A 52,441-nucleotide genomic window follows, 5' to 3' on the forward strand; every position below is an offset into this window, starting at 1 on the left:
GGCGGACCCGTACACTCGTGATCCGCTGCGGCTCCGCGTGCACGGGTCGTCTGCCTGCCGTCCAGGGAAGGACCCGTTCGTGAACGCGCCACCGGCCGATGCGCCGATCTACGCCCAGCTCATACGGGAACGCGGTGACGTACCCACCGACGTTCGCAGGACCGCCGAGGAAACCCTGCGGGACGTGGAGCGCGTGCTCAACTGGGGCCCGGGGCTCGCGTCCGGGAGTTACCCGCAGGAGAACTTCGGCCGGCAGCAGCCGACCCGCCCCCAGCTGGGCCCGGCGTAGCCCGGGCCCTGCCCGAGCGCTGAGCCGTGACCCCCACCGCGCCGCCCTCGATCCGCTTCCGCTTCGGGCTGACCCCGTTGGAGCGGCTCGGACCGTGGGACGGAGACCGACCCCTGCCGCACTGGTTCGCGCTGACCGACGGCTGGTACTGCCTCGACCTCGGCGGTCATGAGGTGCTGCGTTACGCGGAGAGCACCGTCCGGGCGCTGCGGGGCGGCGCCGAGGGCCCGTCCCACCCGTACGTCGACTACTACGTCGTCCGCCTGTGGGAGGACGTGCTCGCGCTGGTGTCGGACGCGATGGAACCGGTGCCCCCGGATCTGGCGGAGCCGGCGCTGGACACCTCGGAATGGGGGTGGGTGGACACGCCGGAGGCCGACGCGGCGTCGAACTGGCGCGGTGCGGGCTACCTCTACACGGATTATCTGCGCGTCGCGCCGTCCGTCCGGTGCCTGCGCACCGTCACCGGCGAGGACGACATGACGACGTTCTTCTGGGAGCAGCGGACGGACCCGGAGGGTGTGATCGAGTTCGCCGCGCCGCCCACGGGCAGGGTCACCCTGCCGACGAGCGAGTTCCTCGCGGCGGTGACCGCCTTCGACCGGGACCTGTTCGCCGCGATGGAGCGGCGCATCGACGAGCTGGGCGCGGCCGCCCCGCCGGGCAGCGAAACCCATCTGGAGGAGCTGCGGTGGCAGCACCGGGACCGGGCGACCTGGCTGCGGCGGGCGCGGGAGCGCGATCCGGGCACGGACTGGGACACGGTACGGAGGGGTGTACGCGCACTCCTCACAGCCAGGCCCTCGCAGGAGGGCTGAGGCCGGGGGCCGCGGCGCCCGGTAATCGGGGCGGGGTCCGCGGCGCCCCCGCCCGGCCCCTCCGGCAGGTCGCGGCAGCAGCCCCCGGCGGAGTCGCCGCCCCGGGCATGACCCCGGACCGGCGGGGAACCCTCGGCGCATGGCACGGAGGAAGCGCTACGCGGTCGCCGCGTCCGGGCAGTGGGTCGACGAGGAGCAAGGGCGTCGCCGGCTTCCGGCCGGGGAGGCGCACGCCTGGGAGCCGGGGATGAACCAGACCGTGTGCGGGCTGGCCCTCAGCCGCTCGGAGCTCGGCCGGTTCCCCCACGTCATCTGGCCGGACATCCTCCCGGACTCGGGCGGCGCGGCGGACCGGGTGCGGCGGGTGTGCCCCCGCTGCGCCTCGGTCGCGGGGCGCCGGGGCAGCGATGCGCGCGCCCCCTGGCAGCGGATCGATCCCCGTCCGTGAGGCGTACGAGGGCGGGTCCGATGGCGGGAAGGCATACCGGGCCGCCGGAAGAGGGATGATCAGGCACCCGAAGCGGGATGATTAAAGGATGAACCTCTCCGCGCCTCGGGTGTCCGACCTGCGGGAGCGACTCGGCACCAGCCTGTTCACCCGGGTCGCCGGTCCCACCGGGCCGGAGAACCGCGCCCGGATCCACGGCACACCGGGACCCCGCTGGTTCGGCCCCGAGCGGCCCATCCGTACCGTCCACGGCGACGCCGCGATGTTCATCGGCGGACTGACCGCGCTGCTGCTGCAGTCCCTGCACCCGCTGGCCATGGCGGCCGTGGCGGCGCACTCCGGCTATCGCGGTGACCCCTGGGGGCGGCTCCAGCGCACCAGTACCTTCCTCGCCACGACCACCTACGGGACCGCGGACGACGCGCAGCGGGCCGTCGACCGCGTACGGGCCGTCCACGAGCGCGTCCGAGGCACCACCGCCGCCGGCGAGCCCTACCACGCCGCCGATCCCCATCTCCTCGGCTGGGTCCACGTCGCCGAGGTCGACAGCTTCCTGCGCGCGCATCAGCGCTACGGCGCCCATCCGCTCGATCCCGCCGGCTGCGACGCGTACATCGCGGACGCGGCCAGGGTGGCCGCCGCGCTCGGGGTCGTCGACCCGCCGCGCGACCGGGCGGCCCTCGCGACGCGGATCGCGGCCTACCGGCCCGAACTCCGTGCGACGCAGGAGGCCAGGGAGGCGGCGCGTTTCATCCTCCTCCACCCGCCGCTGCCGCTCCTGGCCCGAGCGCCCTACGCCGTCCTCGCCGCGAACGCCGTCTCCACGCTGCCGAGGTGGGCCAGGACCCCCCTTCGGCTGCCGTACGTCCCCGGCGTCGAGGAGACCTGCGTCCGGCTGACCGGGCACGCGCTGACCCACACCATCCGGTGGGCGCTGACTCCTCCCCCGCCGACCCGGGACAGCTCCTGAAACCGCGCGAAGTGGCACCTTTTGATAGGAATGGGGACGAAGCGATGTCTCCGGACCGGAAAGGTGCGACCGCGTGGAGCCCACCCGCCAGCAGGAGAGCGCGCACAGCTCCGTCCTCACCCTTCACGTCAACGGGGCTCCGCGCACGCTGACGCTCGACCACCGCACCACCGTCCTGGACGCCCTGCGCGAGCACCTCGACCTCACCGGCGCCAAGAAGGGGTGCGACCACGGTCAGTGCGGTGCGTGCACGGTGCTCGTGGACGGCCGGCGCGCCAACAGTTGTCTGCTGCTCGCCGCCGCGCACGACGGGGCGCGGATCACCACCGTGGAAGGCCTCGCAGACGGTGAGCGGCTCCATCCGGTACAGGAGGCGTTCGTCGCGCGGGACGCCCTGCAGTGCGGCTACTGCACTCCGGGCCAGATCTGTTCGGCCGTCGGCATGCTGGCCGAAGCCTCCGCCGGCCACCCCTCCCATGCGACAGCGCACCAGCACACCTCCGACGGTCCGGCGGAGCTGACGCCCGACGAGATCCGCGAACGCATGAGCGGCAACATCTGCCGCTGCGGCGCCTATCCGAACATCGTGGCCGCGATCGAGGAGGTGGCGCCGTGAAACCCTTCGCGTACGTCCGCGCCGAAAGCGCCGAGGACGCGGTCGGCGCCTGCGCCGCTCGTCCCGGCGCCCAGTTCCTGGCCGGCGGCACCAATCTCGTCGACCTCATGAAACTCGGCGTCGCCGCACCGGAGGTGCTCATCGACGTCAGCCGTCTGCCGCTGAACGAGATCGAGGAGACCCCCGAGGGCGGTCTGCGGATCGGCGCGACCGTACGCAACAGCGACCTGGCGGCCCACCCGGTGGTGCGGAACCGCTACGCCGCCCTGTCGCAGGCCCTGCTCTCGGGCGCCTCGGGGCAGCTGCGCAACACCGCGACCACGGGCGGGAACCTGCTCCAGCGCACCCGCTGCGGCTACTTCCAGGACACCTCGAAGCCCTGCAACAAGCGTGTACCGGGCAGCGGTTGCCCCGCCCGCGAGGGCGTCCACCGCGATCTCGCGGTGCTCGGCCACTCCCCGCACTGCGTCGCCACCCACCCCTCGGACATGGCCGTCGCGCTGGCCGCCCTCGACGCCACGGTCGACCTGCTCGGCGCGGACGGGCCGCGCGGCGTCCCGGTCACGGACTTCCACCGGCTGCCCGGCGACCGCCCCGACCAGGACACGGTCATCCGTACGGGCGAGCTGATCACCGGTGTGACGCTCCCGCCCGCCGCGCCCGGAGCGCAGGGCTACCGCAAGGCCCGTGACCGTGCCTCGTACGCCTTCGCGCTCGCTTCCGTGGCCGCCGTGCTCCAGGTCGACGACGGTGTGGTCCGGGACGCGGCGCTCGCCTTCGGCGGGCTCGCCCACCGGCCGTGGCGGGCCCGTGCGGCGGAGGAGGTGCTGCGAGGAGCGCCCGCCACGGAGGAGACCTTCGCCCGGGCGGCCGACGCCGAGCTCGCCGCGGCCGAGCCGCTGCGCGACAACGGCTTCAAGGTGCCGCTCGCGCGCAACCTCACCATCAGCGTGCTGGCCGAGCTGGCTTCGCGTACCCGAGGACGTGAGACCCCGTCATGACGGATGCACAGACCCCGCTGGGTACCCCCGCCGTCCGCCGCGAGGCACGGGACAAGGTCACCGGCGCCGCGCGCTACGCGGCCGAGCACACCCCGCCGGGCTGCGCCCACGCCTGGCCCGTTCCCGCCACCGTCGCCCGCGGACGGGTCACCGCCGTGCACGCCGAGGAGGTGCTGGCGCGGCCCGGCGTCCTCGCGGTGCTCAGTCACGACAACGCCCCCCGTCTCAAGGAACCGGACGATCCGACGCTCGCGCTCCTCCAGAACGACCGCGTCCCGCACCGCGGCTGGTACGTCGCCCTGGTCGTCGCCGACACACCGGAGAACGCCTGTGCCGCCGCCGACGCCCTGCGGGTGGAGTACGCGAGCGAGCGGCACGACGTCGAGCTGACCGGCGACCATCCGGGGCTCTACACACCGGAGGAGGCGAACGGCGGCCATCCCGCCGTCCGTGAACGCGGCGATTTCGACGCGGCCTACGAAGGGGCCGCCGCCCGGGTCGACGCCACCTACACCCTGAGCGCGCTGCACAACCATCCGATGGAGCCGCACGCCTCGACCGCCCGGTGGGACGACGGGCACCTGACGGTGCACGACTCGAGCCAGGGCGCCGGTACCGTACGCGACACCCTCGCCCAGATCTTCGGGCTGAACAGGGAACAGATCACGGTCGTCTCGGAACACGTCGGCGGCGGATTCGGCTCCAAGGGCACCCCCCGCCCGCAGGTCGTACTGGCGGCCATGGCCGCGCGGCAGACCGGCCGGCCGGTCAAGCTGGCCCTGCCCCGCCGTCAGCTGGCGGCGGTCGTCGGCCATCGCTCCCCCACCGTGCAGCGCGTCCGGCTGGGCGCGGGCGCCGACGGCGTCATCAGCGCGCTCGCCCATGAGGTCGTCACCCAGACCTCCACGGTCAGGGAGTTCGTCGAGCAGGCGGCGGTTCCGGCCCGCACCATGTACGTCTCCCCGCACAGCCGCACCAGCCACCGGGTGGCCGCGCTGGACGTGCCCACTCCGTCGTGGATGCGCGCTCCGGGTGAGGCGTCCGGGATGTACGCGCTGGAGTCGGCGATGGACGAACTCGCCGTCGCCGCCGGGGTGGACCCGGTGGAACTGCGGCTGCGCAACGAGCCGGACACCGAGCCCGACAGCGGCCGTGCCTTCAGCAGCAGGCACCTCGCCGAGTGTCTCCGGGACGGGGCGCGGCGCTTCGGCTGGGAGCGGCGCGACCCGAGGCCCGGCGTCCGACGCGAAGGGGACCTGCTGGTGGGCACCGGCGTGGCCTGTGCCACCTATCCCGTCCTCATCAGCCCGTCGAGCGCCCGCGCCCATGCCCTGCCCGACGGCACCTGTGTGATCCAGATCAATGCCACCGACATCGGCACGGGGGCCAGGACCGTGCTCGCCCAGATCGCCGCCGACGTCCTGAACGCGCCCCTGGAGTCGGTCCGCGTGGAGATCGGCAGCACCGAACTGCCCGACGCCCCGCTGGCCGGCGGCTCGTCGGGCACGGCGTCGTGGGGCTGGTCCGTGCACAAGGCCTGTACGGCGCTGGCCGGGCGCCTTCGTGCGCAGTCCGGTCCCCTGCCGGCGGAGGGGCTGTTCGCGGTGGCGGACACCGAGGAGGAGACGGGCGAGGAACCGCCGTACGCGCGGCACGCGTTCGGCGCGCACTTCGCGGAGGTCCAGGTCGACACCGTGACGGGCGAGGTACGCGTACGCCGCCTCCTCGGCGTCTTCGCGGCCGGCCGCATCCTCAATCCTCGTACGGCGCGTTCCCAGTTCATCGGCGGCATGGTCATGGGCATCGGCATGGCACTGACGGAGGGCAGCACCATGGACCTCGCCTTCGGAGACTACGCGGAACACGATCTGGCGTCCTACCACGTGCCCGCCTGCGCGGATGTGCCCGCCGTCGAGGCGCACTGGCTCCACGAGGACGATCCGCACCTGAACCCGATGGGCAGCAAGGGCATCGGCGAGATCGGCATCGTCGGCACGGCGGCGGCCGTCGCCAACGCCGTTCACCACGCGGTGGGGGTCCGGCTGCGGGACCTGCCGCTGACGCCGGACAAGCTGCTGCCGCGCCTGCCGACGCGCTGATGCCGCCGCGTCGGTGCCGGCGAGCGGGACGCGGCAGGTCCGGTGGACGAGCCTCTTCGGATGAGCGCGCGCGCAGCGGGTACTCGCGAGGGTGGCAAGTGACGTGCGGGCGGAAGGACGCGTGCTGTGGAACTCACCGACTGGCTGCTGACCTCCCGGCAGCGCGGAAATCCCGCGACCCGCCTGGACAGCCGTCGGCCCGGCGGGACGGCCTGGTCGAACGGCAATCACGTACGGCCGCTCGTCCACGGCGCGACCTACTTCGCGGAACTGCTCGCCGCGGTGCGCGCCCAGCGCGCCGGTGACCTGCTGCTCTTCACCGACTGGCGCGGCGATCCCGACGAACGGCTGGACGGCCGGGGCAGCGAGGTGGGGACCGTGCTGTGCGAGGCGGCCGCACGAGGAGTGATCGTCAAGGGGCTGGTGTGGCGCTCCCACCTCGACCGCTTCCAGTTCAGCGAGTCCGAGAACCGCCACCTCGGCGAGGAGATCGAAGCGGCGGGCGGCGAGTGCCTGCTCGACATGCGGGTCCGCCCCGGCGGCTCCCATCACCAGAAGTTCGTGGTCCTGCGGCACCCGGACCGCCCCGAGCGTGACATCGCCTTCGTCGGCGGCACCGACCTCTGCCACAACCGCCGCGACGACGCCACGCACCGCGGTGACGCGCAGTCGCAGCAGATCACCGAGGAGTACGGGCCGCATCCTCCGTGGCACGACATTCAGCTGGCGATCCGCGGACCGGCCGTCGGCGACATCGAAGCGGGCTTCCGCGAACGCTGGGACGACCCGGCTCCGCTCAGTCGCAGCCCGGTCACCCGGCTGCGGGAGCTCATCCACCGGGAGGACACGCGCGCGAACCCGCTGCCGCCCCAGCTGCCGGACCCCGCGCCGGCCGGCACGCACACCGTGCAGGTGCTGCGCACGTACCCCAACCGGCTGCTGGAGGGCTACGACTTCGCGCCCGACGGCGAGCGCAGCATCGCCCGCAGCTATCTGAAGGCACTGCGGCGGGCCAGGTCGCTCATCTACCTCGAGGACCAGTACCTGTGGTCCCCGCACGTCGTCGGCTACTTCGCCGAGGCCCTGGCCGCCCACCCGCGGCTGCGTCTCATCGCGGTGATCCCCTCGCTGCCCGAGCAGAGCGGCCGGCTGACGCTGCCGATGAACCTGGTCGGCCGGATGTCGGCCCTCGACAGGCTGCGCGCGGCGGGCGGGGACCGCGTCGCCGTGTACGGGCTGGAGAACCACGCAGGAACACCGGTGTACGTCCACGCCAAGGTCTGCGTGATCGACGACGTGTGGGTGTCGGTCGGCTCGGACAACATCAACCTCCGCTCATGGACGCACGATTCGGAGCTGAACTGCGCCGTACTGGACGAGAGCGTGGATCCGCGCCCGCCGCTCGACCCGGGCGGACTGGGGGACGGCGCGCGCCGCTTCGCCCGGGACCTGCGGCTCGAGCTCTCGCGCGAGCACCTGGACCTCGCCCCGGCGCCGGCCCCCGGGTCCCCCGCCCCGCCGGCGCCGGACGACCTGTGCGACCCGGTGGCCGCCTTCGACGCCTTCGCGGCGGCGGCCGCGGCGCTGGACGCCTGGCACGACCGCGGCCGGTCCGGGCCGCGCCCCCCGGGCCGTCTGCGCACCTACCGTCCGCCCGAGGTGTCCCGCGCGGCGAAGACACTGTCCACACCGCTCTACCGCCTGCTCGTGGACCCGGACGGCCGGCCCCTGCGGCTGCGGCGTCACAACGCCTTCTGAGGCACGCCGGCGCGCCGGCGGATGGCGCCTCCCCCGCCGGGGAGAGGCGCGCGCCGTGCTGTCGCCGCGGGCCCGGTCAGGTCAGCGCCTCCGGCCAGCCGTATCCGGGGCCCGTGTGCGTGGGTACGGTCGCCGCGCCCACGGCTTCCAGGTCGCGGTCGGCGACCCGCATCAGCTGTCCGGCGAGATCCCGCATGGCCCTGCTCGCGGCCAATTCGTCGCCGATCGCCGGTACGTCCACGTCCGTCGGGCTGCAGCGCGCGGCGCCCCGGCCCTTGAGCGTGGCCGTGCCCGTCTCGAGGACCGCCTCCGCCTTCGTCCGGCCGTCCTCCTCGACGAGTTTCAGGCCGACCGTCCACTCCACCGTCCGTGTCATGGCCTGCCTCCTTGCCCATGTTCCCGGCCGTACCCTGCCGCGTCCGCGGTGCGGCCTGTGCCTGCTACCAGGATCCTCCCGGGCCCGCCCGGCCGCACACCAGCGAGGGCCCGTCTCCACGAACCCGGTGTGATCACTTGGCGGTGAGAAGGACCCAGACCTGACCGCGCGCGAAGTTCATGGGCCTGCCGTCGGGCGTGGTGAAGGAGGTGCCACGCTCCGCGGTGCCCCGGCTCCAGCGGGCGTCGTGGCTTCTGCCGTCGCGCAGCACGAGCGCCGTGCCGGAGCCGACGGTCTCGGTGAACGGCGACACGCTGCCCCAGCGGTCGTGGAATTTCGAGGCGTGGACGTCGACCTTCTGGATCACCACGGTCGGGGTCCCCATCCGTCCGCCGTCCGTCGTCCGCGCGGCCTTGCCGTCCATGCTGACCAGCCACCGCTTCTCGGAGGCCGACCAGGTGAAGGAGAAGCGGGCCGCCGGGAACCGCACGGTGTACTCGTTGAGCCGTTCGCCGCCCGCCGGCGCGGCGCCGAAGCGGAACCCGATGTCCCGGGCCTTGTCCGCCTTCGGCGCGGCGGCCAGGGCCGCCCCCGGGCGCACGTAGAGGTTGTGCGGGGCGGCGCGGGCGGAGTCCCGGAAGAAGGCCCGGGGCGCGTCGTCGGGCAGCAGGGGGAACAGTGGGGCCGCGTCGATGAGCGGTTTCAGTGCCGACTGCGAGCCGGAGTAGGCGAGGGCCGGGCGGCCGAACTGCCGTAGCAGCTCCATGTCCGACTCGCGCGCGCTGCGCACCGGGCCGACCTTCGGCGGCAGCCGGGACGAGAAGACCGCGAGTATCCGGCTCTGCCCGCCTTCGACCTGTTCGACGTAGATGATGTCCGCCGCGCCGAGGCCCGTGTGCGGCCGCGCCGGTGCCACATTGTCGATCTTGACGGCGAGGACGCGGCCGTCGCGGGCGGGAAGTCCGGTGAAGGGGGACGTCCCGCTCGGCGAGGTGGCGGTGGGCCGTCTCGTCTCCTCGTCGGACGACGAGCAACCGAAGAGAGCGGCGGCCAGCGCTCCACAGGCCGCGGCGGCGACGATCGCGCCGGCCGGATTCGTCTTGCGCCTCACAACCATCGGCCTGCACCTCGCCTCCAGTGGAACACGAAAGCGGGGAGGGGGACAGCCATGCCTTCGCACTGGTGTCCACATCGCTTCTCGGGGGTCCGCGGAACGCTCCTCGGGCGGCGCAGGACGTCAACTGCGGGACGTCCGCGACGGCACCCGCCCCGGGCCACGGGTTTACCCGGCCGAGTTGCGGCAAGCCGAACCCCGAGGCAGACATGGGAAACACATCAGAGAACACCCAGAAGAGCAAGCAGTCAGAGGAAGCGTCGGACCAACTACCGGGATCCATCGAGGTGTTGCGCGCGGCACGCGCCCAACTCCAGGAACTCACCGGCATGGAGGCCGAGTCGGTGTCGTCCTTCGAACGGACGGACGGCGGATGGGCCTTGCACATCGAGGTCCTCGAACTCGCCCGAGTCCCGGACACCATGAGTCTTCTCGCTTCGTACGAGGTCGAGGTCGACCCGCACGGCGAGCTCACCGGCTACCGGCGCATCCGCCGCTATGAGCGCGGCAGGGCGGACCGCTCCTAGGAGCGCCGTTCCCGCCCTGTTCGTCCGCGCCCGCAATCATGAGGGAGGCACCAGGCAATGACCGTTGTCCCGGCACAGCAAGGCGGTGGCGGCTCCGGCGGCACCAGCGGCCTGTACGACGTCCTTGAACTCGTCCTCGACCGTGGAATCGTGATCGACGCGTTCGTCCGCGTCTCCCTGGTCGGTATCGAGATCCTCAAGATCGACGTCCGGGTCGTCGTCGCCAGCGTCGACACCTATCTGCGCTTCGCCGAGGCCTGCAACCGCCTCGACCTGGAGGCAGGTCCCCGTAAGAGCCCCGGACTGCCCGACCTGGTGGGCGAGATCACCGAGTCCGGAGCACGAGGCAAGTCCAAGGGCGCGCTCAGCGGCGCCGCCCAGACCATCTCCGACGCGTTCAGCCAGGCACGTGACGAGGCGCAGCCCGAGTCCAAGTCGCGCAGCCGCAGCACCTCGTCGCGCCGTAGCAAGGAGGAGCAGGAGTGAGTACGTACGTCTACGGGATCGCCCGGGCCACGCATCCGCACCTGCCCGAGAAGCTGGGCGGGGTCGGCGAACCGCCGCAGGCCGTACGCGTCCTGGAACAGGGCAAGCTCGTCGCGCTGGTCAGCGACGCGCCCGAGGATCTGAAGCCGAAACGGCGCGACCTTCTCGCGCACCAGAACGTGCTGGCGGCCGCGGGCGCGGACGGCACGGTCCTGCCCATGCGGTTCGGCGGGATATCGCCGGACGACGACGCGGTGGTGGCCGTCCTCGCCGAGCGCGAGGACCACTACCTGGAGCGGCTCGACGCGCTCGACGGCAAGGTCGAGTACAACGTGAAAGCCACGCACAACGAGGAAGCCATCCTCCACAAGGTCCTGACCGACGATCCCGAGCTCCGGGCCCTCAGTGAGGCGAACCGGGCCGCGGGCGGTGGGACGCACGAGCAGAAGATCGCCCTCGGCGAGCGCGTGGTGGCGGCCGTGAAGCAGCGCGAGGCGCGGGACGCGGAGCTGATCCAGCAGGCCCTGGAGGGCTCGGCCACGGACATCTGCCCCGGACCTCAGAGCGCCGGCTGGGTCGCGAACGTCTCGTTCCTGGTGGACCGGGACAAGACCGCCTCGTTCGTCAACACCTTCGACCGTTTCGCGCAGGAGCAGCCCCACCTCGTCCTTCAGGCGAACGGGCCGCTTCCTCCGTACAGCTTCGTGGAGTGAGCCGATGGGCCTGCTGACAGAACTGCTGCTCCTGCCGGCGGCCCCCGTGCGCGGCACCGCCTGGGTGCTGCGGCAGGTGGTGGCGGAGGCCGAGCGGCAGTACTACGACCCCGCCACCGTTCAGCGCGAACTCTCCCGCCTCGCGGCGCGGCTGGACGCGGGAGAGATCGACGAAGCGGAATTCGACCGCCAGGAGGACGAGTTGCTCGCCCGGCTGGAGAACGGAGCGCGGCTCCAATGAACGATCCCCGCTGGGGCATGGGGCTCGCGTTCGGTGCGGGCTACGCCCTCGGCCGTACGAGGAAGGCCCGGCTGGTCTTCGCGATCGGGGCCGCGGTGGTGGGCGTGAAGCTGCGGCTCGGGCCCCGCGCCATCGCCGAGTACACAGCGAGCCGGCTGCGGGAGCACCCGGAGATCAAGGAGATCGGCGAGCAGCTCCGGGAGGACCTGCGGGGAGTCGGCGGCGCGGCGGTCCGTACTCTGGCCGACCGGCAGGTGCACTGGCTGGCCGACCACCTCCAGACGCGCGCGCTGGCCGTGCGCGACCGGACCGCGGACATGCTCTCGGCTCCGTCCCGTTCCCCGGCCGATGACGAGGCCGACGCCGAAGGAGAGGGCGAGGGGGAAGACGAGGACGGGCCGTCGTCCGGCGGCGGGAACGGGCCCCGGCGGACTGCCGCGAGGACCGAGCCCGCGAAGAAGACGACGAGGAAGGCGCCGGCCCGGAAGGCCGCCGCCGGGAAGGCGACGGCCGGGTCGCCGAAGGGTAGGGCGCCGAAGGCGGGTGGGGCGCCGGCGAAGAAGCAGACCGCCAGGAAACAGCCCGCGAGGAATCAGCCCGCCAAGAAGACGGGGGTGAAGACCGCCGCGCGGAAGGCGCCGGCCAAGAAGACGGCCGCGAGGCGCACGACGACCGCCGGGCGGAGTGCGCCGAGGCAGAGCCCGGCCCGGAAGTCCGACGCGAAGGGAGGTCACGGCGATGAGTGAGGCCACCGAGCGGCTCAAGGCCGAGTTCCACGGATACCTCGCCGCCCAGGCCGAGCGGCTCCTCGTCCGCGCCGGTCGCGCGCTGGGGCGCTCCACGGTGGTGCTCAGGGACATCGCCGACGGCCGCAGCACCGGCTTCGCCCAGCTCGCCCTGGAGAGCGGCCGGAAGATCACCCAGGGCAAGGGCCTGGTCCGCGGAGCCGTCGAGATCGGCGCCTCCCGTCTCAAGGAGAGAGTCATCACGTACGACGCCAGTCCGACCGTCGTCATCGAATCCGTCGACGTGCCAGTTTCCTCGCGTTTCGCGTACGACCGGTGGGCGGAGCTGCACGGCAAGGGCGACGCCACCGCAGGCGACGGTGACGGGCCGGAGTACCGGATCGCACGGTCGGCCGGGGACGAAGCGGCGTGCGCCGTCACCTTCCACGCGATGGCCGACGACCTCACGCGGGTGCTGCTGGTCGCCGAGTACCCCTCGAAGAACCTGACGGCAAGGACGGCCGGCCTCTGGCGGACTCATGCCCGCCGGGCCCGTCGCGACCTGCGGGAGTTCGCCCGCGACCTGTCGATCGAGCGGAGCAGCCGATGACCAGCCCTGCCGGCCGGCTTCCGAGCCCGTACGCCTCCGAAGGCAGCAGCGCCAATCTCGCCGACATCCTCGAGCGTGTCCTGGACAAGGGCATCGTCATCGCCGGTGACATCCGCATCAACCTTCTCGACATCGAGCTGCTGACCATCAAGCTGCGTCTCGTCGTCGCCTCGGTCGACCGCGCGAAGGAGATGGGCATCGACTGGTGGGAGAGCGACCCGGCCCTCTCCTCCGGTGCGCGCCACCGCGAACTGGCCAAGGAGAACGAGGAGTTGCAACGGCGTATCGCGGAACTGGAGGAGCGGACCGCATGACCGAATCCGACCGACTGCGCTATGTGTACGCCGTCAGCCGGCCGTTCGACGGCGTGCTGCCCGACGGCGCGCAGGGCATCGGCGGCGAACCGCCGCGTCTGGTGCGCCACCACGACCTGGTCGCCGTCGTGAGCCCCGTACCGGCCGCCGACTTCGACGAGGCCCCGCTGCGCGCGCGGCTGGAGGACCTCGACTGGCTCGCCGCCACGGCCCGTGCCCACGACGCGGTGATCGCCGCACTCTCCACCGTCACGTCCCCGCTCCCCCTGCGCCTGGCGACGATCTGCCGGGACGACAGCGGGCTGCGGCGCCTGCTGGAGGACGGGTACGACCGTTTCGTCGCGGCCCTCGATCGGCTTGACGGCCGGGTCGAGTGGGGTGTCAAGGTGTACGCGCCACCGGTGGAACCGGCGCCGGCGCCCCAGCCCGCCGCCGCCGGCGCCTCCGGTGGCGGCCGCGACTATCTGCGCCGCAGGCTCAACGACCGCCGCAGCCGCGACAGCGACTGGGAGCGCGTGAGCACGCTGTGCCGACAGCTGCACGACGAACTCTCCGCCTACGCCGAGGCCGCCACTCTGCACCGCCCGCAGGACGCCCGGCTTTCGGGCGTCGACGCGGTGAACGTCCTCAACGGCGCCTATCTGGTCGACCGGCAGCGCGGCGAGGGTTTCGTCCAGCTGGTCGAGAAGACCTCGCTGCCCGGGGTGCGGGTGGAGCTGACGGGGCCATGGGCGCCGTACTCCTTCACCGGTGCCTTCACGGAGGACGCCGGTGCGGGCGTCGAGGGCGGCGCCCCGGGAGCGGTCCGATGACCGCCGCGCCGCACGCTCTGGCCGAGCGGCGCGTCGCCCTCGTCGACCTCCTGGACCGACTTCTGGCGGGTGGTGTCGTCATCACCGGCGACCTGACCCTTTCCATCGCCGACGTCGACCTCGTCCGCGTGGACCTCAAGGCGCTGATCAGCTCGGTGAGTACGAATCTGCCCTCCCCCTGGGAGGGACGATGACGGGCGGCGAGCCCCGGCGCCGCGTCGAACTCGACCCGGACACCGTCGAACGCGACCTCGCCCGGCTGGTCCTGACCGTCGTCGAACTGCTGCGCCAACTGATGGAACGCCAGGCCCTGCGCCGCGTCGAGGACGGACAGCTCACCGAGGACCAGGAGGAGCGGATCGGCCTCACGCTGATGCTGCTGGAGGACCGCATGGAAGTCCTCCGCTCACGCTTCGGCCTCGAGCCGGAGGACCTCAACCTGGACCTCGGCCCCCTGGGCCCGCTGCTGTGAAGCCGCCTGCCGCGCGCCGGTGACCGCGCCCTGTTCGACGGCGCGGCCGGGATTGTCTAACGGCTCGGTGACGGTGGGGTTGCAGAACGGGTGCTCCGCACTCCCCCGCGCGCGGACGGCCGTTGAACCGTGCATGGCGGCAATCGAACCCCCCATCCCGACGCCCGGCGCCTCCCTGCTCGGCGCGTACTGGCTGAACTCTCCGCTGCACGCCGCGGACAAGTGCGTGTGGTGTGTCCAACTGGGTCAGGCCGGCCCCGGCGCCCCGCGGGACGCCGTGTCGGTCGGGGCGGAAGCGCCGCGGCGTCCCGGGTGGCCGAGGGCCGGCTCGGTGCCGGAGGGGGCCCTCGCCTCGGCGGCGGAACGGCTGGCCGACCCGGCGCGGACGGTGATGCTGTCCATGGCGGTGTGCACGGTGCTGTCGGCGATGCTCGTGGTGACCCTGATGTGAGTCGGCCGCCTGTTCGTGCGGCCGGCCCCTCATACAACTGCACGCTCAAGCGCTCGCCGGAGACCAGCAACACCGAGGGTCTGATCGACAGGAGCCGCCGTGTGATGGAGAGGAACGGTGTCACGACCGAGCTGGTCAGGGCCGTCGACCATGACATCGCGACGGGCGTGTGGCCGGACACGACCGAGCACGGCTGGGAGTCCGACGCCTGGCCCCGGCTCTACGAGCAGGTCATGGCCTCCGACATCCTGGTGCTGTGCGGGCCCATCTGAGTCGGGGATACATGTCATCGGTACGGGGCCATGCGGGTGATCGGGCGGCCGACTCCGCGACCGTGGGCGCGGCGACCAGTCCTTCCACCCGACGAGGCGAGACAGTAGACCGGATCTTCGGCCGGACCAAGCGGGGGCGTTGTCGACGTCGGCAGCCGGGTGTGCTCGACCGGCTGACCACCCAGCTCGTCCGCAAGGGGACACATCGATGACCGACTCCGGCACTTCCTACACGGACCTTCGCGCCTTGGTGATCAACTGCACGCTCAAGCGTTCTCCGGAGCGGAGCCATACTCAGGGGCTGGTCGATATCAGCACCGGGATCATGGAGCGCCAGGGCGTGCAGGTCGAGGTGCTCAGGGCGGTGGACATCGACATCGCCACCGGTGTCTGGCCGGACATGACGGAGCACGGGTGGGAGACGGACGAGTGGCCAGTCATCTACTCGAAGGTGATGGCCGCCGACATCCTGACCCTAGCGGGGCCTGTGTGGTTGGGAGACAACTCCTCTGTCATGAAGAAGATCATCGAGCGGTTGTACGCGTGCTCCTCGATCCTCAACGAACGTGGTCAGTACGCCTATTACGGACGTGTGGGCGGCTGCCTGATCACGGGGAACGAGGACGGGGCGAAGCACTGCGCGATGAACGTGCTCTACAGCCTCCAGCACCTCGGATACGTCATTCCGCCGCAGGCGGACGCGGGCTGGGTCGGCGAGGCCGGCCCGGGCCCGTCGTACCTCGACCCCGGCTCCGGCGGGCCGGACAACGACTTCACGAACCGCAACGCGACCTTCATGACCTGGAATCAGCTCCACCTGGCGAGGATGCTCAAGGACACCGGTGGCATCCCCGCCCACGGAAACCAGCGCTCCGAGTGGGACGCCGGCTGCCGCTTCGACTTCGAGAACCCCGAGCACCGCTGAACGGTCGGTCGAGGCACCGCCAGACGCCTTGTTGACCAGCGAACCGCCGGTGGCGGTGCGCCAGCTGGCTGCCGTCATTGAGGTCGCACGCCCACAGTTCGACCACACCGGAGCCGGCGTGGCCCCCAACGGGGTTGGCGTGGGCACCAAGGACGCGCAGGGTGCCGTCGGTGTTGATGGGTGATCGCCCGGTTCCTCCGGACCGGCTTGGGGGCCCTCGGCCGAGTCGGGGCCGGGACCTGGGCCGGCGCGGGGATCAGGACTCCCGTCGACGACACGGCGGGGCCCGGCCGACCGGCCGGGCCCCGCCGTGGTGGCTCAGGTGTCACGTCACCCGATGGCGAGCTTGTTCTTCCAGCCCACGCCGTCGCTGTTGCCGACGATCTCGACGCCGGCGTGCGACATCTCCCCGCGCGTGCCCGCGTAGAAGCGGACCGCTCCGTCCACGCGCAGCGTCCAGATGTCCGGGATGCCGTCGCCGTTGGCGTCCGGGGTGCCGTAGAACAGCCGGATGTTGCTGCGTCCCCAGCCCGAGGCGCCGTACTGGGCGTCCACCCCGGTCGCGGAGTTGGCGGCGGACGCCAGGGACATGATGTCCACCCCGCTGCCGTCGGCGTCCTTCTTGCCGGTACGGAGCAGCAGGCGGCCCGACACGTCGGTGCGGTAGATCATGTCGGTCACCCCGTCTCCGGTGATGTCCTGGACGGTGACTATGTCACGCTCCAGCCAGGGCGAACCGGCCAGCTGGACGGCCGTCTCGATGCTGGCGCCGTTGTAGCCGACAAGGGCCCACAGCGCGTCCCCGACCTTCAGGAAGAAGTCCGTCTTGCCGTCGCCCGTGGCGTCTCCCGCGGAGACGACCTGGGTGATGGTGTCCGGCGCCGGCGCGTTGGGCGGCAGCAGGATCTCCTGCCGCTTGTCGACGTTCACGCCGCCGTAGCCGTCGCCCGGGTACACCCACAGCCTGCCCTCACGGCGCACGACGAGGTCCTGGAGGCCGTCCCCGCCGTAGATGTCGCCGAGGTGGGTGATCAGCGTGTTCTTCCAGTAGCCGGACGGTGCCGAGACGTACTGCGGGAGCCCGTCGTCGCCGTTCGGGTCCTTGGCGGGGTTGCCGCGGTAGGAACCCGACATCGAGTAGTCCAGGTCGCCGGTGCCCTTCAGCAGGTCGGTCGTCGCCTCCGACGGGTAGAGCCGCAGGTTGCCGTTGCCGTCCACGACCATCAGGTCGGGCAGCTTGTCGCCGGTGAAGTCACCGGGGTGGTCCGCCTGGTCCCGAGGGGTCACGTAGAAGAGGTACTTCGTCGGCTGCGACGGGTTGCCCGCGTCGTCGACCGCTCGTACGTACAGCACGTTCGGCCCCGCGAGCGGCGGCTTCACGTTGCTCACGGTGGTCGTCGTGGAGACGGGCGCGCCGTTCGTCCGGTTCACCGAGAACGGGTACGACGCCTGGTTGAAGCCGTACTCGAACCTCACCACGTCCGTCTGGGCCGCCTTGAAGGTGAAGGAGCCGGCCGTGCCGAACTTCACCGTGCTCCACTTGGAGTCCTCGGAGTCGTTCTCGAAGCCGTTGTCCTTGGCGTCGGCGTCCGGGAACTGCGCCGAGCTCGCGGTTGGCGACGACGGCTTCGAGTTGTCGAAGACGAAGCGGCAGGGAGTCTTGCTGGGCGAGTACGACGAGGTCGCGCCGAACTTGTCGACGGCCTTGGCTCGCCACGAGTAGGTGGTCCCGTTCTTCAGCCCGCTGGTGGAGAAGGGGTCGGTGTGGACCTTCGCCGAGCCGGTCTGGCTGCCGACAGACACCTTGCCTTTGCTGCCGAGCAGGTTGGTGGTGGAGCCGCCGGTCGGCCAGAGCTCGAAGTGGAGCGACTGGAGGTTGCTGTCCTTGTCGGTGCTGTTCGCCCAGAGGGTGATCGAGGACGCGCCCACGTTGAGGTACGGGGACGTGGTGTCGCAGCGCACCTCGTTCGGGTCGAGGACCAGGCTGGTCGGGGTCGTCGGCGGACGGTTGTACGACAGGTCGACGAACGGGTCCTGGCCGCCGTTGGCCTGGAACTTCTTCCAGGAGTACTGCGAGCCCTCGTCGGAGGCCTTGAATCCGACGGTCATCGTCTTCCAGCCGCCGTCGACGGCCTTCTTCGCCGAGGACTTGACGTCGAACGCGACCCATTCGTCTGGGCAGGAGGAGGACTTCCAGCCGTGCGCGAAGCTGCCGCCACCGATTTTGTTGCCGCTGTTCATGGACGGCGCGTTCTTCCAGTTCGTCTTCGAACTGATCGTGCCGGTCAGATGCACGGTCATGCTGCGCGCGCTGCACGACCACGAATACGTCTCCAGGGCGCGCAGCTTGGCGCTGTGCACCGTGGACCCCTTCAGGTCCGGGTCCCAGTCGATGCTGAAGAAGGACCGCGAGGTGCCCCAGGTGTCGGACTCATACCCGACACGGGCCTCGTGCGTGCCGCCCTTGTTGAAGTTCTTGCCGTTGTAGAAGCTCGCGTTCGGGTGGCGGCTGTAGGCCGTCGTCCAATCGTTGGTGTGCTTCTTGATCGACGGGTCGACGAAGACCGGGTACACGGTGCCGGGGTCGTTCAGGAAGTCCTGGTCCGGGGTCATCACCCAGTCCGAGCCCTCCAGGTCCGTCCCGACCAGCGTGCCCTTGGAGTCGGGCTGGGGGCCGTTCACCCCGGGCAGCGAGAGCGTCGCCGCCGCGCCTGTCTGGGACGGCTCGGGCGTCGGCTCCGCGGGGACGGGCGGCGCGGACCCCTCGATCTCACCGATCACGGAGGGGTCGGCGGCCTCGTCGGTCGCCTCCGGCAGCACCTCGTTGAACGTGTCGCCCTGGTCGCCGTCGTTCATGCCGTCCGTCGGCTCGGCGGAGGCGGTCGGCGACTCCTCGGGCTCACCGGACGGGACGGGCGACTCGGAGGGGATGACCTCGGGGGCGGTGGGCGAGGCGCTGGTGCCGCCCCCGCCGTCGGTGGACGTGGGCGTGCCCGAGCTGTCCCACATCAGCGGCGTGGGGGACTCGGCGATGTCCTGGCCACCGGTGTCGGTGGCGGTGACGATGCCCGTGGTCGGGTCCAGTTTGAAGCCGAGGTCCGGCGAGGACAGTCCGTACGCGAGCCGTGCGACGCGCGGGTCGGCCGCGGCCTGACGGTTCTTCACCACTAGGAGCTGGGCGAAGCCTCCGTCGTCGGCGGTGAGGACGAGGTCGGCGCCGGGCAGGATCTCCGGATAGAGCGCCCTGGAGCCGTCGATGATCGGGGTGGGCACGGCGTCGGGCCAGGCCAGCACGATCTGGTGGCCGTTGACCGTGAGGGTGGCGAGGACGTTGCCGGTGGCCGTGGCCGCCAGGGGGGCGCCTGCCACCGTGCCTGGCAGCAGCGAGACGCGCTGCGCGCCGAACCGGGACGCACGCCCGTCCCCCGTGCCTTGCGCGCCCGTGCCCCGGGTGGTCTTGGCGGGTCCGCGCTCGCCCGTCGAGCCCGCGGAGAAGAGGACGCCCACGTTGGTGGCCTTGGTCGACCAGCCGGCGTCGACCCGCTTCAGATCGGTGTCGATGGCCTTCCAGACCCCGTCGACCTTGGCACGGATCGGGCTGGCGTGGATCCGCCGCTGCATCAGGCCGTCCGGCCGTGCCCACGTGGTCGAGTACGCCGTGCGCATCGCGGTGGCCTCCACGGCCTTGCCGGTCGTGCGGGCCAGCGTGCCGGCATCGGATTCGCTCAGGGGAGCGCTGTTCCTGGTGCGCGGGGCCGCGTCACCACGACGGTCCTCTGGACCGCTGTCGAGACCGACGTACGTGAGGCCCGTGGCCACCACGACGGCGGCCGCCACGGCCGCGACCGGTCGACGCCCGGGCACGCGGCGCCATCTGCTCGTCATGAGCGAGGTTCCTTCCCCCTCGAGAACCGGCGTACGGCAGACGGCCGACCGGGCTCCTGCTGGCTGGTCACGCGGGCGCGGCGGAGCACGCCCCGGCGTGACGGATGCCTGCAGATCATGGCTTACGGGGGATCAGCCGTCACGCGGCGGTCACAGGATCTCCGCACGGAGCCGAGCGCCTTTCCGCCCGCCCGACCGGTCGCGCGGCCGAGTCGATGGAGCCCTACCTGCCACACGAAACAGATGTTTTCGCCCGTTTTCCGGGCCAAATTATCCAGGAATTGGGGTAGTTGATTACGCATCATCCAAGGAGGCGGTAAAACAACCGCTTACCTGGACGGGCTGGTGATTCCGGGGCCCCTGAGCGGGTTCGATCAGGGCCGTGCCCATTCGACCGAAGTATGACTGTGATCATCACCACGTGATCACTTTCCGCCTGGTCTTTATCCGTAACTCACACACAGAATGTCCGCGTTCACTGGCCTCACCTGCGGTCCGCCCAGGCGCCGCTTCATGTCGTCCGGGGGGACCCCACCCGTGCCTGCCTTCTTGTCCGCGCGCCGAAAGCGCCTGCGTACCGCAGTGGTTCCGGCCGTCGGTGCCGCTCTGCTGCTCACGCTCCTGCCGACCCAGGCAGCCGCCCTGCCGCCGGACCCGTCCAAGGACGAAGTGCCCCGCGAGGAACTCGTCCTGGAGAACCTCCCCGAGGAGAAGCAGGTCGACGGGGCGACCCGCAACGCGGGCCTCGACACCATCGCGGCCCCGCCGCCGGCCGACCAGGAAGAGGCCCTGGCCGGCACCGCGACCCCGCCGGCGGGCGGCACGGCCGCCGTCACCTTCGGCGACCCCGCCCCGCAGCAGGCCTCGTTCACCACCGGCCGTTCCGCCGAGGGCTCCACCACGAACGCCACCCCGGTCTCCACCGCCACCCAGACCGATCTGGAGCCGGTCGGCACGCTGCCCGTGAAGCTCGGCCAGGCACCCGGCGCCGCGACGCCCACCGGCCGGTGGGAGGTCGGCGTCTACCCGCGCACCGCGCCCGAGGCCGACAGCGTCGACGGCGCGGTCGTCACCGTGACCGCCCCCTCCACCGGCTCCGTCCCGGTCTCCGTGCAGCTCGACTACAAGGGGTACCAGAACCTCTACGGCGCCGACTGGGCCTCCCGGCTCACGTTCGTCCAGTTCCCGGAGTGCTACCTGACGACCCCGGACGTCGAGGAGTGCCGGACCTACGACGAGCTGGAGACGGTCAACGACACCAAGACCAAGACCATCACGGCGACGGTCGACACCGCCGCCGACGGCACCGTCACCCCGGCCGTCGCCCCGCGCGCCATGACCCCGCCGTCCGGCATCTTCCAGGCCTCCTACGTCCGCTCCTCCGGCGTCCAGCAGGTCGCCACGAGCGGCGACAGGGCCGTCGTCGGCGCCGTCGACTCCGGCATGGGCGAGGGCGGCTCCTTCCGGGCCACCCCGCTGATCTCCAACGGCAAGTGGGAGGCCGGGACCTCCTCCGGTGCGTTCACCTGGTCGTACCCCGTCCAGGTACCCTCGGCGCCGGCGGGCCCTTCGCCGGAGATCTCCTTCGACTACAACTCCCAGGCGGTGGACGGCAGGACCGCCACCTCCTCCCCGCAGGCCTCCTGGATCGGCGAGGGCTGGGACTACGACCCCGGCCACATCGAGCGCCGCTACCGCACCTGCAAGGACGACCGCGAGGCGACCTCGGCCGGTGAGCCGAACAACACGGCGAAGAAGGCCAAGACCTCCGACCTGTGCTGGGTCTCGTACAACGCCGTCATGTCCCACCAGGGCCGGACGCTCGAACTGGTCCGTGAGGGCACCAGCAGCATCTACCGCCCGCAGCACGACGACGGCACCCGCGTCGAACTCAAGACCGGCGGCACCAACGGCGACAACAACGGCGAGTACTGGGTCGTCACCGAGACCGACGGCACCCGCTACTACTACGGCTTGAACAAGATCGGTGACGGTCACGCCGACACCCAGTCCGTCTTCACGGTCCCCGTCTTCGGCAACCACCCCGGTGAGCCGTGCCACGCTGCGACCTTCGCGGCATCCCGCTGCAACGACGACGCCACCAAGCAGCAGGCCTGGCACTGGGGCCTGGACAAGGTGGTCGACGTCCACGGCAACGTGATGATCGTCAACTGGCACAAGTCGGCGAACTACTACGCCGTCAACAAGAAGTTCAAGACGCCGGAGAAGTACGACCGCGGCGGCCTCCCGGACTCCATCGAGTACGGCCTGCGCGAAGGCGCGCTGGGCGCGGAGCCCGCGGCCAAGATCGACTTCCTGCTGTGGCAGCGGTGTGTGCAGGACGACACGGTCTGCGCCTCCGAGAAGTTCGACGACACCAAGAACCCCGCCTCCTACCGCCCTTGGTGGGACAGCCCCGGCAACCTCAACTGCAAGTCCGACTCGAAGCTGTGCCCGGGCTTCCCCTCCTTCTGGAACCGGATGCGGCTCGGCGGCATCACCACCTACGCCCACCGCCCCGGCACCACGGCCCTGGCCAAGGTGGACACCTTCCTGCTCAACCACTCCTTCCCCCGGGACTGGTACGACACCGCGCCCGGCCTGTGGCTGAACTCCGTCACCCGCTACGGCTTCAAGCCCGGCGACACCAGCGGCACCCTGCTCACGAAGGCCGGCGTCTCCTTCAAGCCGTACGTCGTCGGAACCGGTACCGCGCACCCGCTGAGCGGCTACCTGAAGGACCAGCAGCTCCCCAACCTCGTCCCCCGCAGCAGCACCGACGCGCGCCCCGGCTTCACCCGCCCGCGCATCGGCACCGTCTCCACCGAGCACGGCGGTGACGTCGAGGTCACGTACAAGGGCGGCTGCAAGGTCCAGCCCACCGTCGCACCCGAGGACAACCACGGCACCTGCTTCCCGCTGCGCTGGTCCCCCGACGGCGAGGCGGAGACGCCGGCCCTCGCCTGGTTCAACAAGTACGTCGTGCACACGGTGACCGAGACCGACCGCATCACCGGTGTCTCCGACCGCATCACCACCCGCTACGACTACGCCGACGCGGCCTGGGCCAAGAGCGACGACGAGTTCAGCAAGCCCGCCCTGCGCACCTACAGCGAGTGGCGCGGCTACCGGCAGGTCTCCACGGTCAAGGGCAGCAAGAACACCCCCTCCACGGGCAGTCCGCAGACCCAGTCCCGTTCCGTCGTGCGGTACTTCCGCGGCGCGGGCGGCGCGGTCAAGGACTCCACCGGCGCCGTCACCCTCGTGTCGGACGACGCCGCCCAGTACGCCGGCATGCCCGCCGAGACGATCACGTACGACGGATCCGGCGGCAAGATCGTCAAGCGCACCCTGACCTTCCCCTGGTCCGAGGAGACCGCCTCGCGGACCCGCGACGGCGGCCTGCCGCCGCTCAAGGCATACCGCGCCGGAGTGAAGCGCTCGGACGCGATCCAGACCGTCGGCACCAGCTGGCAGGCGGTCCGCACCGAGACGGAGGCGGACCCTGACTGGGGCATCCCCGTCCAGATGCAGACGGCCGTCGTAAAGCCGAACGGCACGGGCGAGACGCTCAGCGACTACAACTGCACCACGACCACGCTGCTCCACAACACAACGGCCCACATCATCGGTGCTCCGTCGTCGACCCGTAAGACGGCGACCTCGTGCGCGACCCAGACGTCCGCCAACCCGGCGACCCAGCTGATCAACTCGGTCCGGATCTCGTACGACAACCAGGAGTGGGGAACTCCGCCCTCCAAGGGACTGGTCACCTCCAGCGCCGAGATCGACGGCGCCGGCACCGCGCACTCCGTCGTCACGACGACGACGTACGACCCGCTGGGCCGCATCCGCAAGGTGACCGAGCCCGTGGTGGGCACCACCGAGACCCAGTACACCCCCGGCGACACGGGCGGCGCGGTAACGAGCGTCAAGGTCATCAACCCCAAGGGGCACGCGACCGTCCGCACCTTCGACCCGGGCCGCGGCTCGGAGCTCACCGTCACCGACCCCAACGGCAAGATCGTCCGGAGCGAGTACGACGCCTTCGGGCGGCTCGTCAAGGGCTGGTCGACCGGCCGTTCCTCGGGCACCCAGACACCCGACGTCGTCCTCGGCTACCAGATGGCCGAGTCCACCCCCACGGTGACCAGGCCCACCGCCGTGACCGTCCAGAGCCTCAAGGACGATGGCACCTACGCCAAGCAGGTCACCGTCTACGACGGCCTGATGCGCGCCGTCCAGACCCAGCGCGAGGCCCACGGCCCCGGCCGGATCATCGTCGACACCCGCTACAACGACCACGGCCTGGTCAGCGAACAGACCGGCGCGTACGTCGCGAAGGGCGAGCCGGAGGCCGCCCAGTTCAAGCGGGTGTCCGACGCGCTCGTCCCCAGCCTGGTCCGCACGCGCTACGACGGTCTGGAGCGACCGGTCCGGGCGACGACGTACCACAGCGGCGACACCGCGTCCTGGTCGACGACCACCTACGGCGACACCAGCACCTACAGCCGCCCCTCCGGCGGAGCCGCGCCGGCCACCAACACCTGGACCGACGCCCGCGGCCGGATCACCCTGATCCAGCACTACACGAACAGCGCCAGCAGCCGCTGGCGGGACACCCGCTACAGCTACGACGCCCGCGGCAACCGCGAGAAGGTCACCGACCCGGCGGGCAACGTCTGGACCTACACCCATGACGCCCGCGGCCGGATCACCTCCGCCACGGACCCGGACACCGGCGACATCGCCTACGGCTACGACAGCGCGGACCGCCAGACCAGCGCCACCGACCTCCGGGGCGCGATCCACACCTCGTACGACCAGCTGGGCCGCGTCGTCGCGGTCCGCGAGGGCACGACGAGCTCGGCGCCCGTCAAGGAGTACACGTACGACGACGTCACCGGCGGCATCGGCCAGCGGACCTCCTCGATCCGTCATGACGCGAGCGGCGACTACATCACCCGCGTCACCGGGTTCGACGCGCGCTACCAGCCCACCGGCCGCCAGGTCGTGATCCCCGCCAACTCCATGACCACCGGAGTCTCGGGCACGTACGGCTACGCCTACAGCTACACCCCGACGGGCAAGCCGCTCTCGGTGACCCTGCCGGCCGCGGGCGGACTCGCCACGGAGAAGGTCATCACCCGCTACAACAGCGACGGCCTCGCCGAGTCGACCTCCGGGCACACCTGGTACACCTCGGACATCACCTACTCGCCGTACGGGGAGCCGCTGCGCACGGTCACCGGGCCGCAGCCCTACCGCGTGTGGACGACCAACTTCATCGACCAGCACACCGGACGCGTCCAGCGCACGGTCGCCGACCGCGAGACCGCGAACTCCCACCGGATCTCCGACAGCACCTACGCGTACGACATCGCCGGCAACATCACCGGCTTCACCCGCAAGCTGACCGACGGCACGGTCACCACGAGGGACACCCAGTGCTTCACCTATGACGCGATGGGCGAGCTCACCCAGGCCTGGACCTCCACCATCACCCCGCAGGGCGACGGCACGGGCTGCAAGGCGGCCAACGGCGCCGCCTGGGGGCCGCGCACGGACGGCTGGCCCTCCACCGGTCCGGTCGCCGAGGCACCCGACCAGGTGACCGACGGCGAGACCCCGGACAGCGTGCTGACGGCCTCGCTGGCCGCCGGAGCCCCGGCGGCCGGGACCGTCGACACCGGTACCACCTCCTACTGGCAGTCCTTCCGGTTCGACCTGCTCGGCAACCGCGCCTCGCTGGTGGAGCACAACACCAAGGACGCCACCAAGGACCTCACCTACACCTACGGGTACGGCAAGCTCGTCACCGGAAACGGCACCTCCCCGTCGTACACCACCCAGCCCCACACCCTGTCCTGGGTGTCCACGGCGCCCGCCGGCGGCGGCAGCTCGTACGTCAACGACGCCTCCGGCAACACCACCAAGCGGGACCTCGCCACCACCACGCAGGACCTGACGTGGACGCGCGAGAACAAGCTCGCGACGCTCACCGAGGACGGTGTCACCACCAGGTACGTCTACGACGCCGACGGCAACCGCATCCTGGAGAACAGCCCCTCCGGGAGCGTGCTCAACCTGGACGGCACCGAACTGACCACCGCCGCCGGGAAGATCACCCGCGCGACGCGGGGCTACGCCCAGCAGGGCGCGCCCACGGTCGTCCGGTCCACGGTGAACGGCGCGACCACCGGCCACAAGCTGACCGTGCTGCTCTCCGACCACCTCGGCACCGCCACCACGGCGATCGAGCAGACCACCAACCAGCCCATCACCCGCAGGGCCTTCAAGCCCTACGGTGAGGTGCGCGGACCGAAGCCGGCCTGGGTCGACAGGCGGTCGTACCTCGGCGTCGGCATCGACAGCCCGACCGGCCTGACCCACATCGGGGCGCGCGAGTACGACGCGTCCACCGGCCGCTTCATCTCCGCGGACCCCGTGGTGGACCTGTCCGACCCGCTCCAGATGAACGGGTACGCGTACAGCAACAACAGCCCCATCAGCAACAGCGACCCGACCGGTCTGTTCTTCTTCGGCCTCTTCAAGCAGGTCCAGAAGATGTTCATGCAGCTCACCGGCATCGGTCTGCACGCCAACCCGGGTCTGAAGAAGCCGGTCGCCAAGCCTCCGGTGGTGAAGCACGCGAACTTCCAGAACATCCTGGACGCCATCTACCTCCGCAATGTCAGGCCGGGGTCGAAGATCACCGGTGACGGAAAGGCCGCGACGGCGTTCATCAACGAGCTGAACTATGGCAAGCCCGTCAACGGCAGTTGGCACGTCCCGAAGGTCCCCGACCTGATGACGCGTCTGTCCAACCTCCTGGAGGAGGACCGCAAGGCGCGGATGGACGGCGGCAAGGGCGTCCTCACGGACTCCGAGCTCAAGCTCGCCAAGGCCGAGGCGAAAGAGCTGTGGCACGCCCTGAACCTCCGGGACATCGACGGGAGAATGACCGCGTACACGAAGGCGAACCCGGCGATCGAGAAGAACCTCATCGCCAGCCGCAAGACCACTCTGAACGCCGAGGCCATGGCGGACATCACCGGCCAGAAGTTCGAGGTCCATCCCAAGGACCGTTCTCCCAACCCGAAGCCGAGGGCCACGGGCAACCCGAGCAGACTGGGCGGCTTCATGAAGTCGTTCGGCATCGCCGGCGGCGTGCTGACCGGCGTGGGCGGGGCGGCCGGGAACATCAAGGAACACGGAGTGAAGGACGGCCTGAAGGAGACCTTCGAGGATATGGTCGACCCGTTCGGGGTGGAGGACGCGGCCAACGCCGATCCGTGTGCCAACCCGGCCGCATGTATCGCGTAAGGGAATCGAGCACGTGGTGACGGAACCGATCGCAACGCACACGTTTCTCGGGGAGATGCTGGACGTCTTCCCCGAGATGCGTGAGCCGGTCGCGGAGAAGGTCCGCGCGGCCGTCGAGCTGACCGGCGACCCAGAGGACGGGGACACGGTCAGGACGGACGTGTACGGCCGGCTCTGGGACCTGTTCAACGACGTGCTGCGGCCGGCGCTCGCGGCGGAGCCGGGCCCCGAGCGGTCGGAGGTGCTGGGGCGCTCCTTCTCCTTCCTGGAGCGGGTCGCCGCCTCACCCGAGCCGGTCGTCCGCGAGTTCCTCGGCGGCCTGACCGGCGACTACCTGATCGGCGAGGACGGCCCGCTCTCCTACGCCCACGCGGGCCCGGAGGTCCGTGCCGTGATGATCAGGGCCTGCGAGGACTGGGGCCTGCCGGTCCCGGCCGACTGGACGGCTTCGTGAGGCGGCTTCGCAAGTCGGCTTCGTAAGGCGGCACGACGAGGGCAAGGGCCCGCACCTCCTCCAGGGGGTGCGGGCCTTCGCGCTGTTCACGGCCGTCCGCGTCCCTCGTCCCGCAGCCGGGCGAGCTTCTCCTCGGCGGTCCGCAGACTGGGGTGGCCCGGGCCGTAGACGGGACGCCGGCTGCCGGTACGACTTCCCGAATCCCGAGCACCGGTGAACGGCCGTCACGCCCGCCTCCCGTCCGAGGTGAGCGCGGCGTCACCCCAAGGGCGTGCCGGGCACGCGGTGGGCCCCCGGCGTGTGGCCGAAGGCCCGCCGGAAGACATCGATGAACGCGCTGGTCGACGACCAGCCGCAGCGGTGGGCCACAGCGGTCACCGGAAGGTCGCGGGTGAGGAGCGTCAGGGCGTGGTGCAGGCGGAGCTGGGTGCGCCACTGCGGAAAGGTCATGCCCAGGTCGGCGCGGAAGAGCCGGGTCAGCGTGCGCTCGCTCGCTCCGGCGTGCGCGGCCAGCTCGGCCAGCGTGCGGGCGTCGGAGGGGTCCCTGCGCAGGAGCGCGCAGACCGTCTCGAGCCGGGGGTCGGTCGGAGCCGGCAGATGCAGGGGCTGCTGGGGCGAGAGGCGCAGTTGGTCGAGGAGGACGGCGAGAAGCCGGCGGCGCTCGGCGCTGCCGTCCTCCTCGCCCCGCGTGTAGGCCAGGATCAGTTCCCTGAGCAGCGGGCCGACGGCCAGGACCGCCGGTACGGTCAGGCCCAGTGGGTTGCGCGTGACGGGCAGGCCGAGCAGATGCAGGTCGGTCCGGCCGTAGGCGCGGTGTTCGTGCACGGTGCCCGCCGGGATCCACAGGGCACGGGTCGCGGGCGCGACCCACGTACCGGCGTCCGTGGTGACGGACAGGACTCCGCGCCCGGCGTAGACGATCTGGTGGTCGTCGTGCCGGTGGGCGTCGATCCCCGTCCCGGCGGGCAGCGGACGTACACCGGTGTCGGCGCGCGGGGTGTGGCGGGGAATCGGCATCACTGGGCAATTTATCGGAAGCGGGTCACCGTTTCGGCCCGGATGCTCGAGCGGTGACGAAGAACATGAAGCCCCTTGCCCTCCTCTCCGCCGGGCACGCCTGCGTGGATGTCCACCAGGGCGCGGTGGCCGCGCTGGTCCCGTTCCTGGTCGCCGAGCGGGCGTACGGATACGCCGCGGCCTCCGGGATCGTCCTGGCCGCGTCCCTGCTGTCGTCCGTCGTCCAGCCTCTGTTCGGGGTGCTGACCGACCGGTGGGCGATGCCGTGGCTCATCCCGTTGAGTACGGCGGCCGCCGGAGCGGGCATCGCGCTGGCCGGGGTGAGCCGTTCGTACGTGACGACGCTGGCCGCGGTCGCCCTGTCGGGGCTCGGGGTGGCGGCCTACCATCCGGAGGCGGCCCGGCTCGCCCGGGCGCTCGGCGGTGGCGGCGGACACACGGCGATGAGCTGGTTCGCGCTCGGGGGCAACATCGGCTTCGCCTGCTCACCGCTCCTTGTCACCGCCGTCGTCGGGACGGGTGGCCTGGCGGCCTCTCCCCTGCTGGCCGCCCCCGCCGCGCTCGGGGTCGTACTGAGCGTGCCGGCGCCAGGGACGCACACCCGCCCCCGTGCGGTCGCCGCCCCGGCCGGCGTCGGGCCCGTCGCGGAGTACCGGCGCGCCTTCGCCCGGCTCTCCCTCGTGGTGGTCTGCCGGTCGGTCGCCTTCGTCGGGCTGAGCACCTTCGTCGCCCTCTACGCCCGGGAACGCACCGGCGGCGGTGACACAGCCGGTGCGGTGGCCCTGTTCGTCCTGTTCGCGGGCAGCGCGCTCGGCACGGTCCTCGGTGGCCGGCTCGCCGCGCGCTGGGGGCGCGTCCGCGTCACGTGCTGGGCCTACGCGGCGACGGTTCCCGCCGTCGCCGGCGTGGTCTTCCTGCCGGGGCCCGCGCTGTACGCCGGGGTGGCCCTGGCCGCCGTGGGGCTCTACGTGCCGTTCTCCTTGCAGGTGACGCTCGCTCAGGACTACCTGCCGACCCGGGTGGGCACCGCCAGTGGCCTCACCCTGGGGCTGACCGTCAGTGTGGGCGGACTCGCGGGGCCGCTGATCGGCGCGGTCGCGGACGCCACATCGCTGCGGACCGCGCTCGTCCCGCTGATCGTGATGCCCGCCCTCGCCTGGCTGCTCGCCCGCGCGCTGCCCGAGCCGGCGGCGGTCGAACCGGTGGGCCCGTCCCGTCCTCCGCGGGCGGGGGTACGGCAGCGCTGAACGGCGGGACCGGCGGGTGTGCCGCGCCGCCGGTCCGGGACCGGACCGGCTACTCCTCCACCGCCCCGCCCACGCGCCGAAGATGCTGCCGGAAGGTGTACGACGGGTCGGTCGCGCGCCGGTTCAGGAAGTCGTCGAAGGAGACCTGGTCGCGCAGCGTCTCGCCGTCGCGGATCCGGCGGGCCTGTTCGCGTTCGGTCCGGCCGATGCGGTCCGCCGTGGCGAGCACGTCGTCGACCAGGTCAGCGGCGACGAACAGCACACCGTCGTCGTCACCGAAGACGATGTCGTCGCCGCTCACCAGATGCGTGCCGATCCTTGCCGTGAGCAGCGCCTCGGGCTCGCGTTCGTCGAGGCGCACCGGGCCGGGGGCGTAGCGGCCGTACGAGAAGACGGGAAGGCCGATCTCCACCAGTTCGGGTGTGTCACGGTGCAGCCCCCAGACGACGAGGCCGGTGAGACCGGCCGCCCTGCCCTCCAGGGCCGCGAGATCGCCGACGCAGGCCTCGTCCTCCCGGCCGCCGTTGTCGATGACCAGGACGTCGCCCGGCCGGCTGCTCGCGAAGGCTTCCAGGAACACGTCGACGCTGCCGTAGTGCCGCACCGGCAGGACCCGGCCCGCGATCCGGTGACCCGGTACGACCGCGGTGATTCCGGGCGGCGCGGCGCGCAGAGGGATCCCGGCGCGGACGCAGGCGTCGGCGATGAGGGGGGTGGACAGGTCCTCGAATGCCGTGAGCATCGTGTTCTCCCTGGCTCGGTCGCGTCGCCGCCTGGGAGGTCGGCGCGCGGATGAGGAGCGTGGCAGCGTGATCCTACCGACCCGCAACTGCCGGGGGTGAGGGCCGAGTCAGAGGTGCGGGCGCGGCGTGCCCGTGCCGGTCGCGTGGCCGACGGGGCGGCCCCGCCCCGTCAGGGTTCCCGTCGTGGGGCGCCGGGCGCGCGGGGGTAGCGGTGGGCGGGCGCGTGATCGATGTCGAGGCCGGGCCGCCAGGTCGTCAGGGCCTGGGCGGACGGCGTGAACAGGGGGCTGGGCAGACGCTCGGGGTCGTGCCACTCCCAGCGGTCGATCTTGTCGGGCTCGGCGACCGCCGGGGTGCCGTCGTGGGCGGGGACGAGGGCGACGGCGGTCAGCCGGTTCACCCCGTCGACGGTGTCGAGCAGGATCGCGAGGATGTCGGCCTGCCGGGCGTCGGCGCGCAACGTGGTCTCCTCCGCCAGCTCCCGTACGGCGGCGGCCTCGATGGACTCGCCCGCGTCGACCTTCCCGCCGGGGAGCTCCCACACGCCTGACGGGTGCAGGCCGAGCAGCACACGCCCGCGCCCGTCGGTGACGACGACACCGACGCCCAGCGCGGCCCGCGGCTCAGGCGGGCGGGGACCGCGGTGGCGGCTGGTCACCGGTCCGTGGGCTTCCTGGGGGCCGGGGCTGGCGGTCACGCGTTCTCCTGGTCGTTCGCGGATGGCGCGGGTCGCGCGGTCGGCCTCCATCGTCCCCCATCGGCCGCCCCTTTCGGCGTACGGGAGTTCAGTCGCCGGCGGCCGCGAGGACGGGCGCGAGCTGCGCGGCGAGGGTGCCGGCGTGCGGCTGGAGCGCGCCGGCGAAAGCGGCCGAACCGATGGTGAAGGCATCGGCTCCGGCAGCTGCCAGGGCCTGGATCTGGTCGGTGCCGGTGATGCTGCCCGCCACGACCAGACGACCGGTCGTCGCGGCGCGGGCCGCGCGGACGAGGTCGAGGGGGGCGGCGTCGGTGGCGCGGTAGGCCAGCAGGTCGACGCCGGCGCAGCCCGCTTCCCCGGCACGACGGCAGTCGTCGGCGATCCACTCCGGGCCGCCGCCGAGACGGGTGGGGTGCCCGTGCGGCCGTCCGGCGAAGGGCAGGTAGCGGACGGGCGTGCCGCGCAGCAGCTCGACGGTCTCGTCGATCCAGGTGCCGCCCATGAGCCAGTCGACGCCGAGGTCGAGGGCGGTACGCACCGAGGCGAGGGCCTGCTCACGGTCGGTGCTCACCACTTCGAGGTAGGTGGTGGCGCCCATCTGCCCGGCGCGGTCGTGGAGTTGGGCGAGGGTGGCGCGGTCGGTGCCGATGTCCTTGAAGCCGATGTGGCGGATCCCGAGGCCCTGGACGCTGTCGAGCACGTCAAGGGCGTCGGAGACGGTCCGGTCGTCGCGGGTGAGCATGAAGATGAAGTCCATGGGGCTGGCTTCCTCGGGTGATGGCCGGCGGGCCGGTCAGGGGCGGGTGGAGGCGGGTCCGGAGAGGGCGTCCGCGTACCGCAGGGCGGTGAGCAGGCTGGTGTGGTCGGCCGTACCGAGGCCCGCGATGTCGAAGGCCGTCCCGTGGTCGACGCTGGTCCGGACGAAGGGCAGACCGATGGTGATGTTGACGCCGTGTTCCAGCCCCAGGTACTTGACGGGGATGAGGCCCTGGTCGTGGTACTGCGCGACGACGACGTCGAACTCCCCGGCGCGGGCGCGCATGAACACGGTGTCGGCGGGCCAGGGACCGCTGACCCGGATGCCTTCCCGCCGCGCGGCCTCGACGGCCGGGGCGATGATGTCGAGGTCCTCCCGGCCGAACAGGCCGTTCTCCCCTGCGTGCGGATTCAGACCGGCGACCGCGATGCGCGGAGCGGGATGGCCGCCGCGTCGGAGCGTGTGGTGGGTGAGGCGGATGATGTCGAGTTCGCGGGCGGTCGTGAGCGCGTCGATCGCGGTGCGCAGCGACTGGTGGACGGTCACCAGGACGACGCGGAGGTCCTCGTTGGCCATCATCATGGCGTAGTCCTTGGTGCCGGACAGCTCGGCCAGGATCTCTGTGTGCCCCGGGTGGGGCACCCCGGCGAGGCGGAGGGCCTCCTTGTTGACCGGCGCGGTCGTCAGGGCGCGCACGTCGCCCGCGAGGGCGAGTTCGATGCCCCGGCGCACGTACCGGAAGGAGGCCGCGCCGGCGCGGGCGTCCAGGCTCCCCCAGGGCAGCTGCCGGGGCAGCTCGCCGTCGGCGATGACGTCCACGGTGCCCGGGAGGTGCACGGCCTGGTCCACGGAAGTGATCGGCCGGATGGTCAAAGGGATGCCGGTGAGGCGGCACGCGCGGTCGAGGACGTGCGGATCGCCGATGACGACGAGGGGCGCGGTACGGGAAGGGTCGGCGCAGGCCTTCACGGTGATCTCGGGCCCGATCCCGCACGGGTCCCCCATGGTGACGGCGATCGGAATCACGCCCGACCTCCCCTGGGTCCGGCGTACGCGTGGCCGCCGCCCGGCCGGGTCAGGAACCGGCACAGGCGCAGCAGTGTGCGGTCGTCCCCGAACCCACCGGCTTTGATCAGCACGGATGTTCCGGGCCGGTCGAGCAGCGTCCCGCGGGCAACGCCCGGTTCGGGTTCGTCCACCAGGCCGATGCCGCCGGCACCGAGTGCGTGGAGCACGGTCGCCGCCGTTTCCCCTCCGGTGACGACGAGCGCGTCCACATGACCCTCGTCGACCAGCGTCCTGGCCGCCGCTGCCGCGCTGCGGCCCAGCGCTCGTGCGGTGTCCGGCGCGCACCGCTCGTCGGGCAGGCGCAGCGTCAGGACGTCCGACGGCGACGCGCGGCGCAGCGATGCCACGGCCCGGGCAGGGTCCTCGCCGATGGTGGCGCCGTGGACGTTCGGCTCCTCGGCGAGCCGCGCGAGTTGGCGGCGGGTGGCGGGATGGGCGCTGCCGGCGACCACCAGCGGACGGCGGGCGGGTGCCGGCACGGCCGCGGGCGCGGCGGCAGGGTGCGCGTACCGTCTGGCGAGGGCGGCGGCCAGCCCCGGGGAGCCGACCCAGAGGACCTCCTCCGGGCGTGTGATCGCCTCCACCAGGCGGTCCAGGTCACCGTCCTGCTCGGCGGAGCAGACGATCAGACCTCCCCGGCGGACCAGCCGGGGCAGTTCGTCCGGCCGGCGCGCGTCGGCCAGTACGGCCTCCGGGAGCATGACCGACAGGTCCGCGCAGCGGACGGGATGGACGGGGTCACGGGCGAACTCGCTGGTGTCGACGGGGACTCCGTGGACGAGCTGGACGCCGCCCACGGTGGTCCTGCCCTCGGCCGGGAACGCGGGAGCGATGACGACCGTGCGCCGCTGGGACCCCGCCCGCGCGGCCCGGATCTCCGCCGCGACATGACCGCGCAGGGTGGAGTCCACGGTCTTCAGGAGGAGGTCCGCCCCCGCGAACGTACGGGCCGCGGCCCCAGCCCGGGCGGCGGCGCCGGCCTCGCCCATGAGGCGGCTTCCGAGGTCGACCGCGGTCACGCCGCGCGCCGGGCGCCGTGTGTCCGCCGGGACGGCCAGCAGGATCCGGGCCTGGTGTCCGGCCGCGCGGAAGGGAGCCGCGCCGTCCCCCGCGCTGGTGAGGTCGTCGGCCAGCACGGCGATGCTCAGTGAGTCGGTGTCTCGGGATTCCATGGCCCCTGCCCTTGTGATCGGTGACGAGATCAATGGTGGGCCAGGCAAAAGCGCAGGACAATCGAATCCTTCTCACCCCAGCTGTGAGTAGACTTCACAGGTGCGTTGGCCGGACCTGCCCCCTGTGAACACCCTGCTTCCCTTCGAGGCGACCGTCCGTCACGCGAGCATGACCGCGGCGGCGCAGGAGCTCCATGTCACGCACGGAGCGGTGAGCCGACAGATCCGGAACCTCGAAAGCGCTTTGGGCGTGCGGCTTTTCGAGCGGGGCGGGCGCTCACTGCACCCCACGGCGGAGGCCCGTCGGCTGGCGGCGGTCGTCCGCGACGCACTCGACCGGATCGACGCGGCCGCGGGACAGATGTCACGCCGGACGGACACCGGTCCGCTCGCCCTGTCGTGCGAGCCGACTCTGCTGATGCGGTGGCTCATCCCCCGCCTGCCCGACCTGTCCGAACGGGCACCGGGCCTCACCGTGCACCTGTCCGCGGGCGGCGGCGCCGTGTCCTTCGAGCGGGACGGCATCGACGCCGCGATCAGGCGCGACGACTTCCCCTTCCCCGAGGCGGTCAGCCGCACCCCGCTCTTCGCCGAACATGTCGGCCCCGTATGCCGGCCCGACCTCGCCGCTCGCCTCACCGATCCCGGCCGGCTCAGGGGCAGCGTCCTGCTCCACACCCGTACCCGGCCGCAGGCATGGGACGACTGGCGGCGCCTCTGCGGCGCGTTCGGCAGGGCCGCCCCCGACGTTACGGACGCCGAGGGCACCGGCCGCCAGACCCTGGAGCACTTCTATCTGACCCTGCAGGCCGCGACGGCCGGGATCGGAGTGGCGATCGGGCCGTACGCGCTCGTGCGCGACGACATCGAAGGGGGCCGGCTCGCCGCCCCGTTCGGCTTCGTCCCCGACGGGACGCACTACTACCTTCTCAGCCGCCGGCCGCCCGATCAGGACGAGCGGATCTCCCTTCTCCTGGGCTGGCTGCGGTCACAGGCGGCCGGACTGGAGCCGGCACCGCGGGGTCGGGGGTCCGACGGGCCGGGATGGCCTTGAGGCAGCCGCGGCGGTCCTTCCCACGCCAGATCCAGGCGGGCTCACCTCCACGACGCCGAAGGAGCGTTCCGGCCACGGCGTCCGCTCGGAGTCGTAGGCCTCGACCAGCGGCACGAAATGGTCAACTCGAGTCGGGCCGCGAATTCTCGCCGGAGAACCTGCCACCCGCCTACGCGACGATGGAGGAAACCCGGAAGCCGCTGCCCGGGCCGCTTCTCGCTTCCTGGCGGCCCGCCCGGTGACAACGTGCGAAGTGGCTTCCCGGGCGGGCTCTGCCGTCAGGATGTCTCAACTCGGTGGACTGCGCAGGCCAAGACCTGGCCGGCGCCGGGTCGCCCAGCGAGACGCCGAGCGGCCGGTGCGGCAGCGGCCCGCGTCGAGGCACAACATTGCTTGCAAGAGGTGCGAAATCCGAAGGCGAACCGGACCTGCGCCGGCGCGAGCGCGCACCGCGGCGGCCACGGCAGACCAACGCCGGGCCGTGGGGAGAATGGTCTCCTTTAGCCGTTATTTCTTCAATGTCCCGTACGGGAGTCGCCTTGACACCGCGGAGGGTTCAACTCGCCCGTCGGAATCGACCTCGGCATATCGGAAAACACTAGTCGCAACCGACGCAGTTGGAGCAATGGCCACAACTGTTGAGCAGGGGGCGCATTATGGCCCGAGCCAGGAGAGAATTCCGGACGCACTGTCCAAAAAAATCAAGAGGAAACATCCGTGCGACCAAGACTCTTCGGCGCGACCGCCTCCGTGGCCGCACTCGGACTACTGGGCTCCCTCGTCACCGCCTGCGGCTCGTCCGGGAGCGGCGGCGGGACGACGCTGCGCCTGGTCGCCGCCGAGTACGGCGACAGCCCGGCGACCAGCTCCAAGGCGTACTGGGACAAGCTGACCGCCGCCTTCACCGCCGCCCACCCCGGCAAGAAGGTCGAGGTGACGCTCTACCCGTGGGCCGACGTCGATCGCGAGGTCACCCGCATGGTCAAGGAGGACAACGCCCCGGACGTGGCCCTGATGGGCGCGTACTCCGACTTCGCCGCGCAGGGCCGCCTCTACGCCGCCAGAGAGCTGCTGTCGGTCAGGGCGGAGGCGAACTTCCTGCCGCCGCTCGCGGAGGCGGGCTCGGTCGGCAACACCCTCTACGGATTGCCCTTCGTCGCCAGCAGCCGGCTGCTCTTCTACAACGAGGAGCTGTTCGACAAGGCCGGAGCGAAGCCGCCGAAGACCTGGTCGGACCTGAAGGACGCGGCCAAGGCGCTGAAGGAGGAGGGGGTGCTCTACCCCTACGCCCTGCCGCTCGGGCCCGAGGAGGCGCACGCCGAAGCCCTGATCTGGGAGCTGAGCAACGGCGGCGGGTACGCCGACAACAATGGCGGCTACAGCATCGCGTCCGAGCAGAACACGCAGACGTTCCGCTGGATCAAGGACAACCTGGTCGCGCCACGCCTGACCGGCCCGATCCCGCCGGGCGAGCTCAACCGGCAGGACGCCTTCGCCGCCTTCCTGCGCGGCGAGGTCGGCATGGTCAACGGCTACCCCTCACTCCTCCACGAGGCCAGGGCGAAGGGCATGAAGGTCGGCACCCTGAGCATGCCGGTGTCGGACACGCTGGGCGACGGGCAGACCCCGCCGTCCGCGGGCGTCGCCGACTGGATGATGGCCTTCAAGCACGACGACAATCGCGAACTGGTGGGCTCTTTCCTGGACTTCGTCTACGAGGACAAGAACCTCAACGAGTTCGCCGGGCGCTACCACTTGTTGCCCTCGACTGTGTCCGCGACCCAGGCCTCCAAGGACGCGGCGGCGGACCCCAGCGGCGAGCAGTTCCTGACCGCACTGCGCAGTGCCCAGCTCTACCCGGTCAACGAACCGTCCTGGCTGCAGGTCAGCAACACCATCAAGCGGAACATCGGCAAGGCCGTCGCGCCGTCCGCCGACCCGAAGGTCGTTCTGGAGGACATCGCCCAGCAGGTCCGGGACGTGGCGATACAGAGGTAGGGGCTCCGGGATCTGGGGGGACGACCTCCTCCCCCTCGCCGGTTATCCCCCTTTTCCCATCTCGGCCGACCTCGCTCCCAGCGCCGAGAACACCACCCTCAAGCGTGAGGCTCACCTCGGCGAGGAGCTGCTGCCTCGAGGCTGAGTGCGTAGGGGGAAACAGCCCCGCCGCGCCCCGCCTGAAGACTGTCGGAATTTCCGGCGGAGTCCGTCCTGCGAGGTCCCCGGTATTCCGACGGAATACCGGGGCAAAGGACGGTCCGGTCGTACTCCGGGCCGCGGTTGCTCAGCTCGCCTACGGGTGGGTGGCGGGTCCGACGAGGCGGCGAACGTGCTTCGCGTTGATGGCGGGGGTCGCGTGATCGACCGGACTGGGTCCAGCGGCGGCAGCCCGGACAAGGTCCGCCGCAGCCGGGCGACATCGTGATATCGCGAGGCTCCAGCGGGCGGGGCGGGTCAGCCGCGAAGGGCTTCGGCCGGTTGCACCGAGGACGCACGCCGGGCGGGATAGATCCCGGCCACGACGCCGGTCGCCAGACCGATGAGCGGGGCGGTGGCCAGGGTCACCGGGTGCATGACCGGCGTCCAGTCCCTGACCAACGCCACCACAAGGACGGCCAGCGTGCCGATGGCCGTGCCGATGAGTCCGCCGAACGCGCCCAGCGTGCCCGACTCGGCGAGGAACTGGGCGGTGACATGCCGCCCCTGCGCGCCGAGGGCACGGCGCAGGCCGATCTCCCCGGTGCGCTCCAGGACAGCTACCAGCGTGGTGTTGGCGATCCCGACCGCTCCGATGACCAGGCACACCCCGGCGAGCAGCAGAAACAGCTGTTCGAGGTCGGAGGTCACCGAGGTCCGCAGGCTCTTCGGGTCGGGCGGCGGAACCGCCTTGAAGTACTCCGGGTGGTCGGGACGCAGCGCCGTGGGGGCCTCCCCGGCCACCTGACGGGCGGCGCCCAGATCGGTGGCGATGAGCATCCTGGCCCCCTCGGTGGGCCGCCCCCACAGTTCGACCGCGGTGGTCTGCGGTACGAGAACCGAGAGCAGTACGTCCGGCTGGCGCTGGACGTCCTCGACGATGCCGGTGACGGTGAAGGGCTGCCCCCCGATGAAGATCGCCGGCTCGGTCTCCAGCGTGGTGATCCCCAGCCGGGCGGCGATGCCCGAGCTGATCACGGTGACGCGCTGGCGGGCGCCGGTGTGGAAGTCGTCGTACAGCCTGCCCTGGGAGAGCCGGGGCTCGGCCGCGCGCAGGGCACCGGGGGCGGCGGCCACCACGTTGATGGCTTCCCCTCCGGTGTCGCCCACCGGCGCGGCGGTGACGGCGAGTTCGGCGGCTCCGTGTCGGGGCTGCACCGTCCACAGCACGCCGGCGTGCCGCACCCCGTTGAGCCGCTCGACGCGGTCCGAGGCGTCGTCCGGGAACGCCGCGCCGGCGAACTCGTCCTGTTCGTGGGCGACGTCCTCGACCGTCACCTCGGTCGCGGAGAGCACGCTGAAGCGGGCGTCGATCTGCGAGGAGGCGGTGGCGGTGAGGCCGAGTACCGCGACGAAGGCACCGACGCCCAGGACGGTGCCGAGCATGGTGAGCGCGGAGCGGGCGGGGCGCTGCAGCATCCCGGCCAACGCCTCGGCCAACAGGTCCCGTGGCGCGAAAGCGGAGCGCCCGATTCCGGGCAGGGGCGCGGCGTGCCGTGCCTTTCCGATCCGGCTCAGCATGCGTGTACCTGCTCGCTCTCGCTCAGTACGCCGTCCCGGATGGTGACCGTCCGCCGGCCGCGGGCGGCCACGGCCAGGTCGTGCGTGATGAGGACGACCGTGATGCCCTCGGTGTTGAGAGCCTCCAGCAGCTGGAGCACGGCCTCGGCGTTGCCGGTGTCGAGGTTTCCCGTCGGTTCGTCGCACAGGAGCAACGAGGGGCGGGCGACCAGGGCCCGCGCGATGGCCACCCGCTGACGTTCGCCGCCGGACATCCGGGTGGGCAGCGCGTCGGTCCGATGGCCGAGGCCGACCCGGGCCAGCGCCTCGCGGGCCCGCCGGGGGCGCTCGCGACGCGAGGTGCCGCTGTAGACCATGGCGAGTTCGACGTTCTCGCGGGCGCTGCGGTGCGGCAACAGGTGGAAGGCCTGGAAGACGAACCCGATACGGCGGCCGCGCAACGTGGTGCGCTCGGTGTCCCTGAGCCGGCCGGTGTCGATGCCGTCGAGCAGGAAGCTTCCCGTCGTGGGGTTGTCGAGGAGTCCGGCGATGTTCAGGAACGTGGACTTGCCCGATCCGGAGGGGCCGACGACGGTGATGAACTCGCCCCTGCGGACCGTCAGGTCGCTGGGGTGGAACGCCTCCACGGGCGGCGGCCCCGGATAGGTGAGGCCGACCTGCCGGAATTCGATGACGGGCGGCTCGGGCGGGGTCGGCACACCAGGTCGTGGGGACGCCGTCATCCGGTGCCTCCCTGCGCGGCGCCGTCGGCCCGGACCCCGGTCACTACCCGGTCGCCCTCGCCGAGGGCCCCGCTGTCCAGGGGGGTGACCTCGACATGGCCGTCGCCGGTGGTGCCGGGCTTCACCCGGACCCGGCGCTGCCTGCCGTCGTCCTCGAGCACGGTGACCGCGGTGGAACCGTCCGCGCCGGCCGACACCGCCGTGACGGGTACCACCAGGACCTTGCCGCCGGTCGTGGCGGCCAGGAGGGTCAAGCGAACGTTCTGCCCGGTCCATTGGGCCTCCAGCGGCCGACCCGGCGCCAGAGTCATCAGATAGCCGTCGGCGTCGGCCTGCCCATTGGCCGCCTGCCCGTCCTGCGTGTCGCCATCGGTGTGCGGCGTTGTGCGGGTGGTGGCGATGGACCGTACGGAGGCCTTGGCGGTGGCGCCGTCCACCTCGGAGAGGATCTCCGCCTTCTGGCCCGCCCTGATGAGGCCCTTCTGGTGGTCGGGCACATAGCCCTGCACCACCAGGGGGCCCGCGGCGACGGTCATCACGGCTCCCTGCACCTTCCCGCCGAGCCGTACGGGAAGATCCTGCACCCGCGCGGGGAAGCTCTCCAGGAACGTCACCTCGCCGGACGGGACCATGGGGCCCGCGGCCGCCCGCGCGGCGACGAGGCCCTCGCGTGCGGTGGCCAGGTCCTCCCGGGCACGGTTGACCGTCTTGCGCAGCGGCTCCAGATCGCGGCCGCCGCCGTCCGCGTCCCCGTCCGCTTCCCCGGCCGTTCCCGTGGTCGAGCCCGTCGCCTTGGTCGAGCCCGTCGCCTTGGTCGAGCCCGTACCGGAGCCGGAGCCGGAGCCGGAGTCGGCGGTCTTCAGTGCGTCCTTGGCGTCGTCCAGGGCTCGTTCGGCCGAGGTCACCTGTGCTTCGGCCGCGGTGACGGCGGCCGGGCCCTCGGCGCCGCCGACCGGGACGGGTTCGTACCCGAGCGCCTCGTAGAGCGCGGTGACCGCCGACTTCGTGCCCTCGCCGAAACGCCCACGGTTGTCGGGGGATGTGGAGTGGCCGAGCCGCTGGAGCGCGTCCTGGAGCTGGCCCACGTCACTGCCCTGGGCACCGGGCTTGAGGTCGCGATAGAGCGGAACGGTGCCCTGGAGCGCGATCACGGGACGGCCGGAGATCTCGACCAGCAGCCGGCCCGCGCGTACCTGGTCGCCTGCCTTCAGCGGCAGCTTGGAGACCGTCGGGCTGCCTCCGTCGGACGCGCCGCCGCCGGGAGCGATCTCCACGCTCTGACCGGCGACCACGGTGCCGCGAAGGACCATCGAGGAGGCCAGGATCCGGTACTCGACCGGCGCGGTGATCACGGACGGTGCGGGGGGCCGGGAGTCCGCCGCCGCCTGGGCGGGCGACTTGATCAGCAGGGAGGCCCCGAAGCCCGCCCCGGTGAGCGCGACCGCGCCCACCGCGATCAGGGCGACCCAGCGGCGCCTGATCCGTACACCGTCACCACCGTTGTCGCGGGCTGCCTCGGCCGCGTCCACGGAGGGCTGTTCGTCGTTCTGCATTCAGTTCGCCAATGCCTCGTTGGCCGACTTGATGACCGCGCCCTGATCCTTCTTGATCTCGGCGAAACCGGTGGCGTTCTGCTCGATGTAGTCGTTCTGGATCTGCGTTTCGAGGCGGAGGAGCACGGTGGCGAGTTTCGTTTCCTGCTTGCACTTCACATCGGTCTTGGCCACGGCCTTCTCCTGCGGTGACGCGGAGTTCCCCTGGGACGCGTACTTCTCGGCGGGCTGCAGGAAAGCGGTGTGCTGATATCCCGCCTTCTTCATGCAGGCCACCCATTCGCCCTGCGTCTTTTTGAATTCCGGCGTCTCCAGGGCCTTTCCGAAGGAGGAGAAGTCGATGCTGAGCAGTCCGATCTTGCCCTTTGCGGGGTCCCGTACCTCGTCGAGCCCCAGCTTGCGGCCGGCCTCCCCCATGCAGCCGCCCTCGGGGATGTCCTTGCCCTGGTAGCTGCGGCCCGCGCCCGCCTTGCCGCCCTTGGCTCCGTAGACCATGTACGCCTCGGACGGAAGCTTGGCCCCGCTGGAAACCGCGCCTTCGGCGTGCTCCTCGTCGCCCACCACCGGGACCGCGTGGTAGCCGTGCTCGGCGGCGACCTTCTCGCTGACCACGCCGTACCGACGGTTCACGACCTTGACCGGCTGGGCCTTCTTCACGGGCCAGTCGAATCCGAACCGCTTCATGCAGTCGGAAGCCAGGGTGGAGTGCGCGGTGTCGACCAGCGCCTGCTGCTCGGAGGTGAAGAGGTAGGCGGAGACCGGGAGGACGATGTCGGCTTCCGTGACGACGTCCCGGACCGCGGAACCGCCATCGCCACCGCCGGCGCCTTCCTGGCCGCCCTCCGCACACCCGGTGAGCAGCAGCGTGCCGACCCCGGCGGCGATGACGAGACGCGTGTAACGCAAAGGAACCCCTGGATAGAGTGGATGTGCGCGGTGGGGCGGAATTGGCCTCCGCCCCACCGCTGTCATGGGCCGGCGATCAGAAGTCGTACAAGTTCCCCGAGCACTGGTCACTGAAGTTGTGCGAGTTCATCTTGTCGTTGCCGGACGTGTTGGCGCCGATGTAGACGAGGGCCATGTTGGACACGGTGCCGTAGGCCTCGACCTTGAAGCAGGGACCGACGTTCCCGGAGTTGTAGAACACCGAGATCCTGGTGTCCGGGTCCCAGTTGTCGACGGAGCTGACGTTGTCGATGACGCCGTCACCCTGGTACAGGGGCTTGCTGCTGCCCCCGTAGTAGATGTTGGCCCAGCTGGAACGGGAGCTGTAGTCGTCCCGCTTGTATCCGTTGAAGCCGCTGTCCGACCAGAGACAGACGTTGTCGTAGGTGCAGCTGCCGGCGGCCTGCGCGGGGGCGGCCATGGCGACTCCCGCGCCGAACAGGGATGCCACAGCAAGCAGCATTGCAGAAGTGCGTCTCATCATGAGTTTTTCCTCGTCTTTCTATCCATACCAAATGAACGACCCATAAACGGCGAGGGATATACGCGATGCGGCGCCACATCACACCCCCGCCGATGTGCATGTCGTGTGCGCATCAGGTGCGAGGTCGAACGCTAACCGATCTTCAGTGGGTATTAAGACGATCTTGCGTGTTACCCGTCAGTCTTCTGTCGATCCACCAAGCCCCTTTGGCGGATCAACCAGTCGAATGGGCGACCACTTATGGACGCCGCTTTTCTCGCACCCGCCACTTCACACGGCTTCGCCCCGCCGAGTCGAAACTCGGCGGGGCCAAGGGACCGGCAGCATCCCAAGGGACAGGCGAGGCCCGGGCCTTGCGGTGCGCTGCGGCGCGGATGAGACCGTGCGACTGGAGGTCGTTTTCTCCGCGAACCGCGACAGGCCGAAGGTGCGGCGCCACCTGGTGCTCCACGCCGCCACCGTATGAATTTCGTTCCGACTGGCTCTGCCCGAACGGTTACTGACGAGTGTTCACGCTCGGGCGGTGGGCGAAGGCGCCTCTGTAGGCGGCCGGGGTCATGCCGATCTGGCGGCTCAGGTGCTGGCGGAGCGACTCCCCGGAGCCGAGGCCGCTGCGGGCGGCCACCTGGTCGATGGTGAGGTTGGTGGCCTCCAGCAACTCACGGGCCCGCAGCAGCCGCTGCTGGAGCAGCCACTGGAATGGGGTCACGCCGGTCTCGGCTGTGAATCGGCGGGTCAAGGTCCGCACACTGACCTTGGCCTGACCGGCCAGGTCGTGCAGAGAGATCGGCTGGTCCAGGTGTTGCAGCGCCCAGACGCGGGCCGCGTCCAGCGAGGAGTCGGTCGTGACCGGCAGCGGGGTCTGCACGAACTGCGCCTGCCCGCCGTGGCGCACCGGGGTGACGACGGCGGCGCGGGCCGCCGCGTTGGCCGCGGCGGCGCCGTAGTCGGAGCTGATCAGGTGCAGACACAGGTCGATCCCGGCGGCCGAGCCCGCACCGGTGACGATCCGTCCGTCCTCTGCGAACAGCCGGTCGGCCTCCACTCGCACCGCGGGGAAGGCGCGCTGCAGTTCCTCGGCCAGGGCCCAGTGGGTGGTGGCAGCACGGCCGTCGAGGAGTCCGGCCTGGGCGAGGACGAAGGCGCCGCTGCAGATCGAGGCAACGCGCTTGCCCGCGGCGACCGCCTCCCGCAGGGCATCCAGCGCGGTCGGCTCGGCGTGGTGGCGGCTGGCGGTCGAGGGAACGATCACCGTGTCCGCCGCCGCGACCGCCTCAAGGCCATGTCGAATCACCACCTCGATGCCACCGGAGGCGGCGACCGTGCCGGGCGTGGCGGTGCACACCGTCACCTCGTAGCCGGGGCGTCCGCCGAGCTCGGCGGCGCCGAGCAGTGCGGACGGCATGGACAGGTCGAAGGGCTTGACCGCCGGGACGGCCAGGACGGCGACACGATGCATGGCCAGATCCTTGGACTTCGTGGCATTCAGGCCTCTGACCCTACCCCGCGGCCGCACGGCAGAGTTGAGCGAGCGGTCGGGCCCACCGCGCACCACGTTCTCCCTTCAGGGAAACGTTCCACCTCTTGGCGAAAACGGAGACAACGTCATGGCTGAACACGTCGTCATCGGAGCAGGCGCGACAGGGATCGCCACCGCAAGGCAACTGGCCGACGGCGGCGAGCGGGTCCGCCTCATCACCCGCAGCGGCAGCGGCCCCGAACACCCCGGCATCGAACGGATCGCTCTGGACGCGGGTCGCGCTGACGAGCTGACCGCGGCACTGGCCGGAGCGACCACGGTCTTCAACGCCGCCATGACCGCCTACCACACCTGGCCGGAGACCATGCCGCCGTTGTTCGCGTCCATCCTCGCCGCGACCGAACGGGCCGGGGCCGATTACGTGATCCTCGGCAACCACTACGGATACCAGCAGACCACCGGGCCGGTGACCGAGCGCACCCCGATGACCCCGCACACCCGAAAGGGCCGGGTGCGGGCCGAGCTGTGGCGGCAGGCCAAGAACGCCCACGACGAAGGGCGTCTGCGGGTCACCGAAGTGCGAGCCGGCCAATACCTGGGCCCAGGCGCGGTCTCAGCGTTCACGCTGCTGGTCGCGCCCCGGGTCCTCGACGGCGAACTGGCTCTCGTCCACGGCAACCCCGACGCGGCGCATTCCTTTTCGTACACCGAGGACGTCGCGGCAGCGCTGGTGGCGGTCGGCGGCGACGAGCGGGCCTGGGGGCGGGCCTGGCACGCCCCGGTCATCACCACGACCCTGCGCCAGGCCGCGAACGACCTCGCCGCATCGCACGGAGCGCCCGAACCGCGGTTGGAGCCGCTCACCGAACGGGATATGGCGCTGCTGGCCTTCACAGATCCACTGTGGCGGGAGTTCGCCGAGATGAGCTACATGTCCGAGCGTCCGTTCCTCGTGGACGACAGCGACATCCGCGACACCTTCGGGCTGAAGCCCTCAACGCTCCACGAAGCGCTGGCGGCCTGATGCTGCGGTAGGCGGGCCGGCTCCCGGCCCGCCTCGCCCAGACCGCCGACCCGGGCGCCCCGGCGCGGCGGCGCGCCGGGGCGCCGGGGCGCCGGGGCGCCGGGGCGGCGGCGCGCCGGGGCGCCGGGGCGCCGGGGCGAGACGCGAAGCCGTGCTCCCGTGATGTGCGCCGCAGGCGGCTCTGGTTCGGAGCTGCTGCGTCTCACGGTGGCTCCACACCGGAGAGGGAAGGCCGGCCCGCTGCGGCACTGCCGGTGTCGTCGGAGCTGGGACAGTCGTTCTACGGCATCAACCACACGGTCCGAGGAGTGGGTGCCCGGTGAACAAGGGAGACTGTTCGAGAGGCAAGGCACCGCACGGAACGTCCGGCCGCGGAAAGCCGCCCGAGGGGGACTCCATGAGCGCCGACGAGGAGGGCGACGCCCGCGCCAGGCAGGCCGAGCGCCGACAGAACAGGTACTGGGCGATCGGCGTCACAATCGCCCTGATCGCGTTTGCCATTTTCCTGATCTCGATCTACGAGGACCCAGGCCCGGTTTGCGGCACCGGTCAGGACAAGCGCCCCTGCTGAACCCCCTTCACGGCCTGCACGTGCGGCCCATGGCCCGGGACATCGAGCCGGCCGCCGAAGCACGGCCCGGGCGACACACCTGCGGCCCTCGTGCCCCCGCGTGCGAACAGGTCCAGGTCCCCGCACGCGATCGGCATTGCGCAGCCAAGCGCGCGGCGGCCGACAGCGTTTCCCTCACCGCGCATTGCTGGTCCGTCGGATCGCTTCGCGACACCAACCAAGCTCACCGCACGACCGAGATCTCCTTCTGATGCGCGCCCCAACTACTCTCAGGAGGAGTCTCCGTAGCGGGTGGCAAGCGCGGCGGCGCGGTCGCGCAGGGAGGTGCGCAACGACCCCGGAGCCAAGGCTTCCGCGTCCGTGCTGAGCTGCCACAGCGCCCACTCGGCGTGTCGTAGATCTTGGAAGGTCACCTCCAGCCGCAGCCAGCCGTCTGCGTCGGGTTCTGCGGCGCGGACGGCTACCGCGCTGTTCAGCAGGTCCTCCCGCCGCTCCGGGTTCACCCGAATCAGCACGGAGATGTGGTCGCTGGACAGAAACTGCGCGCAGCGTTCCCGCCAGACCCGGTCCAGATCAACCCGGTTCGGTCGCTGTGCCGGTTCGGGGAGTTCCTGGGCGGCCAACACCCGCGACAGCCGGTAGGTGCGGTCCGCGCCCGATCTCGTGGCCAGCAAGTAGGCCCGGTCACGTACGGTGACCAGGCCGATCGGGTCCACCGTGCGCCACTGTGGTGGCTGGTCCGTGGCCGCGTAGTGGATGCGCAGTTTGCGTCCGGCGAGCACCGCGCGCCGGATCTCGATCATTGTCGTGTCGGGCACCTCGTCCGTGACCAGCCGGCGTGAGAGCAGGTCGGTCTCCGGCTCGACGAGAATTCGCTGGGCCGCGTCGCTCGCGGTGGCCCGATGGCTTTCGGGCAGCGCGTCAACCACCTTGCGCATGGCCGAAGCGAGCGCCGAGCCGAGGCCGAATACCTGCTCGCCGCGCCCCGATCCGGCGGTCAGCAAGGCAAGGGCTTCATCGTGGTTCAGTCCAGTGAGCTCGGTCCGGAAACCGGGCAACAACGCGAACCCGCCGTGTCGGCCGCGTTCGGCATAGACCGGGACGCCGGCTGTGGAGAGCGCCTCGATGTCGCGCAGCACGGTACGGGTCGATACCTCCAGCTCGCGGGCCAGCGTGGCCGCAGTCAGCCGACCCCGCTGTCGCAGCAGCAGCACCAGCGAGACCATCCGATCGGCGCGCATTCGAGAACCGTATCGAATACATGACCAAGGATGTCGTGATTCGTTGGAAGGCTCGTCAGCACCGACGTCCACGATCGCGGCTACCGCGCCGACGGACGTACGCACCCTCAACGAAGCAATGGAGCTGATGTGGCAGTGGAACGAACGGCAGTCAACCCGGTGACGTGGTCGGTGGAGAGGGGATTCAACCAGGGGGAGATCGTCTCCGGGCACACCCGGACCCTGTACTGCTCCGGACAGACCGCGATGAGCGCCGACGGCAAGCCCCAGCATGACGGTGACATGGCCGCACAGTTGGCGCTGAGCCTCGACAACCTGGAGGCCGTACTCGGCGAGGCCGGCATGTCCCTCGCGAACCTGGTCCGGCTCAACGTGTACACCACCGACGTCGATCTGCTGTTCGCGCACTACGGCGTGCTGGCGTCGCGGTTGGGCGCCGCCGGGGTGGCACCGCCCGCCACGATGCTCGGGGTGATACGGCTCGCGATCCCCGGCCAGATGGTCGAGCTCGAGGGGACCGCCGTCGCGTGATGCGACCTCGCCGCCTCTGCTGCTCGTGCCGGTTGAGCCGGCACGAGCAGCGGGCGGACGTGCTGCTCGTGGAGCCTTGGGTGGACGCCTGCTCGAAATCAGGACTCGTTCATGGACCCGTCACCTCGACGATCCAGCGCTGTAGCGCTTCCTGCTCCTCGGGTGTGGCGTGCTGCAGGGCGTACTTTGTGACGACCTCGTACAGGGCCCCTTCCAGGCGCTGTTCCTCCTCGAAGCGGCGGAGCACCGCGCGGGAGAAGTCGCCGACGATGGGGTCGCCCCGCTCGTCGGCGCTCGCGGCCGCATCGTGGAAGGCCGCAGCGACGAGCAGATGCGCGGTTGCCTCGTCCTCCGGGCTGCTCCCCTGCTCGGATCTCGGCTCCATAGAAGGAACATTATCTGGAGTGGGACATACCGATGCCCCTGACGCAGCCTCAAGACAGGGGACGTCAGCCTGGCGTGGCCGACGTCCGGCCGCCTCACGCACGTCTGCGCAGGGCCCCGAGGTAGACGCCGACGACGATCAGGGGTGTGCCCAACAGCAGGGAGGCGGTGAGGGGTTCGTCGTCGAGCCAGGCCGAGAGCACGATCGTGATCACGGGGATGACGACGAAGACATAGGCGGCTCGGGACGACCCCCAGTGCTGGATGACCACGAGGTAGAAGACGAAGGTCAGTACGGATCCGGCCACCACCAGGTAGGCCAGCGCCCACCAGGTCACGGCGCGCTCGGGCAGGACCCACGCGTCGCCGGCCGCGAGGGAGCCCGCGAAGAGCAGCACGGCGGCGGCCGTCATACCGACGGCGTTCATGGTGACGGGGTGCACCTTGGGAATGCGGCGTACGAGAACGGTGGCCTGGGCGAACGAGAGCACGCTGCCGAGGAGTGCCAGGAGGGTCAGCACGGGGACGGTGCCCTGGAGGGGAGCGCGGGAGACCACGGCGACGCCCGCCACCGCGAAGAGCGTGCCGATCGCCGCGCCGAGGCGGAACCGCTCCAGGCCCTGGGCCACCGCGAGCAGCAGGGTCACCAGGGGCACCAGCGACAGGACCGTCTGACCTAGTCCGGCGTGGACGCGGACCAGAGCGTAGTAGGCCAGCGCGAAGGTGACACCGAAGTTGAGGATTCCGAAGAGCACCGATCCGGCCAGCGCGCGGCCGCGCGGGAGCGGCATGCGCCGCAGAGCCATGACGGCGAGGAGGAGCAGCGCGGCCGCCCCGAAGCGCAGTGCCGCGCCCCACAGCGGGTCGAGTTCACGGTTGCTGAACCGCACGCCGACCGCGTTGCCGCCCGCGAGGACCGAGCAGGCGGCGAACGAGGCGAGCGCCACGCGGTCTGCGGCACGCTGCATCGGATCACCGTAGCCCGGGGCCGCGATCCGTCCGGCGGGACACTCCGCACCGGCGGCCGCTCGGAATGCGACCGTTGCCCCCGCGGCGCCGCCGTCCGCGGCGTCGGTCTCCCGCACGGTCCGCACGAAGGCGCGGAGCGGCGGCCCGGCGCCGTCGTGCGCCGGACCAGGCCGTACCGGATGGGTGGGGCGTCGCGGGAGGGGACGTAGGCGACACCGGGGCGGGGGCGCCGCCGCGTGAACGGGTGTTCGTGCGCGGGCGGCCCGCCGAGCTCGCCGGCGGGGTCCGCCGTACGGGGCGTACTGGCTGGACGGCGGCCGTGTCGGCGGGGGGCAAGGTTCGTCGCCCGGGCAGGCTCTCGGGGCGCGCCGCCCGGACCGAGACGCCCATCCGAACGCGGGAATCAGTCGAAATCTGGAATTCGATCCACTGATTTCGTCGAAATCTAGCTTTCGAGTGACCGGATCGGTAGCGTACGGGTGGTGAGCCATCCTCCTCTGCCACCCACACTGCCCGCCTCCGACCGCACCCGGCACCGCCGCCTGCGCGAGCGGGGAAGCGTCCAGCGCGCCGACCTCGACGCCGTTCTGGGCGCCGGCTTCCTGTGCCACTTCGGGGTCGTCGTCGACGGTCACCCTATGGTCGTGCCGACCGTGTACGGAAGTGACGGCCACACGCTCTACTTCCACGGCTCGGTCGCGAGCCGCAGCCTGGTCGCCTCCCCCGGGGCGACCGTGTGCGTCACGGTCACGCACGTGGACGGGCTGGTCCTGGCTCGCTCGGTGTTCGAGCACGGCATCAACTACCGCAGCGCCATGATCTACGGCGTCCCCCGGCTGGTGACCGACCCGGAGGAGAAGCTGGCGGGTCTGCGCTGCCTGACCGAGCAGTCGTCGCCGGGCCAGTGGGAGTACGCGCGCCGGCCCAGCACCAAGGAGCTGGCGGCGACGGCCCTGCTCGCGCTCTCCCTGGAGGAGGCGTCGGTGAAGATCCGCACCGGGGCCCCGGACGACGGCGACAGCCCGGACGCCGCGTTGGGACTCTGGGCGGGCGTACTGCCCATGACAACGGTCTTCGGCGAGCCGGAGCCGGACCCGGCGCTCGACGACGGCATCCTCGCTCCGCCTCACATCGCAACACGCGCCGGAACACGAGCCGGATAGCGCCGAGTTGGCCTTGCCGTCGGCCCCGGCACGCGGGGCCGACCGCTGGAGCGCGTACGCCTGCCGGGTCCGGGCGCCTTCCAGGGGAGCGGACGACCGCCGGCCCCTCGACGGCTGACCGGGCACGCCCTTCTCGCGCCGTCCGCCGGGGCCGACATCCCTCACCGCCCCATAGCCGGGCCCTTGCCTTGTGGCGTCCGGGCCCATAGGCGACCCCGGCTCGGCGGTCCTAACCTCCCCGGAATCCCTTACGCCGCAGCATTCCGGAGGACTCATGAGAGCGTCGCCCCTTGCCCGATTCCGTCGATCGGCGGCCGTCCTCCTCCTGGTGGGGGCGGTCCAGTTGGTCCCCCTCGCGCCGTCCGCCGACGCGGCCCCACCCGCGCCCACGCCAGTGCCCGCGTCCGCGCCCACGCCCGTCGCGGGAGAGCTGACGCCGTACGCCATCGACGCCGTGTACAGCGCGGGGGTGTCCTCCGGGGGATACATGGCCACCCAGCTCCATGTGGCGTACTCGGGGACCTTCAGCGGATCCGCGGTCTTCGCCTCGGGCCCCTACCACTGCGCGCAGAACACCCTCTCCACCGCGCTCAACGCCTGCATGGACACCACCCAGGACCTCCGGCTCGACACGCTGGAACAGACGACCCGGGACTGGTCGGCGCGCGGACTCGTCGACCCGGTCGGCCAGCTGTCCGGTGACCCGGTCTACGTCTTCAGCGGTTCCGGAGACACGACCGTCAAGCGCCCGGTGGCCGATGCGCTGGCCGCCTACTACGGACGCTTCGGCGCCCGGGTGCGGCACAACAGGAGCACGGCGGCGGGGCACGCCTGGATCAGCCCCCTCGGCCCCAACTCCTGTACGGTCACTGCCACTCCGTGGATCAACGACTGCGGGTTCGACGCCGAGCGGGAGCTGCTCACCCATCTGCTCGGCACCGCCGAGGCACCGAGCGCCACCCCCGACGGGTCGCTGATCGCGTTCGACCAGAACCGCTATGCCCCCGGCGGGCAGGCCCGTCAGATCTCCATGGACGACACCGGCTATGTGTACGTGCCGCGCAGCTGCGCGGCCGGGGCGCCCTGCCGGCTGGTCGTGTCGTTGCACGGCTGCAAGCAGGGGTACTCGTACCAGGGCTTCGGCAGCCGGTTCATCGACCACGCGTATCTCAACGAGTACGCCGACACCAACGGGCTGGTCGTCCTCTACCCGCAGGCCGTCCCGACGGCCACGCTCGACAACCCCAACGGCTGCTGGAACTGGTGGGGTTATCTGGGGGACGGCAACTACTCGCGCCACGGGGGCCGGCAGATCGAGACCATCATGGGGATGGTCGGGGCGCTGGGCGGCAGCGCGACGCCTCCCTCGCGCGACGTGGTGACGCTGGCGAGCGCGGACAGCCAGGACGGTTATGTGAAGGCCGCCGGGGACGGTTCCGGCGCCTCGGTCGGGACGCTGGAGGCTTCGTACGGCTCGGCGATCGGCCGGGGCAGCGACGGCAGGTTCAACCGGGCCGTGCTGTCGTTCGACACCTCCCGGATCCCTGCGGGCAAGGAGATCACCCGGGCGTATGTGACGGTGACCCGCGCAGGCGGGGCGGGGGACCCCTGGGCGATCCCGCCGGGCAACAGGCTGCTGGTAGACGCCCGGACGGGCTGCTTCGGCGCATGCGCGGTCGAGGCGTCGGACTGGGGCGCCGACGCCACGGCGCCGGGCGTCGGCGCCGTTCCCGCGTTCACCTCCGGCAGCGCGTCGGCGGATCTGTCACCGGCGGGGATCGCGGCCATCGACCGGTCCGGGACCACCCAGCTGCGGCTGCGCTTCGAGACGAACCAGAGCGCGACCGCGTACCTCTTCGTCAACCGGGACAGCCGGGCGACGCTGACGGTGGAGTACCGGTAGCGGGCAGGCGGGGGCGCGGCCCGATACCGCGCCCCCGCTTCCTACCGTCGGGTGTCTTCCTTGAGGATGTCGGCGCATTTTTCGCCGATGGCCATGGTGGTGATGCAGGGGTTGACGGTGACGAGGTCGGGCATGATCGAGCCGTCGCAGACGCGGAGGTTGGTGATGCCCTTGACACGCAGGCGGGCGTCCACGGGTGCCGTGGTGTCGTTGTCGGCGCCCATTTTCACTGTTGAGGCGGGGTGGTAGACGGTGTTGTGGGTTTTGCGGATGTAGTCGAGGAGTTCGTCGTCGGTG

Annotated in this window: 49 protein-coding genes and 1 pseudogene; 31 read left to right on the forward strand and 19 right to left on the reverse strand. The window is 71.4% G+C overall.

The features are described 5' to 3' along the window. Positions 1-79: 79 nt before the first annotated feature. The 8 genes from ACZ7J0_RS29970 (at position 80) to ACZ7J0_RS30005 (ending at position 7,999) form a co-directional block, all read left to right on the forward strand. A complete protein-coding gene (locus tag ACZ7J0_RS29970) occupies positions 80-289 on the forward strand; it encodes a hypothetical protein (RefSeq protein WP_468714244.1) in 210 nt (69 codons plus the stop codon). Positions 290-315: 26 nt separating this feature from the next. Further along, positions 316-1,107, forward strand: a complete 792-nt coding sequence (locus tag ACZ7J0_RS29975) for a DUF5984 family protein (RefSeq protein WP_470892594.1) — start codon at positions 316-318, stop codon at positions 1,105-1,107. 139 nt (positions 1,108-1,246) lie between these two features. Then, entirely contained in the window at positions 1,247-1,555 is a 309-nt protein-coding gene (locus ACZ7J0_RS29980; RefSeq protein ID WP_470892596.1) for a hypothetical protein, read from the forward strand. Between the two features lie 88 nt (positions 1,556-1,643). Continuing rightward, positions 1,644-2,525 carry an oxygenase MpaB family protein gene (locus tag ACZ7J0_RS29985; RefSeq protein ID WP_470892598.1) on the forward strand — a complete coding sequence of 294 codons (882 nt, stop codon included), beginning with the start codon at positions 1,644-1,646 and terminating at the stop codon, positions 2,523-2,525. Positions 2,526-2,598: 73 nt separating this feature from the next. Continuing rightward, positions 2,599-3,141 carry a 2Fe-2S iron-sulfur cluster-binding protein gene (locus tag ACZ7J0_RS29990; protein ID WP_470892600.1) on the forward strand — a complete coding sequence of 181 codons (543 nt, stop codon included), beginning with the start codon at positions 2,599-2,601 and terminating at the stop codon, positions 3,139-3,141. Then, a complete protein-coding gene (locus ACZ7J0_RS29995) occupies positions 3,138-4,142 on the forward strand; it encodes an FAD binding domain-containing protein (protein ID WP_470892602.1) in 1,005 nt (334 codons plus the stop codon). The genes ACZ7J0_RS29990 and ACZ7J0_RS29995 overlap by 4 nt, the downstream gene beginning before the upstream one ends. Further along, positions 4,139-6,241 carry a xanthine dehydrogenase family protein molybdopterin-binding subunit gene (locus ACZ7J0_RS30000; RefSeq protein ID WP_470892604.1) on the forward strand — a complete coding sequence of 701 codons (2,103 nt, stop codon included), beginning with the start codon at positions 4,139-4,141 and terminating at the stop codon, positions 6,239-6,241. Before ACZ7J0_RS29995 ends, ACZ7J0_RS30000 begins: the two co-directional genes overlap by 4 nt. Positions 6,242-6,367: 126 nt before the next feature. Then, the gene (locus ACZ7J0_RS30005) at positions 6,368-7,999 is read left to right on the forward strand and encodes a phospholipase D family protein (protein WP_470892606.1); all 1,632 of its coding nucleotides are present in this window, start codon (positions 6,368-6,370) and stop codon (positions 7,997-7,999) included. A 76-nt stretch (positions 8,000-8,075) separates the two neighbouring features. Here the strand turns inward: ACZ7J0_RS30005 and ACZ7J0_RS30010 are convergent, their stop codons facing one another. Further along, on the reverse strand, positions 8,076-8,375 hold the full coding sequence (locus tag ACZ7J0_RS30010; RefSeq protein WP_470892608.1) for a DUF1876 domain-containing protein: 300 nt from the start codon (positions 8,373-8,375) through the stop codon (positions 8,076-8,078). A gap of 133 nt (positions 8,376-8,508) precedes the next feature. Continuing rightward, entirely contained in the window at positions 8,509-9,492 is a 984-nt protein-coding gene (locus tag ACZ7J0_RS30015) for a DUF3048 domain-containing protein (RefSeq protein ID WP_470892610.1), read from the reverse strand. 206 nt (positions 9,493-9,698) lie between these two features. On the opposite strand from ACZ7J0_RS30015, the gene ACZ7J0_RS30020 reads away from it, so the two are divergent. The 13 genes and pseudogenes from ACZ7J0_RS30020 to ACZ7J0_RS30080 all read left to right on the forward strand — a co-directional run bounded on the left by ACZ7J0_RS30020 (position 9,699) and on the right by ACZ7J0_RS30080 (position 16,037). Next, positions 9,699-10,016 (forward strand): gas vesicle protein GvpO, encoded by a 318-nt coding sequence (locus ACZ7J0_RS30020; protein ID WP_470892612.1) that lies wholly within the window; start codon positions 9,699-9,701, stop codon positions 10,014-10,016. Between the two features lie 57 nt (positions 10,017-10,073). Then, positions 10,074-10,502, forward strand: coding sequence for a gas vesicle structural protein GvpA (locus ACZ7J0_RS30025; protein WP_470892614.1), 429 nt, complete (start codon positions 10,074-10,076; stop codon positions 10,500-10,502). After that, complete coding sequence (locus tag ACZ7J0_RS30030) at positions 10,499-11,215, forward strand: GvpL/GvpF family gas vesicle protein (protein ID WP_470892616.1); 717 nt, start codon at positions 10,499-10,501, stop codon at positions 11,213-11,215. Before ACZ7J0_RS30025 ends, ACZ7J0_RS30030 begins: the two co-directional genes overlap by 4 nt. A 4-nt stretch (positions 11,216-11,219) precedes the next feature. Beyond that, complete coding sequence (locus ACZ7J0_RS30035) at positions 11,220-11,456, forward strand: gas vesicle protein GvpG (RefSeq protein WP_468714272.1); 237 nt, start codon at positions 11,220-11,222, stop codon at positions 11,454-11,456. Then, entirely contained in the window at positions 11,453-12,202 is a 750-nt protein-coding gene (locus tag ACZ7J0_RS30040; RefSeq protein ID WP_470892618.1) for a DNA primase, read from the forward strand. Before ACZ7J0_RS30035 ends, ACZ7J0_RS30040 begins: the two co-directional genes overlap by 4 nt. Continuing rightward, positions 12,195-12,791, forward strand: coding sequence for an SRPBCC family protein (locus ACZ7J0_RS30045; protein ID WP_470892620.1), 597 nt, complete (start codon positions 12,195-12,197; stop codon positions 12,789-12,791). Before ACZ7J0_RS30040 ends, ACZ7J0_RS30045 begins: the two co-directional genes overlap by 8 nt. Next, entirely contained in the window at positions 12,788-13,105 is a 318-nt protein-coding gene (locus ACZ7J0_RS30050) for a gas vesicle protein (RefSeq protein ID WP_470892622.1), read from the forward strand. Before ACZ7J0_RS30045 ends, ACZ7J0_RS30050 begins: the two co-directional genes overlap by 4 nt. Then, a complete protein-coding gene (locus tag ACZ7J0_RS30055; RefSeq protein ID WP_470892624.1) occupies positions 13,102-13,917 on the forward strand; it encodes a GvpL/GvpF family gas vesicle protein in 816 nt (271 codons plus the stop codon). Before ACZ7J0_RS30050 ends, ACZ7J0_RS30055 begins: the two co-directional genes overlap by 4 nt. Continuing rightward, positions 13,914-14,111: a gas vesicle protein gene (locus tag ACZ7J0_RS30060; RefSeq protein WP_470892626.1), complete on the forward strand. Its 198-nt coding sequence runs from the start codon at positions 13,914-13,916 to the stop codon at positions 14,109-14,111. The genes ACZ7J0_RS30055 and ACZ7J0_RS30060 overlap by 4 nt, the downstream gene beginning before the upstream one ends. Further along, positions 14,108-14,389 carry a gas vesicle protein K gene (locus ACZ7J0_RS30065; RefSeq protein ID WP_468714287.1) on the forward strand — a complete coding sequence of 94 codons (282 nt, stop codon included), beginning with the start codon at positions 14,108-14,110 and terminating at the stop codon, positions 14,387-14,389. Before ACZ7J0_RS30060 ends, ACZ7J0_RS30065 begins: the two co-directional genes overlap by 4 nt. Before the next feature lie 133 nt (positions 14,390-14,522). Continuing rightward, a complete protein-coding gene (locus tag ACZ7J0_RS30070; RefSeq protein ID WP_470892628.1) occupies positions 14,523-14,840 on the forward strand; it encodes a hypothetical protein in 318 nt (105 codons plus the stop codon). Beyond that, a pseudogene (locus ACZ7J0_RS30075) lies at positions 14,837-15,109 on the forward strand (NAD(P)H-dependent oxidoreductase); the annotation flags it as partial. The gene ACZ7J0_RS30070 and the pseudogene ACZ7J0_RS30075, both read left to right, overlap by 4 nt. Positions 15,110-15,320: 211 nt before the next feature. Further along, positions 15,321-16,037 (forward strand): flavodoxin family protein, encoded by a 717-nt coding sequence (locus ACZ7J0_RS30080; RefSeq protein WP_470892630.1) that lies wholly within the window; start codon positions 15,321-15,323, stop codon positions 16,035-16,037. A gap of 330 nt (positions 16,038-16,367) precedes the next feature. Here ACZ7J0_RS30080 and ACZ7J0_RS30085 read toward each other — a convergent pair whose 3' ends face one another. Then, positions 16,368-19,922 (reverse strand): DNRLRE domain-containing protein, encoded by a 3,555-nt coding sequence (locus ACZ7J0_RS30085; RefSeq protein ID WP_470892632.1) that lies wholly within the window; start codon positions 19,920-19,922, stop codon positions 16,368-16,370. A 537-nt stretch (positions 19,923-20,459) separates the two neighbouring features. Here ACZ7J0_RS30085 and ACZ7J0_RS30090 point away from each other — a divergent pair. Both ACZ7J0_RS30090 and ACZ7J0_RS30095 read left to right on the forward strand, forming a co-directional pair. Continuing rightward, positions 20,460-27,248: an RHS repeat-associated core domain-containing protein gene (locus ACZ7J0_RS30090; RefSeq protein ID WP_470892634.1), complete on the forward strand. Its 6,789-nt coding sequence runs from the start codon at positions 20,460-20,462 to the stop codon at positions 27,246-27,248. Between the two features lie 16 nt (positions 27,249-27,264). Next, a complete protein-coding gene (locus tag ACZ7J0_RS30095) occupies positions 27,265-27,702 on the forward strand; it encodes a hypothetical protein (RefSeq protein WP_470892636.1) in 438 nt (145 codons plus the stop codon). A 258-nt stretch (positions 27,703-27,960) separates the two neighbouring features. On the opposite strand, the gene ACZ7J0_RS30100 is transcribed toward ACZ7J0_RS30095, so the two are convergent. After that, positions 27,961-28,719, reverse strand: coding sequence for a helix-turn-helix transcriptional regulator (locus ACZ7J0_RS30100; RefSeq protein WP_470892638.1), 759 nt, complete (start codon positions 28,717-28,719; stop codon positions 27,961-27,963). Between the two features lie 65 nt (positions 28,720-28,784). Here ACZ7J0_RS30100 and ACZ7J0_RS30105 point away from each other — a divergent pair, with 65 nt between their 5' ends. After that, positions 28,785-29,966 (forward strand): MFS transporter, encoded by a 1,182-nt coding sequence (locus tag ACZ7J0_RS30105; RefSeq protein ID WP_470892686.1) that lies wholly within the window; start codon positions 28,785-28,787, stop codon positions 29,964-29,966. A 49-nt stretch (positions 29,967-30,015) separates the two neighbouring features. Here ACZ7J0_RS30105 and ACZ7J0_RS30110 read toward each other — a convergent pair whose 3' ends face one another. The 5 genes from ACZ7J0_RS30110 to ACZ7J0_RS30130 form a co-directional block, all read right to left on the reverse strand. Then, the gene (locus ACZ7J0_RS30110) at positions 30,016-30,708 is read right to left on the reverse strand and encodes an RraA family protein (RefSeq protein WP_470892640.1); all 693 of its coding nucleotides are present in this window, start codon (positions 30,706-30,708) and stop codon (positions 30,016-30,018) included. Between the two features lie 170 nt (positions 30,709-30,878). Then, the gene (locus tag ACZ7J0_RS30115; RefSeq protein ID WP_470892642.1) at positions 30,879-31,406 is read right to left on the reverse strand and encodes a nucleotide triphosphate diphosphatase NUDT15; all 528 of its coding nucleotides are present in this window, start codon (positions 31,404-31,406) and stop codon (positions 30,879-30,881) included. Positions 31,407-31,494: 88 nt separating this feature from the next. Then, on the reverse strand, positions 31,495-32,163 hold the full coding sequence (locus tag ACZ7J0_RS30120) for a hypothetical protein (RefSeq protein WP_470892644.1): 669 nt from the start codon (positions 32,161-32,163) through the stop codon (positions 31,495-31,497). A gap of 36 nt (positions 32,164-32,199) precedes the next feature. Continuing rightward, the gene (gene pdxA / locus ACZ7J0_RS30125) at positions 32,200-33,189 is read right to left on the reverse strand and encodes a 4-hydroxythreonine-4-phosphate dehydrogenase PdxA (protein WP_470892646.1); all 990 of its coding nucleotides are present in this window, start codon (positions 33,187-33,189) and stop codon (positions 32,200-32,202) included. After that, a complete protein-coding gene (locus tag ACZ7J0_RS30130; protein ID WP_470892648.1) occupies positions 33,186-34,403 on the reverse strand; it encodes a four-carbon acid sugar kinase family protein in 1,218 nt (405 codons plus the stop codon). Before ACZ7J0_RS30130 ends, pdxA begins: the two co-directional genes overlap by 4 nt. A 100-nt stretch (positions 34,404-34,503) precedes the next feature. Between ACZ7J0_RS30130 and ACZ7J0_RS30135 the strand changes: the two genes are divergently transcribed. Next, positions 34,504-35,457: a LysR substrate-binding domain-containing protein gene (locus ACZ7J0_RS30135; protein WP_470892650.1), complete on the forward strand. Its 954-nt coding sequence runs from the start codon at positions 34,504-34,506 to the stop codon at positions 35,455-35,457. A gap of 717 nt (positions 35,458-36,174) precedes the next feature. Then, entirely contained in the window at positions 36,175-37,455 is a 1,281-nt protein-coding gene (locus ACZ7J0_RS30140) for an extracellular solute-binding protein (RefSeq protein ID WP_470892652.1), read from the forward strand. A 456-nt stretch (positions 37,456-37,911) separates the two neighbouring features. Here ACZ7J0_RS30140 and ACZ7J0_RS30145 read toward each other — a convergent pair whose 3' ends face one another. The 6 genes from ACZ7J0_RS30145 to ACZ7J0_RS30170 all read right to left on the reverse strand — a co-directional run bounded on the left by ACZ7J0_RS30145 (position 37,912) and on the right by ACZ7J0_RS30170 (position 44,337). After that, on the reverse strand, positions 37,912-39,174 hold the full coding sequence (locus ACZ7J0_RS30145) for an ABC transporter permease (RefSeq protein ID WP_470892654.1): 1,263 nt from the start codon (positions 39,172-39,174) through the stop codon (positions 37,912-37,914). Beyond that, positions 39,168-39,896 carry an ABC transporter ATP-binding protein gene (locus ACZ7J0_RS30150; RefSeq protein ID WP_470892656.1) on the reverse strand — a complete coding sequence of 243 codons (729 nt, stop codon included), beginning with the start codon at positions 39,894-39,896 and terminating at the stop codon, positions 39,168-39,170. Before ACZ7J0_RS30150 ends, ACZ7J0_RS30145 begins: the two co-directional genes overlap by 7 nt. Beyond that, entirely contained in the window at positions 39,893-41,449 is a 1,557-nt protein-coding gene (locus tag ACZ7J0_RS30155) for a peptidoglycan-binding protein (protein ID WP_470892658.1), read from the reverse strand. Before ACZ7J0_RS30155 ends, ACZ7J0_RS30150 begins: the two co-directional genes overlap by 4 nt. After that, complete coding sequence (locus ACZ7J0_RS30160) at positions 41,450-42,355, reverse strand: hypothetical protein (RefSeq protein WP_470892660.1); 906 nt, start codon at positions 42,353-42,355, stop codon at positions 41,450-41,452. Between the two features lie 76 nt (positions 42,356-42,431). Next, positions 42,432-42,845 carry a hypothetical protein gene (locus ACZ7J0_RS30165; protein WP_470892662.1) on the reverse strand — a complete coding sequence of 138 codons (414 nt, stop codon included), beginning with the start codon at positions 42,843-42,845 and terminating at the stop codon, positions 42,432-42,434. Positions 42,846-43,374: 529 nt separating this feature from the next. Further along, entirely contained in the window at positions 43,375-44,337 is a 963-nt protein-coding gene (locus ACZ7J0_RS30170; protein WP_470892664.1) for a GlxA family transcriptional regulator, read from the reverse strand. A gap of 148 nt (positions 44,338-44,485) precedes the next feature. Between ACZ7J0_RS30170 and ACZ7J0_RS30175 the strand changes: the two genes are divergently transcribed. Continuing rightward, complete coding sequence (locus ACZ7J0_RS30175) at positions 44,486-45,382, forward strand: NAD-dependent epimerase/dehydratase family protein (RefSeq protein ID WP_470892666.1); 897 nt, start codon at positions 44,486-44,488, stop codon at positions 45,380-45,382. A 397-nt stretch (positions 45,383-45,779) separates the two neighbouring features. Then, positions 45,780-45,953 carry a hypothetical protein gene (locus ACZ7J0_RS30180; protein WP_470892668.1) on the forward strand — a complete coding sequence of 58 codons (174 nt, stop codon included), beginning with the start codon at positions 45,780-45,782 and terminating at the stop codon, positions 45,951-45,953. A 269-nt stretch (positions 45,954-46,222) separates the two neighbouring features. On the opposite strand, the gene ACZ7J0_RS30185 is transcribed toward ACZ7J0_RS30180, so the two are convergent. Continuing rightward, positions 46,223-47,194, reverse strand: a complete 972-nt coding sequence (locus ACZ7J0_RS30185) for a helix-turn-helix transcriptional regulator (protein WP_470892670.1) — start codon at positions 47,192-47,194, stop codon at positions 46,223-46,225. A gap of 135 nt (positions 47,195-47,329) precedes the next feature. On the opposite strand from ACZ7J0_RS30185, the gene ACZ7J0_RS30190 reads away from it, so the two are divergent. Then, a complete protein-coding gene (locus tag ACZ7J0_RS30190) occupies positions 47,330-47,725 on the forward strand; it encodes a RidA family protein (protein WP_470892672.1) in 396 nt (131 codons plus the stop codon). A gap of 109 nt (positions 47,726-47,834) precedes the next feature. On the opposite strand, the gene ACZ7J0_RS30195 is transcribed toward ACZ7J0_RS30190, so the two are convergent. Next, complete coding sequence (locus ACZ7J0_RS30195) at positions 47,835-48,110, reverse strand: hypothetical protein (RefSeq protein ID WP_470892674.1); 276 nt, start codon at positions 48,108-48,110, stop codon at positions 47,835-47,837. A gap of 94 nt (positions 48,111-48,204) precedes the next feature. After that, on the reverse strand, positions 48,205-49,077 hold the full coding sequence (locus tag ACZ7J0_RS30200; RefSeq protein WP_470892676.1) for a DMT family transporter: 873 nt from the start codon (positions 49,075-49,077) through the stop codon (positions 48,205-48,207). 483 nt (positions 49,078-49,560) lie between these two features. On the opposite strand from ACZ7J0_RS30200, the gene ACZ7J0_RS30205 reads away from it, so the two are divergent. Beyond that, the gene (locus ACZ7J0_RS30205; RefSeq protein WP_470892678.1) at positions 49,561-50,241 is read left to right on the forward strand and encodes a pyridoxamine 5'-phosphate oxidase family protein; all 681 of its coding nucleotides are present in this window, start codon (positions 49,561-49,563) and stop codon (positions 50,239-50,241) included. 274 nt (positions 50,242-50,515) lie between these two features. After that, the gene (locus tag ACZ7J0_RS30210) at positions 50,516-52,144 is read left to right on the forward strand and encodes an extracellular catalytic domain type 2 short-chain-length polyhydroxyalkanoate depolymerase (RefSeq protein WP_470892680.1); all 1,629 of its coding nucleotides are present in this window, start codon (positions 50,516-50,518) and stop codon (positions 52,142-52,144) included. Between the two features lie 41 nt (positions 52,145-52,185). Here ACZ7J0_RS30210 and ACZ7J0_RS30215 read toward each other — a convergent pair. Then, positions 52,186-52,441, reverse strand: a 256-nt coding sequence (locus ACZ7J0_RS30215) for a GMC oxidoreductase (RefSeq protein WP_470892682.1), incomplete at its 5' end; no start/stop codon positions are given.

The sequence above is a fragment of the Streptomyces sp. NPDC038280 genome, from assembly GCF_055600045.1.

What these genes read in the sequence shown, in the direction of transcription:
- ACZ7J0_RS29980 (WP_470892596.1), top strand. Translation starts at nt 1,247, where the DNA reads ATGGCACGGAGGAAGCGCTACGCGGTCGCCGCGTCCGGGCAGTGGGTC.
- ACZ7J0_RS29985 (WP_470892598.1), top strand. Translation starts at nt 1,644, where the DNA reads ATGAACCTCTCCGCGCCTCGGGTGTCCGACCTGCGGGAGCGACTCGGC.
- ACZ7J0_RS30000 (WP_470892604.1), top strand. Translation starts at nt 4,139, where the DNA reads ATGACGGATGCACAGACCCCGCTGGGTACCCCCGCCGTCCGCCGCGAG.
- ACZ7J0_RS30010 (WP_470892608.1), bottom strand. Translation starts at nt 8,375, where the DNA reads ATGACACGGACGGTGGAGTGGACGGTCGGCCTGAAACTCGTCGAGGAG.
- ACZ7J0_RS30015 (WP_470892610.1), bottom strand. Translation starts at nt 9,492, where the DNA reads ATGGTTGTGAGGCGCAAGACGAATCCGGCCGGCGCGATCGTCGCCGCC.
- ACZ7J0_RS30020 (WP_470892612.1), top strand. Translation starts at nt 9,699, where the DNA reads ATGGGAAACACATCAGAGAACACCCAGAAGAGCAAGCAGTCAGAGGAA.
- ACZ7J0_RS30025 (WP_470892614.1), top strand. Translation starts at nt 10,074, where the DNA reads ATGACCGTTGTCCCGGCACAGCAAGGCGGTGGCGGCTCCGGCGGCACC.
- ACZ7J0_RS30035 (WP_468714272.1), top strand. Translation starts at nt 11,220, where the DNA reads ATGGGCCTGCTGACAGAACTGCTGCTCCTGCCGGCGGCCCCCGTGCGC.
- ACZ7J0_RS30040 (WP_470892618.1), top strand. Translation starts at nt 11,453, where the DNA reads ATGAACGATCCCCGCTGGGGCATGGGGCTCGCGTTCGGTGCGGGCTAC.
- ACZ7J0_RS30045 (WP_470892620.1), top strand. Translation starts at nt 12,195, where the DNA reads ATGAGTGAGGCCACCGAGCGGCTCAAGGCCGAGTTCCACGGATACCTC.
- ACZ7J0_RS30050 (WP_470892622.1), top strand. Translation starts at nt 12,788, where the DNA reads ATGACCAGCCCTGCCGGCCGGCTTCCGAGCCCGTACGCCTCCGAAGGC.
- ACZ7J0_RS30055 (WP_470892624.1), top strand. Translation starts at nt 13,102, where the DNA reads ATGACCGAATCCGACCGACTGCGCTATGTGTACGCCGTCAGCCGGCCG.
- ACZ7J0_RS30060 (WP_470892626.1), top strand. Translation starts at nt 13,914, where the DNA reads ATGACCGCCGCGCCGCACGCTCTGGCCGAGCGGCGCGTCGCCCTCGTC.
- ACZ7J0_RS30065 (WP_468714287.1), top strand. Translation starts at nt 14,108, where the DNA reads ATGACGGGCGGCGAGCCCCGGCGCCGCGTCGAACTCGACCCGGACACC.
- ACZ7J0_RS30070 (WP_470892628.1), top strand. Translation starts at nt 14,523, where the DNA reads ATGGCGGCAATCGAACCCCCCATCCCGACGCCCGGCGCCTCCCTGCTC.
- ACZ7J0_RS30080 (WP_470892630.1), top strand. Translation starts at nt 15,321, where the DNA reads ATGACCGACTCCGGCACTTCCTACACGGACCTTCGCGCCTTGGTGATC.
- ACZ7J0_RS30085 (WP_470892632.1), bottom strand. Translation starts at nt 19,922, where the DNA reads ATGACGAGCAGATGGCGCCGCGTGCCCGGGCGTCGACCGGTCGCGGCC.
- ACZ7J0_RS30100 (WP_470892638.1), bottom strand. Translation starts at nt 28,719, where the DNA reads ATGCCGATTCCCCGCCACACCCCGCGCGCCGACACCGGTGTACGTCCG.
- ACZ7J0_RS30105 (WP_470892686.1), top strand. Translation starts at nt 28,785, where the DNA reads ATGAAGCCCCTTGCCCTCCTCTCCGCCGGGCACGCCTGCGTGGATGTC.
- ACZ7J0_RS30110 (WP_470892640.1), bottom strand. Translation starts at nt 30,708, where the DNA reads ATGCTCACGGCATTCGAGGACCTGTCCACCCCCCTCATCGCCGACGCC.
- ACZ7J0_RS30120 (WP_470892644.1), bottom strand. Translation starts at nt 32,163, where the DNA reads ATGGACTTCATCTTCATGCTCACCCGCGACGACCGGACCGTCTCCGAC.
- ACZ7J0_RS30130 (WP_470892648.1), bottom strand. Translation starts at nt 34,403, where the DNA reads ATGGAATCCCGAGACACCGACTCACTGAGCATCGCCGTGCTGGCCGAC.
- ACZ7J0_RS30145 (WP_470892654.1), bottom strand. Translation starts at nt 39,174, where the DNA reads ATGCTGAGCCGGATCGGAAAGGCACGGCACGCCGCGCCCCTGCCCGGA.
- ACZ7J0_RS30150 (WP_470892656.1), bottom strand. Translation starts at nt 39,896, where the DNA reads ATGACGGCGTCCCCACGACCTGGTGTGCCGACCCCGCCCGAGCCGCCC.
- ACZ7J0_RS30155 (WP_470892658.1), bottom strand. Translation starts at nt 41,449, where the DNA reads ATGCAGAACGACGAACAGCCCTCCGTGGACGCGGCCGAGGCAGCCCGC.
- ACZ7J0_RS30170 (WP_470892664.1), bottom strand. Translation starts at nt 44,337, where the DNA reads ATGCATCGTGTCGCCGTCCTGGCCGTCCCGGCGGTCAAGCCCTTCGAC.
- ACZ7J0_RS30175 (WP_470892666.1), top strand. Translation starts at nt 44,486, where the DNA reads ATGGCTGAACACGTCGTCATCGGAGCAGGCGCGACAGGGATCGCCACC.
- ACZ7J0_RS30180 (WP_470892668.1), top strand. Translation starts at nt 45,780, where the DNA reads ATGAGCGCCGACGAGGAGGGCGACGCCCGCGCCAGGCAGGCCGAGCGC.
- ACZ7J0_RS30185 (WP_470892670.1), bottom strand. Translation starts at nt 47,194, where the DNA reads ATGCGCGCCGATCGGATGGTCTCGCTGGTGCTGCTGCTGCGACAGCGG.
- ACZ7J0_RS30195 (WP_470892674.1), bottom strand. Translation starts at nt 48,110, where the DNA reads ATGGAGCCGAGATCCGAGCAGGGGAGCAGCCCGGAGGACGAGGCAACC.
- ACZ7J0_RS30200 (WP_470892676.1), bottom strand. Translation starts at nt 49,077, where the DNA reads ATGCAGCGTGCCGCAGACCGCGTGGCGCTCGCCTCGTTCGCCGCCTGC.
- ACZ7J0_RS30210 (WP_470892680.1), top strand. Translation starts at nt 50,516, where the DNA reads ATGAGAGCGTCGCCCCTTGCCCGATTCCGTCGATCGGCGGCCGTCCTC.